50 protein-coding genes, 1 tRNA gene and 6 pseudogenes (1 of these 57 only partly in view) are annotated in these 57,671 nt (G+C 32.6%); 28 read left to right on the top strand and 29 right to left on the bottom strand.

What is annotated here, in order from left to right; genetic code table 11:
- Positions 1 to 11 precede the first annotated feature (11 nt).
- Both DKK70_RS04570 and DKK70_RS04565 read left to right on the top strand, forming a co-directional pair.
- Complete coding sequence (locus DKK70_RS04570) at positions 12 to 1,208, top strand: MFS transporter (protein WP_110432922.1); 1,197 nt, start codon at positions 12 to 14, stop codon at positions 1,206 to 1,208.
- A 13-nt stretch (positions 1,209 to 1,221) separates the two neighbouring features.
- The gene (locus DKK70_RS04565) at positions 1,222 to 2,046 is read left to right on the top strand and encodes a 3-keto-5-aminohexanoate cleavage protein (protein WP_110432921.1); all 825 of its coding nucleotides are present in this window, start codon (positions 1,222 to 1,224) and stop codon (positions 2,044 to 2,046) included.
- A 46-nt stretch (positions 2,047 to 2,092) separates the two neighbouring features.
- Here the strand turns inward: DKK70_RS04565 and DKK70_RS04560 are convergent, their stop codons facing one another.
- The 6 genes from DKK70_RS04560 to DKK70_RS04535 are packed head-to-tail and all read right to left on the bottom strand — an operon-like array spanning position 2,093 to position 5,585.
- Positions 2,093 to 2,719 carry a protein-L-isoaspartate(D-aspartate) O-methyltransferase gene (locus DKK70_RS04560; RefSeq protein ID WP_110432920.1) on the bottom strand — a complete coding sequence of 209 codons (627 nt, stop codon included), beginning with the start codon at positions 2,717 to 2,719 and terminating at the stop codon, positions 2,093 to 2,095.
- Positions 2,719 to 3,741 carry a tRNA pseudouridine(13) synthase TruD gene (gene truD / locus DKK70_RS04555; RefSeq protein WP_110432919.1) on the bottom strand — a complete coding sequence of 341 codons (1,023 nt, stop codon included), beginning with the start codon at positions 3,739 to 3,741 and terminating at the stop codon, positions 2,719 to 2,721. Before truD ends, DKK70_RS04560 begins: the two co-directional genes overlap by 1 nt.
- A 27-nt stretch (positions 3,742 to 3,768) precedes the next feature.
- Positions 3,769 to 4,242 carry a 2-C-methyl-D-erythritol 2,4-cyclodiphosphate synthase gene (gene ispF, locus DKK70_RS04550; protein WP_110432918.1) on the bottom strand — a complete coding sequence of 158 codons (474 nt, stop codon included), beginning with the start codon at positions 4,240 to 4,242 and terminating at the stop codon, positions 3,769 to 3,771.
- 12 nt (positions 4,243 to 4,254) lie between these two features.
- Positions 4,255 to 4,944: a 2-C-methyl-D-erythritol 4-phosphate cytidylyltransferase gene (gene ispD, locus DKK70_RS04545; RefSeq protein WP_258363909.1), complete on the bottom strand. Its 690-nt coding sequence runs from the start codon at positions 4,942 to 4,944 to the stop codon at positions 4,255 to 4,257.
- Positions 4,945 to 4,952: 8 nt separating this feature from the next.
- Positions 4,953 to 5,246, bottom strand: coding sequence for a cell division protein FtsB (ftsB, locus tag DKK70_RS04540; protein WP_110422912.1), 294 nt, complete (start codon positions 5,244 to 5,246; stop codon positions 4,953 to 4,955).
- Between the two features lie 21 nt (positions 5,247 to 5,267).
- On the bottom strand, positions 5,268 to 5,585 hold the full coding sequence (locus DKK70_RS04535) for a TusE/DsrC/DsvC family sulfur relay protein (RefSeq protein ID WP_110422911.1): 318 nt from the start codon (positions 5,583 to 5,585) through the stop codon (positions 5,268 to 5,270).
- A 193-nt stretch (positions 5,586 to 5,778) separates the two neighbouring features.
- Here DKK70_RS04535 and DKK70_RS04530 point away from each other — a divergent pair.
- The 4 genes and pseudogenes from DKK70_RS04530 to DKK70_RS17145 all read left to right on the top strand — a co-directional run bounded on the left by DKK70_RS04530 (position 5,779) and on the right by DKK70_RS17145 (position 7,122).
- Positions 5,779 to 5,866 (top strand) — tRNA-Ser (locus tag DKK70_RS04530).
- A 256-nt stretch (positions 5,867 to 6,122) separates the two neighbouring features.
- Entirely contained in the window at positions 6,123 to 6,377 is a 255-nt protein-coding gene (locus DKK70_RS04525) for a DUF4102 domain-containing protein (protein WP_110432917.1), read from the top strand.
- Positions 6,377 to 6,874, top strand: a pseudogene (locus DKK70_RS17150) (TraI domain-containing protein); the annotation flags it as partial. The gene DKK70_RS04525 and the pseudogene DKK70_RS17150, both read left to right, overlap by 1 nt.
- A gap of 122 nt (positions 6,875 to 6,996) precedes the next feature.
- Complete coding sequence (locus tag DKK70_RS17145) at positions 6,997 to 7,122, top strand: hypothetical protein (protein ID WP_258363907.1); 126 nt, start codon at positions 6,997 to 6,999, stop codon at positions 7,120 to 7,122.
- Here DKK70_RS17145 and DKK70_RS04515 read toward each other — a convergent pair.
- The gene (locus DKK70_RS04515; RefSeq protein WP_181415910.1) at positions 7,099 to 7,638 is read right to left on the bottom strand and encodes a Y-family DNA polymerase; all 540 of its coding nucleotides are present in this window, start codon (positions 7,636 to 7,638) and stop codon (positions 7,099 to 7,101) included. The genes DKK70_RS17145 and DKK70_RS04515 overlap by 24 nt on opposite strands.
- Positions 7,639 to 7,836: 198 nt before the next feature.
- Here DKK70_RS04515 and DKK70_RS16685 point away from each other — a divergent pair, with 198 nt between their 5' ends.
- Complete coding sequence (locus tag DKK70_RS16685) at positions 7,837 to 9,150, top strand: DUF6271 family protein (protein WP_181415909.1); 1,314 nt, start codon at positions 7,837 to 7,839, stop codon at positions 9,148 to 9,150.
- A 26-nt stretch (positions 9,151 to 9,176) separates the two neighbouring features.
- A pseudogene (locus DKK70_RS17455) lies at positions 9,177 to 9,657 on the top strand (NAD(P)-binding domain-containing protein).
- Positions 9,658 to 10,062: 405 nt separating this feature from the next.
- On the opposite strand, the gene DKK70_RS04490 reads toward DKK70_RS17455, so the two are convergent.
- Positions 10,063 to 10,833, bottom strand: coding sequence for an MBL fold metallo-hydrolase (locus tag DKK70_RS04490; RefSeq protein WP_025314877.1), 771 nt, complete (start codon positions 10,831 to 10,833; stop codon positions 10,063 to 10,065).
- A gap of 755 nt (positions 10,834 to 11,588) precedes the next feature.
- On the opposite strand from DKK70_RS04490, the gene DKK70_RS04480 reads away from it, so the two are divergent.
- The 3 genes from DKK70_RS04480 (at position 11,589) to DKK70_RS04470 (ending at position 15,942) form a co-directional block, all read left to right on the top strand.
- Positions 11,589 to 12,764, top strand: coding sequence for an HlyD family secretion protein (locus DKK70_RS04480; protein WP_110432912.1), 1,176 nt, complete (start codon positions 11,589 to 11,591; stop codon positions 12,762 to 12,764).
- Positions 12,765 to 12,772: 8 nt separating this feature from the next.
- A complete protein-coding gene (locus DKK70_RS04475) occupies positions 12,773 to 14,302 on the top strand; it encodes a DHA2 family efflux MFS transporter permease subunit (RefSeq protein WP_110432947.1) in 1,530 nt (509 codons plus the stop codon).
- 821 nt (positions 14,303 to 15,123) lie between these two features.
- On the top strand, positions 15,124 to 15,942 hold the full coding sequence (locus DKK70_RS04470) for an AraC family transcriptional regulator (RefSeq protein WP_034883111.1): 819 nt from the start codon (positions 15,124 to 15,126) through the stop codon (positions 15,940 to 15,942).
- Between the two features lie 28 nt (positions 15,943 to 15,970).
- Here DKK70_RS04470 and DKK70_RS17450 read toward each other — a convergent pair.
- Positions 15,971 to 16,753 (bottom strand): annotated as a pseudogene (locus DKK70_RS17450) (KilA-N domain-containing protein).
- Positions 16,754 to 17,515: 762 nt separating this feature from the next.
- On the opposite strand from DKK70_RS17450, the gene DKK70_RS04460 reads away from it, so the two are divergent.
- A complete protein-coding gene (locus tag DKK70_RS04460; RefSeq protein ID WP_110432911.1) occupies positions 17,516 to 18,769 on the top strand; it encodes a dimethylsulfonioproprionate lyase family protein in 1,254 nt (417 codons plus the stop codon).
- A 56-nt stretch (positions 18,770 to 18,825) separates the two neighbouring features.
- On the opposite strand, the gene DKK70_RS04455 is transcribed toward DKK70_RS04460, so the two are convergent.
- The 4 genes from DKK70_RS04455 to acuR form a co-directional block, all read right to left on the bottom strand.
- Complete coding sequence (locus DKK70_RS04455; RefSeq protein WP_181415908.1) at positions 18,826 to 19,329, bottom strand: FAD:protein FMN transferase; 504 nt, start codon at positions 19,327 to 19,329, stop codon at positions 18,826 to 18,828.
- A gap of 431 nt (positions 19,330 to 19,760) precedes the next feature.
- Positions 19,761 to 22,775 (bottom strand): flavocytochrome c, encoded by a 3,015-nt coding sequence (locus tag DKK70_RS04445; protein ID WP_110432908.1) that lies wholly within the window; start codon positions 22,773 to 22,775, stop codon positions 19,761 to 19,763.
- Positions 22,776 to 22,983: 208 nt separating this feature from the next.
- Entirely contained in the window at positions 22,984 to 23,979 is a 996-nt protein-coding gene (acuI, locus tag DKK70_RS04440; protein WP_110432907.1) for an acrylyl-CoA reductase (NADPH), read from the bottom strand.
- 291 nt (positions 23,980 to 24,270) lie between these two features.
- Positions 24,271 to 24,903, bottom strand: coding sequence for an acrylate utilization transcriptional regulator AcuR (gene acuR, locus DKK70_RS04435; protein WP_110432906.1), 633 nt, complete (start codon positions 24,901 to 24,903; stop codon positions 24,271 to 24,273).
- A gap of 979 nt (positions 24,904 to 25,882) precedes the next feature.
- On the opposite strand from acuR, the gene DKK70_RS04430 reads away from it, so the two are divergent.
- On the top strand, positions 25,883 to 26,272 hold the full coding sequence (locus DKK70_RS04430; RefSeq protein WP_110432905.1) for a hypothetical protein: 390 nt from the start codon (positions 25,883 to 25,885) through the stop codon (positions 26,270 to 26,272).
- A 127-nt stretch (positions 26,273 to 26,399) separates the two neighbouring features.
- On the opposite strand, the gene DKK70_RS04425 is transcribed toward DKK70_RS04430, so the two are convergent.
- The 4 genes from DKK70_RS04425 to malX form a co-directional block, all read right to left on the bottom strand.
- Positions 26,400 to 26,624 (bottom strand): hypothetical protein, encoded by a 225-nt coding sequence (locus DKK70_RS04425; protein WP_110432904.1) that lies wholly within the window; start codon positions 26,622 to 26,624, stop codon positions 26,400 to 26,402.
- Positions 26,621 to 26,839, bottom strand: a complete 219-nt coding sequence (locus tag DKK70_RS04420; RefSeq protein WP_181415907.1) for an IS3 family transposase — start codon at positions 26,837 to 26,839, stop codon at positions 26,621 to 26,623. The genes DKK70_RS04425 and DKK70_RS04420 overlap by 4 nt, the downstream gene beginning before the upstream one ends.
- Before the next feature lie 543 nt (positions 26,840 to 27,382).
- Entirely contained in the window at positions 27,383 to 28,567 is a 1,185-nt protein-coding gene (locus DKK70_RS04415; RefSeq protein ID WP_110432902.1) for a MalY/PatB family protein, read from the bottom strand.
- A 69-nt stretch (positions 28,568 to 28,636) separates the two neighbouring features.
- Complete coding sequence (gene malX / locus DKK70_RS04410; protein ID WP_110432901.1) at positions 28,637 to 30,217, bottom strand: maltose/glucose-specific PTS transporter subunit IIBC; 1,581 nt, start codon at positions 30,215 to 30,217, stop codon at positions 28,637 to 28,639.
- Positions 30,218 to 30,400: 183 nt separating this feature from the next.
- Here malX and malI point away from each other — a divergent pair, with 183 nt between their 5' ends.
- The 4 genes from malI to DKK70_RS04390 all read left to right on the top strand — a co-directional run bounded on the left by malI (position 30,401) and on the right by DKK70_RS04390 (position 33,794).
- Entirely contained in the window at positions 30,401 to 31,399 is a 999-nt protein-coding gene (gene malI / locus DKK70_RS04405) for a Mal regulon transcriptional regulator MalI (protein WP_034883107.1), read from the top strand.
- Between the two features lie 744 nt (positions 31,400 to 32,143).
- A complete protein-coding gene (locus tag DKK70_RS04400; protein ID WP_110432900.1) occupies positions 32,144 to 33,037 on the top strand; it encodes a tyrosine-type recombinase/integrase in 894 nt (297 codons plus the stop codon).
- Positions 33,038 to 33,089: 52 nt separating this feature from the next.
- Positions 33,090 to 33,389, top strand: coding sequence for a gp53-like domain-containing protein (locus tag DKK70_RS04395; protein WP_110432899.1), 300 nt, complete (start codon positions 33,090 to 33,092; stop codon positions 33,387 to 33,389).
- 3 nt (positions 33,390 to 33,392) lie between these two features.
- Complete coding sequence (locus tag DKK70_RS04390) at positions 33,393 to 33,794, top strand: tail fiber assembly protein (RefSeq protein WP_110432898.1); 402 nt, start codon at positions 33,393 to 33,395, stop codon at positions 33,792 to 33,794.
- Here DKK70_RS04390 and DKK70_RS04385 read toward each other — a convergent pair.
- The 4 genes and pseudogenes from DKK70_RS04385 to DKK70_RS04375 all read right to left on the bottom strand — a co-directional run bounded on the left by DKK70_RS04385 (position 33,791) and on the right by DKK70_RS04375 (position 36,158).
- Positions 33,791 to 34,183: a tail fiber assembly protein gene (locus DKK70_RS04385; protein WP_110422875.1), complete on the bottom strand. Its 393-nt coding sequence runs from the start codon at positions 34,181 to 34,183 to the stop codon at positions 33,791 to 33,793. The two genes, DKK70_RS04390 and DKK70_RS04385, sit on opposite strands and share 4 nt — an antisense overlap.
- Positions 34,184 to 34,185: 2 nt before the next feature.
- On the bottom strand, positions 34,186 to 34,506 hold the full coding sequence (locus DKK70_RS17770) for a gp53-like domain-containing protein (protein WP_445972077.1): 321 nt from the start codon (positions 34,504 to 34,506) through the stop codon (positions 34,186 to 34,188).
- Positions 34,507 to 34,767: 261 nt separating this feature from the next.
- Positions 34,768 to 35,229 (bottom strand): annotated as a pseudogene (locus DKK70_RS17445) (phage tail protein); the annotation flags it as partial.
- Between the two features lie 593 nt (positions 35,230 to 35,822).
- Positions 35,823 to 36,158 carry a hypothetical protein gene (locus tag DKK70_RS04375; protein WP_110432896.1) on the bottom strand — a complete coding sequence of 112 codons (336 nt, stop codon included), beginning with the start codon at positions 36,156 to 36,158 and terminating at the stop codon, positions 35,823 to 35,825.
- A 487-nt stretch (positions 36,159 to 36,645) separates the two neighbouring features.
- On the opposite strand from DKK70_RS04375, the gene DKK70_RS04370 reads away from it, so the two are divergent.
- The 10 genes and pseudogenes from DKK70_RS04370 to DKK70_RS17440 form a co-directional block, all read left to right on the top strand.
- Positions 36,646 to 37,842 carry a LuxE/PaaK family acyltransferase gene (locus tag DKK70_RS04370; protein ID WP_110432895.1) on the top strand — a complete coding sequence of 399 codons (1,197 nt, stop codon included), beginning with the start codon at positions 36,646 to 36,648 and terminating at the stop codon, positions 37,840 to 37,842.
- A gap of 12 nt (positions 37,843 to 37,854) precedes the next feature.
- Positions 37,855 to 38,214, top strand: a complete 360-nt coding sequence (locus tag DKK70_RS04365) for an iron-sulfur cluster assembly scaffold protein (protein ID WP_110432894.1) — start codon at positions 37,855 to 37,857, stop codon at positions 38,212 to 38,214.
- Positions 38,214 to 39,398 carry a cysteine desulfurase family protein gene (locus tag DKK70_RS04360; RefSeq protein ID WP_110432893.1) on the top strand — a complete coding sequence of 395 codons (1,185 nt, stop codon included), beginning with the start codon at positions 38,214 to 38,216 and terminating at the stop codon, positions 39,396 to 39,398. The genes DKK70_RS04365 and DKK70_RS04360 overlap by 1 nt, the downstream gene beginning before the upstream one ends.
- 20 nt (positions 39,399 to 39,418) lie before the next feature.
- Positions 39,419 to 39,658: an acyl carrier protein gene (locus DKK70_RS04355; protein ID WP_110432892.1), complete on the top strand. Its 240-nt coding sequence runs from the start codon at positions 39,419 to 39,421 to the stop codon at positions 39,656 to 39,658.
- Positions 39,659 to 39,667: 9 nt separating this feature from the next.
- Positions 39,668 to 40,924 carry a beta-ketoacyl-[acyl-carrier-protein] synthase family protein gene (locus DKK70_RS04350; RefSeq protein ID WP_110432891.1) on the top strand — a complete coding sequence of 419 codons (1,257 nt, stop codon included), beginning with the start codon at positions 39,668 to 39,670 and terminating at the stop codon, positions 40,922 to 40,924.
- Positions 40,924 to 41,724 (top strand): MaoC/PaaZ C-terminal domain-containing protein, encoded by an 801-nt coding sequence (locus tag DKK70_RS04345; RefSeq protein WP_110432890.1) that lies wholly within the window; start codon positions 40,924 to 40,926, stop codon positions 41,722 to 41,724. The genes DKK70_RS04350 and DKK70_RS04345 overlap by 1 nt, the downstream gene beginning before the upstream one ends.
- A 20-nt stretch (positions 41,725 to 41,744) precedes the next feature.
- Positions 41,745 to 42,482, top strand: a complete 738-nt coding sequence (locus DKK70_RS04340) for an SDR family NAD(P)-dependent oxidoreductase (protein ID WP_110432889.1) — start codon at positions 41,745 to 41,747, stop codon at positions 42,480 to 42,482.
- A gap of 838 nt (positions 42,483 to 43,320) precedes the next feature.
- The gene (locus DKK70_RS04335) at positions 43,321 to 44,139 is read left to right on the top strand and encodes an AraC family transcriptional regulator (RefSeq protein ID WP_110432888.1); all 819 of its coding nucleotides are present in this window, start codon (positions 43,321 to 43,323) and stop codon (positions 44,137 to 44,139) included.
- A gap of 374 nt (positions 44,140 to 44,513) precedes the next feature.
- Complete coding sequence (locus DKK70_RS16680; RefSeq protein WP_181415906.1) at positions 44,514 to 44,675, top strand: hypothetical protein; 162 nt, start codon at positions 44,514 to 44,516, stop codon at positions 44,673 to 44,675.
- Between the two features lie 76 nt (positions 44,676 to 44,751).
- A pseudogene (locus DKK70_RS17440) lies at positions 44,752 to 44,850 on the top strand (integrase core domain-containing protein); the annotation flags it as partial.
- Positions 44,851 to 45,142: 292 nt separating this feature from the next.
- On the opposite strand, the gene DKK70_RS04325 reads toward DKK70_RS17440, so the two are convergent.
- The 7 genes from DKK70_RS04325 to aspT form a co-directional block, all read right to left on the bottom strand.
- A complete protein-coding gene (locus DKK70_RS04325) occupies positions 45,143 to 45,355 on the bottom strand; it encodes a hypothetical protein (protein WP_110432887.1) in 213 nt (70 codons plus the stop codon).
- Positions 45,356 to 45,373: 18 nt separating this feature from the next.
- Positions 45,374 to 46,075, bottom strand: coding sequence for a DeoR family transcriptional regulator (locus DKK70_RS04320; RefSeq protein ID WP_110432886.1), 702 nt, complete (start codon positions 46,073 to 46,075; stop codon positions 45,374 to 45,376).
- Between the two features lie 16 nt (positions 46,076 to 46,091).
- Positions 46,092 to 46,847 carry a DUF3944 domain-containing protein gene (locus tag DKK70_RS04315; RefSeq protein ID WP_110432885.1) on the bottom strand — a complete coding sequence of 252 codons (756 nt, stop codon included), beginning with the start codon at positions 46,845 to 46,847 and terminating at the stop codon, positions 46,092 to 46,094.
- 395 nt (positions 46,848 to 47,242) lie between these two features.
- Positions 47,243 to 48,457: an MFS transporter gene (locus tag DKK70_RS04310; RefSeq protein ID WP_110432884.1), complete on the bottom strand. Its 1,215-nt coding sequence runs from the start codon at positions 48,455 to 48,457 to the stop codon at positions 47,243 to 47,245.
- A gap of 185 nt (positions 48,458 to 48,642) precedes the next feature.
- On the bottom strand, positions 48,643 to 50,661 hold the full coding sequence (locus DKK70_RS04305) for a TonB-dependent receptor (RefSeq protein WP_110432883.1): 2,019 nt from the start codon (positions 50,659 to 50,661) through the stop codon (positions 48,643 to 48,645).
- Between the two features lie 223 nt (positions 50,662 to 50,884).
- On the bottom strand, positions 50,885 to 52,486 hold the full coding sequence (locus DKK70_RS04300) for a bifunctional aspartate transaminase/aspartate 4-decarboxylase (protein WP_110432882.1): 1,602 nt from the start codon (positions 52,484 to 52,486) through the stop codon (positions 50,885 to 50,887).
- 29 nt (positions 52,487 to 52,515) lie between these two features.
- On the bottom strand, positions 52,516 to 54,216 hold the full coding sequence (gene aspT / locus DKK70_RS04295) for an aspartate-alanine antiporter (RefSeq protein ID WP_110432881.1): 1,701 nt from the start codon (positions 54,214 to 54,216) through the stop codon (positions 52,516 to 52,518).
- Between the two features lie 544 nt (positions 54,217 to 54,760).
- Between aspT and DKK70_RS04290 the strand changes: the two are divergent.
- A pseudogene (locus DKK70_RS04290) lies at positions 54,761 to 55,012 on the top strand (beta-ketoacyl-ACP synthase); the annotation flags it as partial.
- Positions 55,013 to 57,180: 2,168 nt separating this feature from the next.
- On the opposite strand, the gene purD reads toward DKK70_RS04290, so the two are convergent.
- On the bottom strand, positions 57,181 to 57,671 hold the 3' end of the coding sequence (purD, locus tag DKK70_RS04275; protein WP_110432877.1) for a phosphoribosylamine--glycine ligase. It continues 802 nt past the right edge of the window; only the last 491 of its 1,293 coding nucleotides appear in the window; the start codon falls outside the window, past its right edge; its stop codon occupies positions 57,181 to 57,183.

Here is a 57,671-nt window from a genome sequence, read left to right as displayed (position 1 = left end):
AATAAAACAATATGAAAACCAAGTTACTAAATAAATGGCATGTACTTGTAGGTGGTTTTTTTGGTTACATGTTCGACGCTATGGATATTACATTATTAGCTGTTTCATTACCCGCTATAATGAAGGACATGGATATGTCGATGTCAGAAGGTGGATTACTCGGTACTGCAACCTTATTAGGCGTAGGATTAAGTAGTGTTATTGTCGGTTGGTTTTCTGACAATTACGGTCGACGAAAATCACTCATTTGGAGTTTAATCCTTTTTGGGATACTAACAGCATTAATATCATTAAGTCCAAATTGGATAGTTTTATTGCTATTACGTTTTACTGCTGGTTTAGCCTTAGGTGGAGTTTGGGGTATCATTGCTGCCTATATTGCTGAATCATGGCCCACAAAACAACGAGGAAGAGCTGCTGCATTTGTATTAAGTTCATTCCCAGTTGGAGCTGGTATAGCCGCATTTCTTTCATCAGTCATTATTCCAGAATTCGGTTGGAGAGCACTATTTTTAGCCGGTGGAGGTTCAATATTTGCCGCTATTTATATTTATCTTTTTGTACCTGAATCTGAAGTGTGGAAAAACCAAAAAGACGATAGAATCGCTAAAGGTGATATTAGTAATATTTCGATTAAAGAAATCTTCTCACCGGAACTATTATCACGAACAATTTTGGCAACACTTGTTTCGAGTTTTGCTTTTGTTGCTTACTGGGGCTCAACCACTTGGATCCCAACATTTTTAGTTCAAGTTCGTGGGCTTGATATAAAAACGATGTCATTATTTTTCTTAATACTAAATGTGGGCATGTTTATCGGTTATAACTTATTTGGTTGGTTATCCGATATTATAGGTCGTAAAAAAGCAATTATCTTATCGTTTATTGGTACTACTATCACTTTACCTATATACGTCATGGTAGAAGATCCTATGATGATATTATTAATGGGACCTTTTTATGCCTTCTTTATTTCATTTGTAGGATTATTTGGTTCCTATTTTGGCGAGTTATTTCCAACTCGAGTCAGAACATTAGGCGCAGGCTTCTGTTTTAATGCAGGACGTGGAATATCAGCATTTTCACCATTCGTTCTTGGTTTTATTGCTGCAAAATATGGACTTACCGTTGGTATCGGTATCTGTGCTGTATTTTTCTTATTCTCTGCCATTACCATGTTCTTCTTACCAAATACTAAAATTAATTAAAAGGATTTAAATTATGAATGACAAAGTTATTATAACTGTTGCAACTACAGGGGCATTTCCTACTAAGGAACATAATCAAGCAATACCTATGACACCAAAAGAAATTGCTGATGATGTCTACAAATGTTGGAAAGCTGGTGCGGCAGTTGCTCATCTTCATATGCGAGATGAAAATGGTCAAGGCACAATGAGTGCTGAAAAATTTGAAGAAACAGTTTCACTAATTCGCCAAACTGGTTGCGATATTATCATTAATTGCACAACATCTGGAGATCTTAATGCTACAGATGAGACAAGAATGATCCATTTATCCAAAGTAAAACCTGAAATGGCATCGTACGATTGTGGAACAATGAATTGGATGAACTCGACTGTTTTTTATAACACGCCACCATTTTTAGAAAAGCTTGGCCATTATATGCAAGAGCATAATGTTAAACCTGAAATTGAAGTATTTGATGCAAGCTTTATTTATAATGCATTGTATTATTTAAAAAAAGGGGTATTAAAAGCACCATTACATTTCCAACTTTGCATGGGCGCGCCAGGAGGTATAGCGGCAACAATTGAAAATCTTGTCTTTTTGAAAAACTTATTACCAAGTGACTGTACATGGTCAGCATTTGGTATCGGTGCTAACCATTTACCTATTCTTTTAGCCACCATCGCAATGGGAGGTAATATTCGTATAGGTATGGAAGATAATATCTATTATGCGAAAGGAGAACTAGCAAAATCGAATAGCCAATTTGTCGAAAGAGCAGTTCGCATAATTAAAGAAGCTGGAAAACAACCCGCTACGCCAAACGAAGCGAGAAAAATACTTAGCCTAAATTAAGGATAAATGATAAGTAATAGAAGCCACCAATATATTTGGTGGCTATTTATTCAATATCGCCATCAATCAGAGGGACAAATTTTACTTCACCGATGTTTTTAGTAATAAAATTGTCACCATCGCGTTCGATTAGCTGTAATATTTGCTTATTTTTACCCACAGGTATTACTAATCGCCCTTTATCAGCCAGTTGTGCTAGAAGTTTTTGTGGTACTTCAGCTGGTGCTGCGGTGACAATTATTCCATCAAAAGGTCCGCGTTCTGGCCAACCTTGCCAGCCATTACCATGGCGAGTTGAAATATTATGAATATCGAGTTGCTTTAACCGTCGCTTAGTATTCCATTGTAAGCTTTTTATTCTTTCGACTGAGCAAACATGGTCAACCAACTTAGCTAACACAGCCGTTTGATATCCTGAGCCGGTACCGATTTCAAGCACTTTAGCACTCGGCGTTAACTTTAATAATTCAGTCATCTTTGCAACGATATAAGGTTGAGAGATAGTTTGACCGCTACCTATTGGTAAAGAACGGTTATCATAGGCTTGATGAGAAAGCGCTTCATCAACAAAATTTTCACGCGGTATCGAAGCTATAGCATCTAAAACACGATCATCTTTTATTCCTTGCTGGCGCAATAACTTAATCAAAGTCTGCATTTTTGAACTTTGCATTACTCTTTTCCAATTATCAATTCGCGTAAAACACTTGTAGCATAACAACCAGAAGGCAAATAGAAACTGATCTCAATATCATTTTCACTAATCCATTGCCATTCAAGCTGTTCGGGGCGCAATAATATTGAACGCCTTATTGTTGCCATTCGTTCTTTTTTAAATAACTCTTCAAAACAAGACCAACGTTTTAAACAATTTGTTTCAAATTCTAAAGCAACTGATGTGGTGCCCAATGGTGAATCGCCGACCATAGGTGCAGTAATATTAATTTCGCTATTTTGCAAACGTTGTTGTAACAGTGGTAATTCATCTGAACTAGATACAAACCAACTATTACTTTTAGATAGCTGTAATATATCACCATCAAGGATGGTCTGTTGAATATTTTGTTCGATTCTTTGGCTTACAATTTCATTAAAAATGGCACTGCGCGCGGCGGAAAGATAAAAACTTCTCTTTTTACGGTCTTTAACTGAAATTTCTCCACTTGCCCATTTTATCGCTTGAGTGATGTTATTTTGTTCTCGTCCAAATCGTTGTTCGCCAAAATAATTAGGTACACCATATTGTTTGATTAAGTTTAATTTGGGTTCGATCGTTTGTTTATCACTCAAGTTTCTTAAAATAATTTTAAAGCGATTGCCTTTTAAAGCCCCTATTTTCAATTTTTTATTGTGGCGATTAATTTGCAAAATTCTACAACCAGCTAAATCAAACTGTGAAAAATCGGGCGTTTCTTTACCAGGCATATGTAGACTAAACCATTGTTGAGTGACTGCTTGGCGATCTTTAAGACCGGCATAACTTACATTTTTAGCGGAAATACCAACATATTTAGCTAACTGTTCAGCGACATAAATCGTGTTGCAATCTTTTTTTTCTAAATAAACTAAAATATGTTCACCTTCACCGGTAAGATCAAAACCGAGCTCTTCAATAACTATGAAATCTTCATATTGCTGTTTATATAAACCATGAACTGTAGGTTTACCATAAAAATAATTAAGTTCTGCTAACACTTATATTGCCTATCATTAATTTTGTATTTACTTTTTTGCTAATAGTACTACTGCTTCACAAGCTATCCCTTCTTTACGACCAGTGAAGCCCAGTTGTTCTGTAGTGGTTGCTTTAACACTAATTTGGTCAAAATGCACTTTTAAATCTTCGGCAATATTAACCCGCATCTGATCGACATGAGGTCTCATTTTAGGTTCTTGCGCAATAATGGTCGTATCTAAATTTACTAATTGATAACCTTTAGATTGAATAATTTGGTAAACTTCTTGTAATAGTAAGCGGCTGTTTATACCTTGATATTTGGGATCGCTATCAGGAAATAGTTTACCAATATCGCCTAAAGCCAATGCGCCAATTAAAGCATCGGTAATGGCGTGTAATACCACATCACCATCAGAATGGGCAATAAGTCCATATTGATAAGGAATAGTTACGCCACCTAAGATAATTGGTCCTTCCCCACCAAATTTGTGTACATCAAATCCATGACCTATTCGCATAATCTACCTATATTAAATTTGATTAGTTAAATAATATGTAGCCAAGTTTAAATCTTCTGGGCAAGTAATTTTTATGTTATCTCGACGACACTCAACTAATAATGGATGTCCTCCACAATACTCAATCGCCGAAGCTTCATCAGTAATTGCTACATGGTTAGTTAATGCTCTATTTAAACAAGCTTTAAGTTCACCTGCGTTAAATAATTGTGGTGTCGCAGCGCCCCATAAATAAGTGCGATCGACAGAGTGATTAATGGTATCTGGATTATTAGTATCTGCTTGCTTAATCGTATCACTAAGGGGCATTGCTAATATTCCGCCTTTATCTTCTTGTAAGACTCTGTTAATCAATTTAGTGATGTCTTGGTGAGTAACACAAGGTCTTGCTGCATCATGGACTAACGCCCACTTATTTTCAGCAACTAAATTTAAACCCGCTAAAACAGAATCAGCACGCGTTTCACCACCGTAAGTCACCTTAACTTTTGATGCGACATCAAGTGTGCTAAAAAGCTTATCTTCTTTGTTGATAACCACTACTACCTCACTGATTTTTGAGTGAGTTAATAATTTTTGTAAAGTGTGTTCCAAAATGGTCATTGCACCAATCTTTAAATATTGTTTAGGTAACTGACTTTCCATGCGGCAACCTATTCCTGCGGCAGGAACGATTGCAACGATATCACTATTATTTGTCACGTAATGCCTTATTTTTGTGTTTTGGAATCAATAATTATTCGATAAAAATACTCATTAGGTTTAACCATACCCAAATGGCTGCGAGCTCGTTCTTCTATTGCTTCATAACCTTTTTGCAAATCGTCAACTTCGGCAATCATCTGTTGATTGCGAGCCTTGAGTTTATCATTTTCTTGATGCAGACTTTTAAGCATTTGCAGATTATCTTGGTAATCATAAATATTGTTTTTACCATACCATAATGAGTACTGCAAATACCCCAGCACCAGAAGCAATATAAAGGGGATCTTCCACCTAATCATGAGTTTAATTGTTCTCTTAATTTAAATACATTTAACTGGTTTAGGTAAGCCCGCAAGTTTTGTCGCTTGTTTAGCAGGACCATCAGGAAATAATTTATATAAATACCGACTATTACCTTTTTCTGGGCCAAATTTTTTCTCCATTGCTTTAACCAACGCACGAATTGCAGGCGAAGTTTTATATTCTAAATAAAAATCACGAACAAATAAAATCACTTCCCAATGAGCATCAGTTAATTCAATCGACTCTTTGCTAGCTAATTCTGGCACTAAATTAACAGACCAATCCTGCCAATTTTTTAGATAGCCTTTTTCATCGGTTTCTATTTGATTTAACATTTTGCAAAACTTTGTTTGATATTTGCTACGTATTATACTCGATTAATAAGATTGCAACACTAGTTTTGGCGAGTAAACAATCTAGTTTTGCTGAATTTCATCTAAATTTGGTGAAAATTAAAGCAGTCGATAAAAAATATTAAATTAACTATTTACAATTAAGTCCGACTCCTTTAATATGCACAGCCATTGCGGAAGTGTGGCTGAGCGGTTGAAAGCACCGGTCTTGAAAACCGGCGAGGGGCGACCCTCCCAGAGTTCGAATCTCTGCGCTTCCGCCATTTATTTTTATGGCAGAATCCACTGCAATATAATAGAATCCACTAAAATCTTGGTAGTCATGAGGTTATGTGGATTTTTTTATTTCCACTTTTTTATTAATCTTATACTCACCCAGAGTAATCATTTCAATCCTCGATTAGAACTTGTACCAAAACATCCACCGCAAAAAACTCGAACTGTCTTGTATTTTTTATTAAATTCAGTTATCTCCCTCTGCATAATTCAATGCATTAAAAAAATGTTGGGGAATTATTCATGGCAAGATTTATTGAAAAACTGACAACTTTATCTGTGAAAAAAATAAATACAGCTGATTGTTATGGCGATGGAGGTGGACTTTGCGCTAGAGAATCAGGAGCAATATCATGGATATTTCGTTTTAATTTTAAAAAGAGAGCATTGAATCAGACTTGGTGCTACACATACTGTTTCTTTGTCGGAAGTAAGAGAAGAAGCGCGCAACTGTCGAAAGTTGTTAAGAGAAAAAAACAGTTGAAGAGAATAAAGTAATAACTGAAACGCCACTCGTTGTTCCTGATGGATTTATCGTACCACAAACGGCAGAAAATCTATTATCCAACGTACGCTGCGAGCTACTATTAAAAGCAATCTGGCAGCGCACCACATGACTTTCACCCTTTCAATTTAAACACCTTTACCAGCGCCCAATTGAACGTTATGCCGAATTAGTTAAACAATTTCCTGCTTCAGAGAGTCATCATCATGCGTATTTGGGGGAAATGCTTGAACATGAACTAGAAATCATGGCATATGCATTAAAGTTTCGCCAATCTTATTTACTCCCGATTGGTGTTTCATCCGAAGAGCGCAGCGCCGAAGAAGATAGTTGAACGGCGGGTATTGCTTATGCCGCGCTGCTTCATGAAATCGGTAAAATTGTGGTAGATATTCATGTTGAATACCAAGATGGCTCAATTTGGCATCCTTGGCATGGTTCTTTGAAAGCGCCTTATCGATTTCAATACAGAAAAAACCGCGAATATCGATAGCATAGTGCAAGCACAGCACTCTTATATCAACAAATAATGGATACAAGATTACTTAATTGGCTAGCCAAAAGTCACGAGCTATAGTCACTGTTTAGCTATTTTGTTGCAGGACAAATGGAATGGCAGGTGTCATTAGTGACTTTGTCACTAAAGCCGATCAAGCATCTGTATCACATTTGTTAGGTGGTAATTTTGATGCAGCTAAAAGCGCACCTAAACATTCACTGCAACGAAAACTGCTTTAAAGGTTCAATCAACAAACCACTATCATTTGTTAAATAACAGACACCGCAGTAAGTCGTTTGCTTTTTAGCAATATGGTTAGCGACTTTAGCTAAAGTTCGGATTGCAGCAATACCAATACTGACGGGTATCCCTGTATCACGTTTCACCACCGCCCTGATGTGTTGACAATGCGTCGTTACATCCGAAAAACCGTCTAACGCAATAAACGCTTCATCAATAGAATAAAGCTCTACATCTGAAGTATGCGCTCGCACCGTATTAAAAACACGCTTGCTCATATCACCATACAGTTGGTAATTAGAGCTTAACAAGGTCACTTGCTTACGAATAGCTGGTAAAATCTTAAAGGCAGGCATCCCCATTGGCACTAGTGGTTTTAACTCATTCGATCGCGCTATTACGCAACCATCATTGTTAGAGAGTATGCCAATCGGTTTACCCTCAAGCTTTGGATTTAACACTCGTTCACAAGATGCATAAAAGTTATTACAATCAATCCAATCACGAATGTACACGACCTCGTAATGAATGGATGGTATGGATTACTACCCCCCCCAAATATGTAATTCTTTACCCATTAAAACTATAGGTGGATAAAGCTCATTACCAGATGGGGAGCTAAGGATTTTAAATATTATGTGTTTGAAAAATCATTTTAAATATTATCATTTGTTAAAAAATTAATTATTAGTTCAATTAACTAAGGAGTAACTATGAAATCAGTATTTTTTATACCAACAAATAGAAGTATTAAAGATAGTGTTAGTAGTTATATTAAGGAGATTTTATACGCAAATGATGTCTTGCAAGTTAATATTCCTTTAATTGTAGTTGAAACCAATGAATTTTCATCTATAGAAAATAATGAAATTATTAAATCATTAAAAAATCAATATCCAAAACTGAATATTCTACATCTATCTGTTGATGTACAGAAAAAATACTTTAAGTCACTTTTTAAAGGTATGGATGATGATTTCTATAAGATTTTTACTTATACAGGTACCGATTATGCTACTGCTATGAATAAATTAGGTTTATTTGCGTGTTCAATGGGGGCTAACGCCTATCATAGAAGAGATTCTGATACTTGTTTGTTATTTGATAGAAGGAGTGAAGCTAGGGAAGTCTATCCAATTGAGTATGAGTTAAAGTATTTAGGTAAACCTATAATGGAAATAGCTAACGACTTGGATATCAAAAATCTTAAACAAGATATAAACAATAAAAGACGAATACTTGTGGTTGGAGGGAATTACTTAGGTGAGTGGAATCTTGATGTAAAAGATTTTGCAAAAGTGTCGTATGACTATGTTTATAAAATATATGAACTACTTGGTTTTAAATCTGAGCATATTATTGATATTTGCGATGATATATTCAAATTAGAGCAACCTGTTCCTCAAAATGATGTTATTTCCTTAGTTACTTCTGTTGACGATGGGGGTAATCCTGACTGTGGTAATGTTAGTGTCTATCGACTATTTGAGTTTCTACCAAACTTACCTGGTAAAAATACATTAGCAGCGGATTATTTCGCTTTTGATACCTCGACTGCATTAGGCTACCCATCTGTACATCATACTAGACCCGTGTTTCATGAATATCATGATGAAAGATTTGAGTATGATAAAAAACTAAAATACTGGTATGGGATGTTAAAATTTGCAGATTATTTTTCATTATATGGAAGTATCTATAATGATAAGCTTATTGATAACTTTTGTAATTATGATGATTGCTTCGTATCTCAACAAATGTGTGAGTCTCTTTCTGAAAAAATAGCATCATTTGCTTCTAATGATACTAAAAGAGAAGAGCATATAATCAGAATTATTGATGAAGTATTATTAAAATTCGATGAAAATTATTCAAAGATAGGACAAGAATTAAGGAAAGTCACTGCAAAATGTATTGCCGAATGTAATGAAGAATACTTCTTACACGTTAAACTCTTAAAAAACTGGAGTAAAATCATAGTACAGGCCAAGAACATTAGTTTAATGGATTTTATTGTTGATCATTAAGTAAAATTAATATACGAGGTGCTGTTATGAACAATACAAATAATAGAGAATTTGAAATTGCAATAATAGGAATGGGGTATGTCGGTTTACCTCTTTTCCTTGAATTTTCTAAAACTTATAAAACAATAGGTTTTGATATTGATAGCAAAAAAATCGAGAGATTAAAAAAACATATAATACTTCAAATATGACCTACTGTAGCGATGATTTACTAAATTCTAATTTTTATATAATTGTCGTTCCGACTCCTATTGATAGTAAAAATAAACCTGATTTAAGTTGTTTATTTTCAGCAACGGAAACCATTGCACGAAAATTAAAGAAAGGGATATAGTCGTATATGACTCTACAGTCTACCCTGGAGTGACAAAGGAATTATGTATTCCTCTTTTAGAGAGAGTTTCACAATTGAGAGCGAAAAAAGATTTTCAGGTTGGATATTCTCCTGAACGAATTAATTGTAACGATGATATGCATACAATTAGAAATACAGTTAAAAATTCCTGACATTGTTTACAATAACCCGTATTTGAAAATTATTATTGAATAACCTAATTTTATAAGTCTTTAAGAATGAAAAAATTTTCATATTCAATTTTGCAAATATGGTAAGTCTACCCTTTGTACCATTTCTTGCCCATTTATTCTCTTGAGAGAGTAATACATCATGACGTCATTTTCTATGACCTCACTGGTACACCAATATCCTAGTGTTAAGCGATCTTCGCCAAAAAAGTGGGCAGATGTCTCTTCTATAATAATTGTCTGTGTGATGGTTCTCACTTATATTAAACTAAACTGGTAAAGGATGGTTATATTTGTTTGGACGTAAAGTGATTGGTCGACAAACAAGCCATCACATATTTAAAGTTTTTAACATAATAGCACTATCATTAAGACAAAAAATATAGATTATATAAACTCTAATATATCACCAGTAGACATTTTTTTTGAATTTAATATTTTTTCTGCAATTTTACCTGTACAATGACATGTATAAAAATTAGTCGTATTTGTTTTTTTTAAAATTCTAAGCACGAATGGTAATTTTAATACAGAAAGCCCATTAAAATGTAATCCACCAACTATTGCATAAACTCTTTTATCCCCAGTTATTCTGATAGCTTTATTTATATGTTTCTTCAAACCAGCATGATTGCATCCGGTAATAATGACTAATCCCTTTTCTGAACAATAAACTAAACTAGAATCATCATTAATATAGTCTAACCTTATTTTATTATCAGTTTTAATAATTCCTGTGGGTAATTTGCATCCACCAACATCACCAAGAAATACCATTTTTTTTGTTAACCAAATAGCTTCTGTTGTTAACTTTATATCAAATTTTGTTTTCAATTTTTCCAAAGATAACCTGCCATCCGATCGAGTTTTTAGTGGATTGATGGCATATCTTTTTTCTAATGCATCAGGATGCGCTATCAGCGTTATTTTTTCTAATGCATCCTGATTTATATTTACATGTTTTATTCCACCAGAATGATCATAATGACCGTGTGATAAAACTATATAAGTTATGTTATTTAGAGTTAAATTCTCACTCCATTCAGATCCACAATCCATTAGAATTTTTGTATTATCATCTTCAATATAAAAACTAACACCTTTATTGGGGCTTAATTTGAAGCCTCTAATATCATTAATTAATAATTTTATTTTCATATTGAAATTCTCCTTAAAATTCTACTTAAAAATATTATAGAGAATTTTCTACTTTTTTATGTACTATTTTAGTGGGTAGTTACAATGCTTATCTCGATGCCCTTTTTGATCATCAACCATAATTAAACTTGGTAGCTAATTCATTGCTCTTGGTGTAAACAACCGCATACTATCTGGTCATCTACGCCAGACGTCTCCTATACCTTCATCTCTTTCTAATATAAGAACAGTGATATTTTTTAGTCAGAAATGATGCTAAACACTGTCCAGCTAGTTCAGCACCAATGATTACACAGTCGTAAGTCATGAATTTTATCCTCTAATTGATATATGTTGGATGAGCACATATCATATTCAAAGGTTATTTAATTGAATAAACTAGCTGTATTAGATCTCTCATTCTTTTTTTTAAATGAAAATAATTGTCAAAAAATAAATAACCATTTGAAATATAGAGAGTTAAATAACTCAATAATTTTCTATAAAATGAAGTCAGCTTATTTTTTCAAGACAATATTACTCACCCATTTATACAATGCCGTTGACTTTTCACAATCTAATAACCAAACAAGAGATGAAGTAACATAAATAAGGAAGTGGCTATGTCTGCGAATTTTTTACTCGGTTGTGGGGGTAAATATATTACGGGTCAAACTCTAGTTATTGATGGTGGAATGTCTGCTTAATGAAACAGCATTTTGTGATGCTGTTCATAGAAGCAATGATTAAAATGAAAGATGTAAATGGAGTGTACGATGGAAAACAACACCGATGGCCGACAATTCAATGGTTTAACACGATATAAAAAATTGATTATTTTATCTGTTATTTTCCTAGTTTCAGGGATGGGATACTTCATTTTTTGGTACATGTTTTCTCGGTTTACACAATCTACAGATAATGCGTATGTTATGGGAAATCAAATTCCAATTCATACTCAAATAAGCGGAGGAATCTCCTCCATTTACGTTGATGATAATGACTTTGTGAGAAAAAAAGATGTTATCGCTCAATTAGAATCAATTGATACTGAAAATAATTTTAGTTATGCAAAAAATGAATTAGCCAAGGTAATAAGAGAAATTCAACAGATCCAAATGACAACTGAAAAATTGTCAGCAAGTATTCAATTAAAGCAAGCGACATTAGATAAATTAGAAAAAGATTTAGCTCGGAGAGAAGGCCTTTGGTCTCGTAATGCTATTTCAAAAGAAGAAATAGAGCATGCTAGGCAAGATGTATTAATTGCGTTAAATGACTTAAAAATTTCCAAGCAAGAGTTAGAAATTAATAATGCCCTATTAATGCAGAATTCATTATTAGAACAACCACGTATTCAGCAAGCTATTTCTAAACTAAAGGAAGCTTGGCTTAACTTAAAACGAGTAACAATTGTTTCCCCTGTCACTGGATATGTTTCGAGGCGCCAAGTCCAAGTTGGAACACAGGTTAATAGAGGAGAACGATTATTAGTTATTGTTCCTTTGGATCAAGTTTGGGTAGAAGCTAACTTTAAAGAAGTTCAATTAAAACACATTCGAATAGGACAAAAAGTTAAGTTAACTAGTGATTTTTATGGAGATGATATTAAATTCGACGGGGTGATTACAGGAATTGCTATGGGAACGGGAAGTGCATTTTCGTTATTACCAGCACAAAATGCAACAGGAAATTGGATTAAAGTAGTTCAGCGTTTACCTGTTCGTATTGAATTGAATAAAGAGCAAATTAAGGAATATCCATTACGGGTAGGGTTATCTATGTATGTAACAGTGGATACCAGTGATGTAAGTGGAAAATTACTTACTGATATTTCACCTCAAGAAATTAAATATCAAACAGATGTACTTGCTTACGACTTAGATGAATTCGAGCAACTAGTACGAGAAATTATGCAAAATAACTTAATTTTAGAGAGTAATATTCAGTGAATCATAAAATGTCACCATTATATCTATCAGGTGCAAAATTAATTGGGCTTATTGTTGCATTGGCAACAGTGGCCTTCTTACAAATTTTAGATTTAACAATTGCCAATGTAGCACTCTCTACTATTGCTGGAAACCTAGGAACATCAAGTAGCCAAGCGACATGGGTAATTACATCATTTGCCGTATCCAATGCCATTTCAATTCCTTTATCTGGATGGCTAGCTAAGTACTTTGGGGAAGTTAAGTTATTTTTGTTTTCAATTTTGTTGTTTGTTTTAGCCTCTTGGTTATGTGGTGTCTCCAACAGCCTTGAAATGTTAATTATTTCACGAGTACTACAAGGTGCGGTTTCTGGACCAATTATTCCTCTTTCTCAAAGCTTATTATTAGCTAACTCTCCAGATTCCAAAAAAAATATGTCTTTAGCAATATGGTCGATGACTATTATTATTGCTCCCGTCTGCGGACCTATTTTGGGTGGATGGATAAGTGACAATTTATTTTGGGGCTGGATTTTTTTACTAAATGTGCCAATTGGTCTAATAGCATGGATAAGTATTAGAATATTATTAAAAGGACGAGAAACAGAAATAAGTAAATCTCGAATAGATACTATCGGTCTTGCTTTATTAATATTTGGTGTTGGTAGTTTACAGCTAATTTTAGATAGAGGGAAAGAACTGGATTGGTTTAATTCATCTGAAATTATTATTTTATCTGTGATAGCGTTAGTAACACTTTCTTTTTTTGTTCTTTGGGAAATGACATCGAATCATCCTATTGTTGATCTATCTTTATTTAGATCAAGAAATTTTACAGTAGGGACGATTTGCATAAGTTTGGCATTTTTGCTACATATAGGAACATTAGTTATGCAACCACAGCTATTACAACGAGTTTTTGGTTATACTGCAACGTGGGCAGGATTAGCATTGTCTCCCATCGGTTTAGTTCCTATCGTTCTTGCTCCAATAGTCGGTCGTTTTGTTCCTTATTTAGATATGAGGAAGCTTGTGACTTTTGGTTTCATTGTTTTTGCTTTGTGCTTTTTTTGGAGAGCTTACTCGTTTGAGCCTAATATGGATTTTTCGAGTTCTGCATGGCCCCAATTCTTTCAAGGATTTGCGATAGCTTGCTTTGTTATGCCTTTGAATATAATAATTTTAACTGATATACCTTCTCACAAGTTAGCGGCTGCAGGAAGTTTATTTAATTTTTTTAGAACATTATCTACTTCCATTGGTACTTCTTTAACAAATTCATTATGGGAACATCGTGAAGCAATTCATCACAACCAACTAACTGATCTAATGAATCAAAATATACAAACGCTAGAATACACATATCAGCAGTTTCAGTTGCAAGGTTTTTCTGAAACTCAAGCTTCGGCCAAACTAGCACAAAATATTACTAATCAGGGGCTGGTAATCGCAACCAACGAAATTTTTTGGCTATATGGAATTATTTTTCTACTATTAATCATAGTTGTTTGGTTTGCAAAATCAACCATTACATCAAAGAATGAAATAGAAAAATAGTTGGTTGTATAAACACTTAATTAATAACAAGATTATAATATTTTGAAAAATAAAAATGAACTTCACAAACTTTATTGATCGGATTAGCTACATGTAATGTACATGTTTTTTCTTTGTTTATACCTATGCAAAAAATATCTTCATATGAAAGTGTAATACCAGTTTAGCTAAACGCCTTATATAAACGCTCTTGGGCTGAAAATACTAAAGTAATGTTATGTGTTATGTCCATTATCATGTCACTGGGAGTAGGACATTTTAGGATCGTTTGACTTAAATCAATTGCTTTTTGCATGACATTATTTTTTCTATATCAACTCCTATGCTTTCAACCTCATTTGAGTTTTTTATTGTAACCGCAGTTACAAAATTATTAGAGTGAGATATTGAACCAGCTATGTTTTTAGGCCATAAAACGGCTCCGTTGAAACTTTTTTAGTCTCCAGTAATATTCTCACTCACGCAATAAGTTTTCTAATGCCATAGCAGAAACACACTCTACCAACTAAGAACTCTATTTTTCTTCTTACTGGAAAGTATTGGATATCTTTTTTTTAATTTTAATGGTAAATCATTAAAATTATCTACTGAAAAATGGCAAAAAGATTGTGAAATATTTTGAGATCCTATAACAAAATTTTTGGTGATAGGTTTAAAATAGCCAAAAATAGGTTTGTATTGTTCTTGATTAACTTTATATATGATGTGTGTTATCCTTTAGTTAGTTTTAGTTAATCGAATTACGTATATATAGTCTTTACATATGGTTTATGTTACTGTTTTTGATGGCAAGGATGTTTATTTAGCAAGGATAAAATATCATGTTAGACAATGATTTGTTAGTTAAAGTGCACCGACAAAATTTATCTACATTGCTTTTTATAAACAATATCACGACGGATTGGCATCGTCACCCTTCTCTTCAATTGACAATATCATTGCACAATATGTCTTTTGAGCTAGAAACACCAGATGAAAAAAAAGAGGTGTTTGGTTTTATTATTCATTCAAATGTTCCCCATAAACTGCGCGCACCAGATGTCTGTTGTATTAATTTGCTTATTGACCCAGAAGATCCCTATTATCACTTATTATCGCATTTTACTGAAACTAATCCTGTTTATTTTCTTACTAAAGAAGAAGCATTAAAAATTGCCAGTTATTTTATGAAGTCTGTTACTATTAGCCAACCATTTGAGCTTTATCACGTCTATAAGTTATTATGTGAGTCAGATCCTAATTGTTCATGTGATCAAGATAACCGCATTAATAAAGCAATCTCTATTATTTCATCATTACCTATAAAGCAAATTTCATCGAGGGAAATCGCCGAAAAAATACACCTTTCTGAAAGTCGCTTTCTTCATCTTTTTCGTTCTGAGTTGGGTATTAATTTCAGGGGTTATCTATTGTGGAAAAGATTACAGGATGTAATTGATACACTCGACTCCCATACAACGCTGACAAAATTAGCCAATGATATGGGATTTTCTGATTCGGCTCATTTTAGCAGAACATGTTTATCTAGTTTGGGGCTGAGACCATCACAACTGAAACGAGCTTTAATAATTGATAATAAAGACACTATATGCGGAAAACATTACTGTTTGTACAGCGTATTTCAGGCATTACATACCTAAAATACACAGTATTATCGTTTATATACTACTAACTGAATATAAGATTCTTCGTTTCAGAAATATTGACCAAAGATTGCATTTGATTAATCGCAATACCATTGAGTTGTATCAAGCATTCGCAAGCACTTATACCTTGATGAATTAAGACTGAGTTAATACTTTGCAGATTCGATAAAATGACTAATTGCTCTAATGTAGCAACATTACGTATGTTTCCTTTTTTGATCAGGATTGGCTTGTCGCCATTGTGCTGCTGTCATACCAAACAAAGCCATATTCAGTAAGTCTACTTCACTGGCATACACTTTCTCTGTCTGTGCATTTGTTAATTGTATCGGAATAAAGTGTTCTTTAATGGCATCTGTATTTATTCGGTAACTGACCTTTGCCAAAGTACCTTGGAAATTCCATTCCAGTGACATTGCTTTGGCTTCTTCATCTTTAAATCTTTGAAATTCTTTAATTAGATAAAGCTTGAATTCAGGGCTGAGCCAAGAGCCGAACTCAAAAGCAATATCTTTATGGGTATAAGTGCCACCGTAACGACCTGTCTTGGTTTGTAGGCCACAATAGCTCCGGTGAGATCACTCCATTTCTTAGCAGAGAGGTAGAAACTGTTTCGACCTGCTTCATTTTTAATTCCCTCAAATTCGAGGGAATTAAAACAGCAGTTATTAATTTTTTCCCATACATCTAAAAATAGTACTGTGTCTTTATTTTTCAGCCATTACTCAATTAAAGCACTACCACCCTCAATGTTTTTCACCATATCAGTCAGTGAAATATAATCTTGCTCATGATTGTTTGTAATCGTAACGGCGTTCCTTGCACCACAATACTACGGCTTTTCTTGGTGTTTCCAATTGGCACATCAAAAACGCCTAATGGGTTTGATTGGTTCAACTTTATCAGTATATTTAACAAACTCAACAAAGAAAAGCTAAAATAGTTAGCCAACAAATAATTTGAAACACTCAAAATTTAGGTTTCACTTTGATTAAAAATAATATTATTTTACTCAAAATAAGTTCTATATTTGAACGTCCAACGAAACGTCCAATGGGATTTTATGGAAATTTTTTAACGTATAAATATGATTAATAATCAATATTATAGATTTAGTGACGGGTGGCTTTTATTTTTTCTGCGCTTCTGCCATCTTCTTTAAATATCTTCTAAAAATCAAAAAGTTGGAAAAATTTTTTCAACATGCCATTTGATATACCATTTTTAATACATCACTATTAAAATAGCATAATAAGATTCCATTTATAACCACATAAGATTTTAACCTAATATACGTTAACTTATGGCTAATATGGCTAAATTAGTTGAATTAGCAAAAACTTAGGTAACAAAAAATTATTTTTCATCTTTTATAAGCCATAAACCTTTAATCTTTAACTTTCCTTTTATAATGTTCATAATAAGTTAATTTCTATTATTGAGTTTAATCTATATTGTATGAAAGTATAATAATTTAATAAACTAGTTATTGAAATAAGTAGACAGTTAGTCTAAATTTATTAGACCGAAAGGTCTATTAAATAATATATTAATTTAAGGAAAAATTATGAAAGGTTACTTATTTCTATTATCAATGTCTTTTTTTTCTTTTGAGTCATTTGCAAATTTACCAAACTTTATCATAGATAAAGATATTAAAAATGCTAAATTTGTTTGCTTAAACCCACCTACAAATTACACACAAGAAGAAAAAAAAGAAATAAATAAATTATGGAAAGAAACGGTTATTTATTTACAAACTTTTGCTAACGCACTTATAACACCTCAAACTGAAAATTGCATTAATTCTGACGAAGCAATTATACAAACAGGAACTACTTCTGAAAATATTCCTAAAAAGCAATGTATTATGGATAATATTGATGTTAAAAAAATGGTAAAACATATTTATACAATTATTTATAATCAAGACGAAGCGTTTAAATGTTTTAATCCACAAAAAAATGTTGAAGGTTTATATAGCCCTAGTGAAGAATTAAATAAAAAATCTAGTGTTGCACAATGGTTAAATCGTCCTCTATTAAAAATGTATTATCAAAATGATGAAAATATGGAAATACAAAAAGCAGGAATGAAATATGCGGATAAATTTAATTCATTTGTGACTGATAGTGCTATTAAAATGCCTTCTAATTTTGAACGTGATATTAGTGCAAAAAGTTTACCAAATCTTTGGGCTAGTTCTGGTTGGGTTCCAATGTATTCAAACAATACAGAAAGAAATGTTAATGCTGGGGATTTAACTTTTAGAGCAAGCTATGCTTATGCTGAAATAATGGGACATTGGGGATTATTACAGATTGATAGTATCAATGGTGAACCTGTTGGAGCTGAAATTGGTATGACTGTTCAAGCAGGTAACACGTTTTATCCTTTTCATCATCATAATACAAATGAAATCTATTATACAATTAGAGAACCATCATGTACTAAAGGTATTTCACAATTTGTTGTACCATATGATGATAATCTATTTACTGAAAAATCATCTATTAATAATAAGTTAATAGTTGAACTATCAGGTTCTAAAACTACCAATATAAATAATTATTGGGCAGCAACTACACCAAAACATGATTCTTTATTATACATACCAAGAAATGCAATTCATGCGTTTAATTTAACAAAAACAAATTGTGGAAATAACTATGCTCATGTAACAATTTGGGCTAGAACAGACGCACATGAAAAAAATAGTGATTATGGAACAACTAATATTTGTCAATTACAAGATAAAACTTTAGCAAAAGAAAACATAAATAAAGCACAAGCGGATATAGTGTGTCATATAAATAGATAGATGTTTAAAATAAGATCTTTATTGTCGTAAGGAATGAAGATCTTATTAAAATTATTTTAAAAGATAAATATGTTTATTTTTTTTATTAACCCTTTGCTATAATAATGTTTACCACAATTATCAATAACTACAAACTCGATATTCTTTTGTTTACTTAAATAATCAATTGCTTTTTCTACTGAAGACTGAAACCCTGCTGTACTCCAAACTTCCGCATCAATAGACTTGTTTGCAATAATCGTTACACTTGCAATATTTGTATTAATCAGCATCCCCGTATTTGTATCAAATAAATGATGAAATATTTTATTATCAACTTTAAAACAACGTTCATAAATACCTGATGTAACAACAGAAACATTCTTAACCATCAATACAGAGATTATATTTCCTCTCGTTTTTGATGGATTTTGTATTCCAACCGACCAATATCCTTTATCATGAATTGGAGAGCAACCTATGTTTAAAACATTTCCCCCTAAATTAATCTCCACCCCCTTTTTAGATAAATAAATTGTTTGTTCATCATTTCGTAAATGAACATTATAAGGATTAATCAAATTAAGGCATGCCTGTAATGAGTTAGTTGTAGGGATATTTGCATCTTTAAAACCAATACGTCATAATTTAACTAATGGTCCTATTGCAATATTAAAAGGGTTATGATTATTAAGACTTATTATTAACGCATATTTACCAGTTGATATAGGTCTGTATTAACTTTTATGGGTTTAATACCGGAATTCTTATTAACTATCATAAGCTCGAAATTATCTCTATTCACACTAAATCGTAAATCGAATTTCTCTAACATATGATAGATTTCTTTTATAAGTGTCATATCATCATAATGGAAAATCAATAAATTAATATTTTTTCCCATCATAGAGAAAGAAACCTGATATTTATCTAACATAAATACTTTTATTTAAAATTTAAAAAACCTAACAATAAATATATTATTAGGTTTTTTTGTTTTATGAAAAATTAGTTATATATTGTTAGCTGCACTTTCTCCAGCAATCCGACCAAAGGTAAAAATATCAATCAATGCATTACCACCTAAACGATTTCCTGCGTGAATCCCACCAGCTACTTCTCCTGCGGCATATAAACCTTTGATAGCTTTACCTTGTTTATTAATAACACGTGCATAGGTATCAATTTTTAATCCTCCCATAGTATGATGAACTGATGGTTTTCTTGGTGTTGCATAGAAAGGAGCATGTTCAACTTTTAAACTTAATGCACTCTTATTAAATTCTATGTCTTTTCCTTGTTCCACATAAGAATTATAACGTCTAATAGTTTCACTTAAAGCTGAAGCAGGTATACCTATTTTATCAGCTAATTCCTCTAATGTGTTAGCTTGATATATGATGCCTTCCTTGATTTCTCTTTCGATAATTTCATCCGAAGTATTGGCAGCAGTTTTCCGAATTTTTTCATCAGCAATCATATAAATTAATCCTCCATTATCAATGAAAGCTTGAGATAGTACATCCCTACTCTCACATTCATTAATAAATCTCTGCCCCTTTTGGTTAACAAAAACAAAATTCTCTGGCGGAACAATTAATCCAGTGAGTAGTGCACCAGATTTAGGATCTCCCACTGGCATCAGTTGTACAAATCCCATGCCAACTAATTCTGCTCCAACTTGCTCTCCGATTCTAATACCATCACCAACTAAAGCTGGAGAATTTGTTGTCTTGATATCATCCGCAATTTCAGGCCAATAAGTATTATACTGTTGTATCATTTTCGTATTTGCCCCAAAACCTCCTGAAGCAAGAATTACACCATTATTAACATGTATAACCACTTTAGTTCCATCACTTTGTGTAGCATTAATACCTACAACTTTTCCTTTATTTAAAATCAAACTCTCAGCAGAAGTATCAGTCATAATTGAACCATTTTTTTCCATAATTCTTTTTTGCAATACTTCGATAAACTCTACACCTTTCGGTCGTTTAGGTTTATGCGCTCTTCGCCATAATGCTCCAACAGGAATTTCAACAACGTTTCGATCAAAATCAATTCCTTTTTCTGCTAACCAATTAATAGACTCCATGGCTCGACGAGTAAGGGTTTCAACAAGATCATATTGGCTATAGATTGTATTCCCATTAAGATCTGTACGCTTTCCACCTAAATATGTTTGTATTCTATGTAACTCAATAGAATCAAATAGATAATTTTTCCCAAGTTCTATTTGCTCTAAATATTCTGCTATTTGTTGTTTTAAAATACGAAAATCACTTAAATACTCGGAGGCAATCTCTTTCTCTGGTATTTCCACTATTTTTATTAATGTTTCTTTTTCACCAGCTAAATTAGGAAATTTATTTTGCCATTCAGGTTCAGCTGCGTTGACCCATCCACCAGTACGTATGGTATTACCACCGATAGCAGGAAATTTTTCAACTACGATAACTGTTTTACCTTTGTCTAAAGCTGATAATGCCGCACTTAGTCCTGCACCGCCTCCTCCAATAACCACAATATCAACATTCTTTTCAACTGTTTCAGTTGATTTCTTTACAGGAAACTTCATTCGATGTCTTAAAGCTTCCGAATTACCACCAGCTAAATCAACAGCTTTTGCTACACCATTGATGACTGCTTGACTACTTACTGTAGCTCCTGAAATTACATCAATATTTAATGTTTGTCCTTCAATAATTTGTTTTGGTATTCTCTCGAAGGCTGGATTTGCTATACCTTCCGACTCTTTTGAGTTGTCAACAATAATATCTAAAATTTTGTCTTCTGAAAATGTGACTTTAACAGGTAAATCACCATTATGCCCACGGCCATAAGCTGTATAAGATCCTGGAGTAAAATGAATTTTAATTTTTTGTAATTCTATTATTTGTTTAAGCCTCTCTTCTTCGAGCTGCTTATCAACAATCATATACCCCATAGTTTTCCATAAAGGCTCTGGGATTTTAAGATTATCCCTCTGATTGATTTCAGCAAAAGTAGCACACTGTTCTCTATTTTTTGCTTTGGAAGCCCAAAAAGGTTCAACTAAATAACCTTTACCTATACTCACTATATCATAACCACTCGTAAGAGCTTGTTCTGCATCTGTGACTTGTAAAATTTTCCCTACACCTATTACCGGTACCTTGGCTAATTCTGCTGATCTTAATTGACAATATTTACTTATTAAAGGTTCATTATCTTCTATATCAACTATGGATGTTCTTGCCCAATCATTCATAGAAAAGTGTACATAATCAATACCTTTATGTGCTAATTTATCTAATAAATACAAACTATCAGAAAATCGAATCCCTGGTTCTTCAATTTCTTCTGGTGAAAACCTATAACCAATTATAAATTCCTTTTTGCCTAACTGTTGAACCACTTGATGAGCTTGACTTAAAATAGCCAAAGCAAAAGTAGTTCGTTTTTCAAGGTTCCCCCCCCAACAATCATGTCGTCTATTAGAATGAGGTGAAAAAAATTGTTGAATTAAATATGTATTAGCACCATGAATTTCAATACCATCAAAACCAGCGTTAATTGCTCTTTTCACCGCTAAAGAAAAGTTCTCAATCATTTTCTCAATTGCTTCTTTTGTCATTTCTAATGGAATGACAGCATTATCACGAAGTGCGGCAATAGGGCTAGCTGAAATAGGTATATGTCCACCATTATATTCTGGATTTGCCATACGGCCAGCATGATAAATTTGGAGGATAGCTTTTGAACCTTTAGATTTAATTGCTGTGGCTAATTTAGTTAATCCTTCTATTTTTTGATCATCATTAATACCAAGTGCCCCAGGAAATGCGCGACCAAAATTTTCAACAAATGCACTTTCAACTACTATTGCAGCAGCATCACCAGCACGTAATGCATAATAATCAATCATTTCATTTGTGACACTACCATCATAAAATGCAGATTCAATTGTCATAGGAGCCATAATAATCCTATTTTTGAAAATAGCTCCAGAACGCAAAGGTAATTCACTAAATAATTTATTCATTTTAACTATATCCTTGTTCAATATTTTTTATAACTAACTTAATAAATGAAAACTATCGACAAGTTGAGAAAGGTTATTTAATGATTGATTAAATATGTAGGACACCATTTTCCTATCACTCACTGAATGTCGATATTTACTTCTATAGGTATCATCAATATTAATTAAAATTTTTTCCTTTAAAAAAATTCATTTTTATTTAAGAACATTAAGAATTTACATCGATAACAAAACGACCTTTAATTTGTCCTAACATCATTTTATTAGCAATTTCAATACATTGACTTAAAGGAACCATATTAAAAATGTGATTAATTAATTCTTTATCAATACATTTTGCAAGCATATTCCATGCTGAAATTCTTTTATCATAAGTAGTCATAACACTATCAACACCAGCTAATGTAATACCTCTTAAAATAAAAGGGGCAACAGTTGAAGGAAAGTCTAATCCTAATGAAAGCCCACATGAACTTACAATTCCACCATATTGAGTCTGTGCACAAGCATTTGCAAGAACATTAGAACCCAATACGTCAACTACCGCAGACCAGCATTCTTTCTGTAGTGGCTTTCCAGCTTCTTTAAAAGCTAGGCTATCAATGATTTCAACAGCTCCCAATTCCTGCAAATATTGAATTTCATTAACTTTTGAAGTCATTGCCGTCACTCTGTAACCAAGTTTACTAAGTAAGGCAATTGAAAAAGAACCAACACCTCCTGATGCACCTGTGACCAAGACATTTCCTTGTTCTGGCTTGACTCCATGGTCAATAATTTTTTCAACGCATAATCCTGCTGTATAACCTGCTGTGCCAATAGCCATGGCTTGTTGAGCTGTAAAATCTTGTGGCAATGGAATTAACCATTCTGACTTTAAATAAGCGTACTGAGATAAACAACCCCAATGAGATTCACCACATCCCCAGCCATTTAATATAACTAGATCACCTGGTTTATATCGCCCACTTTCACAACTAATAACGGTACCCACACCATCAATTCCGGGAACCATAGGCCATAAACGGACGACTGGACTTTTATTTGTTAATGCTAATGCATCTTTGTAATTGATACTTGAATATTGAATTTGAATCAATGTGTCACCATCTTGTTCAAACAATTGTTTTTTTGTTATTGATTTGATACTACATTTAAAATTTCTATCATTATCTCTTTCCAATAATATTGCTTTAAATAGCATATTGAAGGCTCCTTTTCTCACTTATTTTTAATAACAGCATTAATAAATTAACTTATAATACTTAACGTTAAATATCTGAATTATCATGCGACTTAATGTTGTTTTATGAACTTTTAACTTGAAATATAGACGGTCGGTCTAATTATAGACCGACCGTCTATAAAATTTCAAGAAGATAACTGCATTTTTTAGTTGTAGTAAATTTGATGAGTAAAATTTGATATTGCATGAATAATAACTATAAAAGTATATCTATTATGTTGTATTGAATAATAAATATACTTAAATCAATCATGCTACTGAAGAAGTTAATCCTGACAAAAATAACTTAATGAAAATATCTAACGGTTCGGATTTTTTTATTAATTTTGCTCTCGTTACAGCCCCTTCCCAGCCAATCCAGAAAAAATTAGCTAATTCGGTACAATTTAGGTTCTCTTTAATTTCACCCTTTTCCTGTGCTTTTCTTAAACACATTTCAACCTTTTTTTGCCAACTTTTTAATATATTCTCTAAGATCATACTATAGCCATCAGGTAAAAGAGATTCTTCTTGAATCAACTCACCAATTAAACACCCTCGGTCAAAATTATATTTGGCCATACCTTTTTTAGCATCTTGATAAAATGAAATTATACAATCTAATGAGGAGTCTGTTGCTTCATTAGTCAAATGTTTATCCAATTTATGCGCAAAAAAACTATCATAGTTATCTATAATTTGTCTTCCAAAATCTTCTTTACTTTTGAAATAATAATAAAAAGATCCCTTGGGTACCCCGACTTGTTTTAAAATGCTATCTATATTAGAGGATATATAACCATAAGTTGTCATCATTTCAACTCCACTACGGATCAATGCTGCTTTAGTATTATTTCCTTTTTTAATAATAGACTGAGTATTTAATTTGCTCATCTCAACCATTTAAATAAACCTTTTCAAAACTAATTTAAATTACTTATTCGTGTATCTTATAAAAAAAAACAATAAGATAAATATTTTAATATCAAATTATTTATTATTAATATTACCTGCTACATACCTAACGTCAATAAAACTTTAGTTATCTAATAAATAGCTAATTTTTAGACAGAAAATACATTCAGAGAGACAAGGATTCAATGAAATTTAAATTCAATATTACTCATTAAATTATGGATATATCTTTCAAATTCTCCATAATTCATTCAACTTTAATGTTAGGAAAATATGACATTTTATAATATCAGAAATAAAAAAATACACAAAATTTGAAAATTAACTTTAAATAAATTTTCTCAGACTATAAAGAAAAGGCTATAAGCCATAGTAACAATTTTTTGCTAGGTGGATTGACAGCATCTCCTTGTTGCTTTACGCAGGCAAAACAATACAAACGAGTTTGCAAAATAACAAAGAATACGCTGACACATAAGTAAGGTGTATAGTCGATGACGAAGTGAAATGAGTTTATCTGTTAGTTCGGATAACCAATACGCTTCATCAAACCGTTCGGATAAACGAGATGGGGAAATAAGATAACTTTGTATGAATAAAAAACAGGAATAAAAAAATCATGCTTGTTGCCAAGGGACGACCGCGGCAAGGTTGCCATCAAAAAATGAATCGCTCTTAACAAACAAGATTTAGCGTACACTTTTTAAAAGCGTTGTACCTATTATTGAGCTTTGATTAAAACACAAAAAAGACTGCATCAACCTGTAAAATTAGGCTTTTTTAGGGAGTAGACAATAACAGATGATTGATATAGAACTATGAATTTAAACCTTTTTACAATAAATAATCTGCCATCATTTATGGGGTTCTTTAACTAATTTCAATAGACTAGTTTTTCATCATTCTGATAGAATATTAGCATATCCAAATAATAAAACTTAAAACAATTAAAAAGGAATAGAAAGGGATGAAACTAATACGATTAATGGGTGATGGATTCGAACCCCACATACTTAAAGAGGGTGAACAGGTAATCTATGCAATTTATGTCCAATGTGGATTTATGGAGCGCAGCTTTGCATTTAATATTTGCTACACCGATTTAGCTATTTTACTTTCAGATGACTACCGAAGCGCCATTCTCGAAGTTGTGGCTCATACATTATTACAAAGTTCGATGGTTATAGGAGGTAAGCCTTTTACTCAACATGATTTCGATAATCTTATTAGGGATACGCTTTACTCCTCATTCAAGGATTTACAGACATTAATTGCTCGGGTAGGTCGTGAACATCATATTGCTATTGAGTATTATGTGAAAAATATTATGGATAGGCGCTTTGCCAAAGCAGTGTAGAAAAAATGTGCTGAACAGTCTAAAAATAGGGAAAGTAGCCCCTTCTGCTATCATGCTTTCAGATAAAAGGATTTTACGTCTAAAATTTTCGATATATAAGCGGGTATCAGTTTGTTTATATCTCTGTTTAACCACCAACCACTTGCGAATAAAAAACTAAATCAGGAATAATTTTTTTTAGTTGATTAAAATAATCTGTGCTCAAAATTAAATCACAACCTTCTAATTTAGCTATATTTGCATTTGTGCCATCAAAAGAATCTTTACCAATCAATTGGTCTCGCCATCGCCTAAACAGTAGAATAACCTCACCTTCATTATTTAATGCTCTTAAACCTTTTTTTATAATCATCTAGCTTTAAGTTTAGCATAAGCAATTACGGTATATTTTGATTTCAATGATAATGCTTTTATGACTTTAGCCACATCACGACGCGATACGATTATACCTTGATTTGACAACGCTTTTCGTATCCTTCGCGTACCATAAGATTGATAATTGCGATTAAAAATAGATTGAATCTCTTGTGCATACTTTAAAACTTTATTCTTAAGGCGCGTTTGCACAAACAATAAAAGTTATGCCTTGCTATAGCTAAACATCGACACAACCAACTTAATCAATGATGATATCAATTTGATTATATCACTGCGATTTTCGTGCCATTATCAGTGTGGCTCGCTTTAGGATATCGTTTTCCATCAATAACCGTTTATTCTCTTTGCGAAAGGCAAGTGACTAATTATCTACAGAACTTCGATTATCTTTAGTTTGGAATGAAACTGTTAGGGAGTATTGTATTATCCATCTAATGCTGAGCGTTAACTCATACTATAAAACTCATTTATTGCGGGTTTTACCTTCTTGATATTGCGTTATCATCTGCTATTTAAAATCATCAGTATAGGTTCGTCTTTCTCGTTGTTTTATTCTCATCGTATTTTCCTTTTTTAGAGTTGATTATCTTATCCCTTAAAAAAGTTGTACGAATTAGTGTAGCCTATCCACTAAATTATTCTATTGAATCTTGCTGATGTTCCCCTAAATTTTATATTTTAGGGGAACAATCTTTGATGCATGATTGTTTATTATATAAAAACAATTTTATATTATTCTAATGCCTTAATTGCATTGATAATTGCATTTACACCTGTTTCGACCTTACTACGCGGACAACCAATATTTAATCGTAAAAATTGATTTCCCTCGGGCCCATAGGTATAACCGGGCATAATAGCAACACCTTGTTCATGGATAAGGTTTTCTTGCAATTTTATATCATCGATGTTGAGTTTTCTTAAATCGATCCAAGCCAGATAAGTTGAATCAGGTATTGCATAATCTAGTTGTGGAAAAGCATGATTCAATTGTTTGGCGACAAAATCTAAATTGTTATAAAGATAGTTTTTTAATTCATGTAGCCAGATATGCCCTTGTTTATAAGCTGCAATGGTAGCAACAAGTGAAAGCACGGCAGGAGAGGAAACACCATCACAGGCCTTGATTTGATTTAGATAATTCTCTCTGGTTTTTTCGCATTGTATTAAACCATAAGCACCAGTTAAAGCCGGAATATTAAAGCTTTTCGACGCTGATGATAAGACCGCCCAACTATTTTTTCCATATTGACACCATGGATTATGAGAGCCTTTCCATACCATATCCATGTGGATTTCATCACTAATAACATTGACGTGGTATTTTTCACATAATGCCGCGATGATCGCTAATTCTTCTTTTGACCAAACTTTACCTGTTGGATTATGAGGATTGCATAACAATAAAATTTTAACCTCTTTTTTCGCCAGTAATGTTTCAAGGTAGTTCATATCACAATACCAGCTATTATCTCTTTTGATTAAAGGGCAGGCTTCTATTTTACGTTTGTTACCAATAATTGTTTTATAAAATGCGTCGTAGGCAGGAGTATGAACGACAATACTGTCATTTTGTTGACTCCATAAGTTGATTAATTTTGCAACCATATAAATTACCGACGGGCCGTATACAATCATCTTGGTATCAATTGTTGCATTAAATTGTGATGAGTACCAATATTTGATTGCATCAAGGTATTCTTCATTTTGCCAACGGCTATAACCCAGTACTCCATGGCTAATACGTCGATGTAATGCCTCTTCAATACATGGAGCAATTTTAAAATCCATATCAGAGATAGTAAAAGGAACTAAGTTAGCGATACCAAAACGGTCTTGCACATAGTCCCATTGTGTGCACCATGTACCTTTACGATCTATCGGGGTATTAAAATCAAATAAGTTTGACAGAGCCATTATCGTATTCCTGTGTGATCTAAATAATAGTAGTGATAAATTGACATTATCACTACCTTATTTCACTATTTATTGAGTCAAATATTGTTGCAATTCATCTTTAACTAACTGAACTTGTGGACCTATCACGACTTGCAAGTTATGTTCATTAAGACGAACAACTCCAATAGCTTTATTGGCTTTCAACTTCTGATCATCAACAATGTTAATATCTTTAACTGATAAACGCAGCCGAGTAATACAGTTGTCTAAAGAAACGATGTTATCTGCACCGCCTAATGCTTCTAATATTTGAGCTGTATTATAGCCTGATTTGCTTGTGGTTGTTTGAGCATTGGTATTATTGTCGTTTTTACTTTCTACCTCTCGACCCGGTGTTTTGATATTAAAGTGTAAAATGAAGAATTTAAACACAAAGAAGTAAACCACAAACCAAACAGCTGCAATAACAGGAACCCAGTACCATTTTGTACTTGTACCATGTAAAATACCGAATACGACAAAATCGATAATGTTACCATCAGTATTACCAATTGTTACATCAAGTAACGACATTACCATAAAGCCGATTCCGGTTAATAAAGCATGTATCACGTATAAAACTGGAGCTATAAACAGAAACAAAAATTCTAATGGTTCAGTGATACCACCTACCGTACAAGCAACAACACCAGAAATGAGAAGTCCTTTAATTTTGCTTCTATTCTCAGGTTCAGCACAAACATACATTGCTAATGCGGCGCCAGGTAGCCCGCCTAGGAATGATGGCATTTTTCCTTGGGATAAAAATCGCGTCGCACTTTCAGAAAACCCAGTTGTTGTTGGGCATGATAATTGAGCTTGGAAAATGGTTAATGCGCCACTTACTGTCTCATTACAGACCTCCATAGTGCCACCTGCATCAGTAAAACGAATCAACGCAACAAGGATATGATGCAAACCAAAAGGTAATAATAAACGTTCGCCTGTACCAAAAATAAATGGACCAAATGCACCAGCACTATTAACAACATAACCCAAACCACTAATAGCTTTTGCAAAAAAAGGCCAAACGATAGGAACAAATAAACCTACTACGCCTAAAGTTAACATGGTAATAATCGGCACAAAACGATTACCACCAAAAAAAGCTAATGCATCCGGTAGACGAATTTTTCTAAAACGTTCATGTAAAAAATATACTATAATTCCTACAAAAATAGCACCTAAAATACCCGTATTAATCGATTGAATACCAAGTACAGATTGAATGTCGTTGGCTCTTAATATATTAGGATCGGTTTGCGGTAAAATACCAACTATAGTAAGGTAGAAGTTAATACTTAAGCTTAATACGGTATAACCAACAAAACCTGAAAATGCAGCAACGCCCTTATCTTCTCTAGCGAGCCCTAAAGGAATGGCAATAGCAAACATTGCAGGAAGAAAACTAAATGAGAATGATCCTATTTTGCTCATCCAAGTAAAAATAGCAATACATACGTGATTATCTAAAAAAGGTAATAGTTCTCGAACATCTTGGCTAGCAAGTGAACTGCCTATGCCTAGCATAATTCCAGAGAAAGAAAGTAGAGCGACTGGTAACATAAATGTTTTACCAAGGCTTTGAAAAAATTCCCAAAAAGTGACTTTGGTTGCTTTATTCGTCATAATTTTACCTAAAAGTTAAATGATTCCACTTAAATTAACATTTTCTTTACATTTAGGTAAAACGTTTTATCAAATATAAATGAGATGTATGTCACAAAATTAGAAAATATATTTAACTGTAGGAAATTTAACTTAAAATGACTAAAATAATTATCAGATCTGAACTTAAGTGAATTTAATACGATGCGGAAACCTACAATTAATGATGTAGCCAAGCATGCGAATGTTTCTGTTACTACTGTTTCACTCGCATTAAGTGGAAAAGGGCGAATATCTGATGTGACTGTTCAAAAAATTAATCAAGTCATAGATCAGCTCGGTTATGTTCGTAATAAAAATGCAGCAAGGTTACGCAGTGGTCAATCGGCAATTATCGGTGTTATTGTTCGTGATATCAGAGATGCTTTTTATGCGAGTATTATTACCGGTATCAATGAAGTTTTCTCAAAGCAAGATTATATTCTTTTTTTGTTACAATCAGATATGACAAAAGAAGGATTATTGAAAAGCGTCAATTCACTCATTGAACAAGATGTATCAGGCATTATTTTGGGGTATAGCGGAATACTGACCTACGATATTAAGACAATAACTGATAAGCACAAAATTCCCTTAGTCATTGTTGCTCAATCAAGTAGCTTAAGTAATATCTCGCAAATTTGCTCTGATAATCGATTAGGCGCAGAATTGGCAACGGAATACTTTATTGGCAAGGGATATCGTCAGATAGCTTATTTAGGAGGAAGAACAAATTCATTAACGCGAGCAGAACGTTTAGCCGGATTTGGTCATATTCTTGCAAAACATGGATTAAAATTTAGATCTGAATGGATAATACCTAATGAACGACCAGAATTATTGGATGATGTTAGCTTTTTGCTAAAACAGCATCCCAACGTTACCGCTTTTTTGTGTCATGATACGTCTGCAACCCTATCTTTAATTTTGAGTGCGTCTAAATTTGGTCGAACAATTGGTAAAGGGGGATTAGTGAGCTATTTGGAACCACAAGTGGAAATAATGAGTTTCGCTACTCAAGCCGAAATACAGATGGCAAAAAATTTAATCAGTTACGTCGACAATAAACCGATTGAAATTGGTCGTCAAGCCGCCTATACGTTACTGCGAAAGCAATTCACTATTGAGCAAATTATTATCTCACCTGAATTAGTTATTGATTAGTAATTATTTTTCTCATAAGTTTTTTTATTGGTACTTTTTATGATCAAGCCCTATGCTATTGAAAAGCACAACAGACTTGAATTCAAAAAATAAAATAAAAAAAACACTTAATGCTATAAATAAATCGTCATAAGTGGTGATTATTTTTTATTCATCGTATTTTTCATTAATGTCTATTTTCTGTTTACTAACCTTTGCCTAAAAGTATAACTATTAATGTAAGATTTGTTCGCGTTATTTACAATATTAAGGGAAAATACTGTAATAAATATTCATAAAAACTCAAGATTAACACCTTATCATTAAGGTTGCTAAGAATATAAATAAAAACGCGGATCTGATTTGGATTAAATCTTTAATTATCATGTGTGATACATTATTCGGTGGTCAACAATCGCAGATTACTATTAATATGTCTGATTTTATTTAAATGGATAACTTACTGACATTGTTAATAAATAAAATGGCATTAAAAGTTTTTCACCTAAAGATGATCAAGCAAGGATTAGCAGAATTTTGCTGGTTTAGATTTTTTATTGAATATTTTAGGGGGATAGTTACATACGAACGCTACATAATCAACAATCGCAACGAGCATAACTATGTATTCTAACCAACTAATATAATATGGATGAAATTGCTGATTTTATGATTTTCAATGAGGCAATAAAACATTGCGCATTAGAAATTAATAACAGGTTTTCTTTATTTTAGTGCAAAATGTCCACTTTTTAAGTGGGTACTATGTTTTTCTTATCTAAATTATTTCAATCAAACAAATTAAAAACCGTTAATCTATGGTTAGACGAATATGTCAAAATCTTAGCTGAGCGTGAATTAAAACCGAAAACCAGGGAAATAAAAGCTTATCTTATTAAAGTTATTCGTCGAGAAATTGGCGAGCAATTAGTAAAAGTAATAACACCTGCCGACATAGCGAAAATTATTAAAATCTATACAGACCAGGACAAGGCTCCTTCTGCGAAGAATATGTATCATCTTTTAACGGATGTGTTTAGGGAAGCCTACGCCCAAGGTTGGAATGATAAAAATCCTGTCGACCCAATAAAATGCCCAAAAGTCGTGGTGAAACGATCGCGTATGACCTTTAATGAGTTTAAAAAAATATTAAACGAGGCAGAAAAAACAGATAACAAGGTTATGCATAAAGCAATGATGCTAGCGTTGGTAACCGGCCAAAGGCGTTCTGATATAGCAGTGATGAAAAAATCTAATGTCAAACGAAACCACTTATTAATTGACCAATACAAAACTGGCGCCAAAATAGCATTACCTGTTAAATTAGAGTGCAAAAAAATTGGCATGTCATTACGGGATATTATCGATTCCTCAAAAAATGATTATTTAATTTCTATTAATAATAAACCGATTAAATTAGAAAGTATAACCAAACAATTTGCGCAATTACGTGATAGAACGTTCAAAAGAAGTTATTGGACTGGTACACCTACCACTTTTCATGAAATTAGATCATTGGCCGAGCGTCTGTATCGGGAGCAAAACATAGATACAATGACCTTGCTCGGTCATAAATCTCAACAAATGACTGATAAATATAATGATAATCGGGGTAGAGAATATAAAAAATTGAAGGTGAGTAAATCCACCTACTTATGAGGTAGGTGAGCAAACAACGTTTAAAAAACGGCCGAAATTCAATGAATCCGAGTTGTTAACACGAAATGACTATCAAAATAAAACTGGTTACAGACGTTCACCAGATGGATTTTTATATCAATGGGGGCAGATAGCAATTCCAAAAGCAACGGATAATGTTACATTTCACATTGTTTATCCAGTTGCATTTAATGAAAATTGTTATTTTTTCTCAGCAATTTATCAAGGAGATGCATGTTTTACCATTGAAATTGAGCGAACAAATTCATATTTTTATGGAGCCTTATTCGAAAGAGCTCTCGGTGACATAATAAATGTTGGAAAAGTTGTTTGGTTTGCATTTGGGAGATAAAAAATGATCTATTATAATTCAAAAAATAACGGTTTTTATGATTCAAATATTAATGACGTTCCAGCAAATTCAGTCGAGATATCCAATGAAGAGCACGCTGAATTGTTAGAAAAACAGTCGAAGGGATTTGTAATTAAATCTGATATAAATGGTCGTCCTGTTGCTATTGAACGCGTTTTTACTAACGATGAAATTATATTACAAAATGAATCACTGCAACAACAACTGATAAATATTGCCAATGAACAAATAATCATTTTAGAGCGAGCCATAAAATATAATCGTGCGAGGGATGCAGACAAACTTCTACTTGAAAAACTTGAACTATTTACAATCGATGTATCGCAAGTTGATTTGTCTGATCCTGACTTAACATTTCCTGAACTACCTAAAAAAGCCCTTTAGGGCTTTTCAGGAATAACAACATCGGGGTTACTTAAATCGAGTTCATATAAATCAATTGAGTAATTTTCTAATAACTCTAATCTTTTTTTGTCTGCGTCAGTCGCTCGACGTAGACGAACTGATCTATTTAATATATCAATTTCTGCATTTACAACATTTAATAATTGTTGCTGTTTTGATGTATTGATCATTATTATTTCATCTGCGGTCAAAACAGATTCGACGGCAAATGGATAACCGTTTGCATCAGATTTAATTACAAATCCTTGAGATTGTTTTTCTAACAACTCAAAATGATATTTACTACTAATTTTAATAGAATCTGATGAAACTTCATTGATATTTGAATCATAAAAACAATTATTTTTTGAATTATAATAAATAGACATAATTAATAACCTATTGATAACCAATTTATTGCGACTACTCGCTCTGAAATTACTACACCAGAAACTGAATATGGAGACAAATGTATCTGAGTCTTTAGATTAGCTATTTTAGCTGTGTCAACTGATACAAATGATCCTCCAACATCGTTCGATGTAGCAAAAGAACACAAATAATTATTGGGGAATGAAATCGGATATGTAAAATAACGCGGACCGTATGCCACACTACTACCCCATTGGACAATTAAAAACTTAATTGTTCCTTCAATAGATAACGGTATTTGAGCATATCCATTCTGAGATAAAAATCCATTTCCTAACATGTTTTGCTTTTTAAATGTTGGTAAAACATAAAAATTAACCTCTTTTAGGAAATTTAGGAAGTTACCTACCTCATAAGTAGGTACCCCAGACTGCATTTTTTTTATCGCCGGCAGAGCGTTAATATCATTAGCGGTTAAATTAACATTTGATTTCAACTCATAACCATTAATTTGAGTTATTTTTGGAACCAACTTGTTTAACTCTTTTTGAAGTTCTTGCTGAGTATGCGCCTTGTGATTTTGCATCGTGGTTGATAATAAATCATCGACATATTTACGAGTAGCGAGTACCACAGATGGATCTATTTTTAACGCTACACAATCAACATTATCAACGATGATGATCATTCGAATAACCTGGGTTCGACCACTGCCTTCAGAAAGTTGTGGTTTATAAGTTGCCGGACAATTACCTACAGCAATTAAAGTATTATTCTCATCGTATAAACCGATTTCATGAATAAACCATCCCCCTTGATTTTCCGGAATAACTAATTCCGCAATAATTTGATTAGGATTTTTTTCATCAGTAGTTAATGAATTAAGTGGTGCTTGATACACTTCATGAATAAGGCTAGTTTGAGAGGCATTTGGTGTAGTCGCACTACCATTGCCATCCCCAACGGCCATCTTAGTTAATTTGAGCGGTACACCTAAAGCAGTAGCATTAGCTAGTAAAGCTGCGCCTTGTTGGGTAATTAACGTATAAAATTTTTGACTCATATTTTCATCCTATAAATAAAAAATCGAATCGCTAATGGGGCGATCGAATGAGCTGATTGTGTTTGTTTCAAATATCCAATTTATGAATAAATTAGCAAAGTGCATTGGAACTGCATTTCATAAAATGGCTTGCTAAAGATAATGACACAGTTTAAAAAAGTGAGTTAATGAATGGATTTGTAAGCCAAATTATTACAAACAGCCAAGAAACTAAATTGCTAGGACGACAAAATATGAAAAAACTTTAGATAAATTAACTTGTTTTTTATTTATAAATTATCGCTATTTTGGCTAGTTTTTGAAAATAATTGCTGAGTCTATACTGCTTTATGGATATTGGAGGATGAGAAACATAGTCCTGTTCTGGGAAAAATAGAGAAAGATGTTGACTATAGCAATGCTGTTTCGACTACATAAGTTATCTTTAAAGGTAATTGCCTCAATGAGCTTAGATTCACCACCGAGCCAGTCACCATTACTACTAAAAAAGCCTAGCTAATTATCCAACTTGCGAAATGGAACGCATAATTAGAAAATGATTACAGCAAATCTGTGAATTAAATCGCAGACTGGAAAAAAACTACTCAAATAGATCAGTTTGCATTAATCTCTTTCATAATTTTATCTAAATATTCTCTGTTTTCCTTATTTGCCCTGCCTTTGCCTTGTAATGACTTCTTATATTCATCGACAGTTATTATTGAATTTATTATTATTGAGTAATCTATAGTTGAAACATCAAATTCAATAACATATTTACCATTAACCAAATAAGTAAATATTTCAGCGTACTGATCGAAATTTTGATAGATAAAATAGGCAGAAGTTAATTCACCAAATTCTGATAAGAAAAACGGAAAAATTATTTCCTTTTCCAATTTATCTACTTTATGCAAATTTGTCTTAATTAAATCATCCTTGTTAATCATAAAAGCATATCTCCTAATATCGCTATAATTAATTTACCTGTTTTATCTGTAACTATTATAATAGTTTAAATTAGTTTTTGCTCACACTTATCAATTCAATACTTTTAATAAGAGTAACAACTCGCTCTTCAATCTTCTGGTAAATACTGATGTTGCTAACACACTGTCTTGCTTACCTAGCAACAATAATTACACAATCATAAATAATATGTTTTGTCCTAATTGATAAATATTAGGTAATCCTTTATTAATTTGATGATTGTTAACTTGAATAAATTAGCTAAATTCAAGAATTCATTGCTGTTTAAAAATGAAAATTATTATCAAAGCATAAATAATTAGTTGAATTATTAATAGTTAAATAAAGTAATAATTTTTTTATAAAATAAAATCAGCTTTTTTGTTCAAGACAATATTACTCACCTATCTATACAATACCGTTAGCTTTTCAGAATTTAAGAACCAAACAAAAAGTGGAGTAAAATATATGGAAAGTAACATAATTAAATTATATAAAGATATACAGCAACAAGGTTTTGACCCATTAAGGCTTTTGATTGCCGATGTTGATAGATTATATAGATTACCAACATCAGAGCAAAAAGCTCTGAAATTATGTTTAATTAAGGATGCGGTTGCCCATCATTTCGAAAATAATCCCTATTATCGAGAAATTTGTGAAAAACAGGGTTTTGTTCCATCAGATATTAAAGTTTTCGAAGATTTAACAAAAATTCCACTGATTCCAGTTTCAGTATTCAAATCTGGAGATAATTATAAGTTATTGAGTAAACCTCTTCAGGAAATTGAACATGAAATGCGTTCGACTGGTACAAGTGGTATACCAAGTGTTTATCGACGTTGTCATGACACTATGACGAATACGGCTTTTGCCGTGGTATCTAATTATCGTTCAATGTTTCAAATATCAACTGGCGCTGGACTTTTCTTGTGCCCATCTCCAGAAGATTTACCAGAAATGGCTATGGTGAAAATCTTCAATTTTTTAGCTGGTTTATTAGATACAACTTATTTCGCATTAGGTGAGAATTATAAGTTTAATGCTGAAGAGGCAATAGAAAAATTAAATAGTTGGCAAAATAAGTTTTCTCGACACATCATTGGACCGCCATTTTTGATCAATCGCTTTATCACTTATCTAAAAAATCACAATATTAAATTAAAACTCGATAGCCAGAGTTTAGTCATTATGATGGGCGGTTGGAAACGATTCACCGGGGAAATGATATCTAGAGAGCAACTCAATGAAGAGATTGAAACTTGGCTAGGTATTCCTCGTGCAAATGTACGGGATATGTATGGCATGGTTGAAGCTAATTTTATGGCTATTGAAGATGAATATAACCACAAACATGTACCTCCGTATATTCACTTTTCAGTTAGAGATCCTAATGATTTGTCAAAAGAGTTACCTGATGGCGAGACCGGCCTACTCGCTATTTTCGATCCTCTTTCGCGTTCAGTGCCAGTTATGATTCAGACTGAGGATTTAGTGTTTATTCGTAAAGATGAAACTAAATCTTGGCGAAATTCGCAACGTATTGAATTTGTAAATCGTACTCCTGCTGCAAAAGAGTTTGGTTGCTGTGCTGTCACCCTAGAAAAAAACATGTCTAATAATGAAGCTTGTGAGGGGAATAGCAAGTCATGCTGTCAAAATTAATATGAGGTAAACATGTTTAATCAAATCATTGTGGATAATTTTTGCAATCCAAAATATCAAGGAAATATCACAGCCCCAGGGATTGTACTAGCTCTGTCAAACCCGGTATGCGGTGATAAGGTTGACATATTTATTAACTACAATAAAGAAACAGATAAGTTTGAGCAGGCTCGATTTCAAGCATGGGGATGTACAACATCCCTCGCTATGGCCAACATTTTTTGCAAATATATTGAAAATACCCCTGTGTCTCAAATTAACACAATTTCAAACGATGACATTCGACAACTATTAGGAAAACTTGAACCGTCACAACAACATTGTATTGATATGTTAATCAGTTTGTTTAGTCAACTAAAGGAAAAGATTTAATGGACTTATATTTTGATCACAATGCAACAACGCCCTTAAGTGATGCAGTGAAAAAAGCCATGATCGATGCGATGAGCTATTATGCAAATCCTTCCAGTCCTTATCAACTCAGTAAAATACCACGAGAAATTGTCGAAAATGCGCATCAACAATGTGCAGATTTACTTGGTACCCAACCGAATAATATTGTAATAACATCAGGAGGAACGGAGAGTAATAATCTTGCTATAAAAAGTATTTTATCACTTTATGCAGAATGTGATTTGAAATCCATTCATGTGATTAGTACCAGTATAGAGCACCCTTCAATTCTTGAAATTTTGTATTTTTTTGAAAAAAAAGGCTTACAGTTGACATTATTATCCCCCTCTAATGAGGGAATAATTGATGTTGCTGATATTGAAGCCAAAGTACAACCTAATACAAAGTTAATTTCAATGATGGCTATTAATAATGAGACCGGCGCTATTCAAGATTATGCAAGAGTAGCTCGTCTTGCTCATGAAAAAGGTATTTTTTTTCATATTGATGCTGTTCAAGCTGTTGGCAAAATTAAAATAGAACTGAATAAATTACCGGGTGTATCAACATTGTCCTTTTCTGGACACAAATTCAATGGACCTAAAGGTATCGGAGGATTATTTGTTGCAGAAAATATATCCTTAACCCCTTTACTACATGGAGGAGGTCAAGAGAAAGGATTACGCAGTGGAACGGAAAATACTATCGGATTAGCTGGTTTAGCAATAGCAGCCCAAGAGGCAAATAGCCAACTCATTTCAAGGTATCAGCATTATTTGCAATTGCGAAATCGGCTTTTAGAAAAATTAAGTTTGCTAGCTGTTCAATATGATATTAATGGCAGTAAAAATCCTGAATATCAGGCCGCTTGGACAATAAATCTAAGTTTTAAAAATATCCGCGCAGAATCTTTGGCAAGCAGATTGAATTTGCTCCATGGTATCTCTTTATCCTTAGGTTCTGCTTGTAGCAATAATAAAAAGTCACATCGTTCTTACGTCCTTTTGTCAATGGGATTATCTAATGAACAAATTGATGGCGCTGTACGCATTAGTTTGGGTAATAAAACAACCATTAATGAAATAGATATATTAGCAAACGCCATTCATTTGGAAATTTCTCATCTGCTTTCTTTATCAGGAAGAGCAATTGAAACATATTAAACTAACAGAGGAATACTATTATGGATTTATTTGATTTTATTGTGGAACAAGTTACGGAATTAACAGATATTGATGCGGCATCAATTACCAGAGATACACCATTATCTGAGTTAGATTTAGTTAGCCTTGATTATGTTTCAATTGAAGTGGCTTTAAAAAAGAAATATGGGTTAGCTGTAAATATGGCAGAATTGGCACAAAAACAAATTAGTTCAGTTGGTGATTTTGTTGACTATTTATCTCAATCTTTAAAAGCTTAAGGAACAAAAATGGGAGACAAAACTACTAGACAACGAGTTGTCGTTACAGGCTATGGCGCGATTACCTCATTAGGCAAAAATGTGGCCGAAATTTGGAAAGCAATAATGGATTATAAAGTTGGCTACTGCAAGTATAACTATCCTGATAAATCTATTACTGCAAAGTTTTTTGGCAAGATTCCATTCGAATTAAACTTATCACCATTTTCCAAACGAATTTTGAAAAATACGCCTCGTTTTGGTCGTTTAGGGTTAATTGCTGCTGATGAAGCGTTAAAAATGGCTTTTGGAGACGATTTAAGTGAGATGGATAAGCACTACCCTCCTTTTTCGCGAGGCGTTATCTTTGGGACAGGCTGGGGAGGTGCCGATGCCTTAGCTGAAAATAGCCTGTCTTATAATTCAGAAGGTTTTGCCTCACCATTGACCAATATTTTATCTATGCACAATGTTGGCTCAGCAATAATGTCCATGAATTGGAATCTGAGAGGTTATCAAAATACACCAGTTTCTGCATGTGCCACCGGAGGAATAGCAATTGGCGATGCGGTTGAAATAATTAGAAGCGGCCGAGCAGAAATGATGATAGCTGGTGGTGGTGAGAGCTTAAATAGTGATCTAAATATATGGAGTATTGATATTCTCAATGCGTTAAGCAAAGAGCAAGAAAATATAGAAACAGCCTGTTGTCCATTTGATAAGAATCGTAGTGGTTTTGTTTTATCCGAAGGCGCAGCGGTTCTTTGCTTGGAAAAATATGAAACAGCAGTAAAAAGAGGGGCAACCATCTATGCTGAGGTCACTGGTTATGGGAATTGTTCAGATGCCTACGATGTAACAACTCCCGCTCCTGATTGTCAAGGTAGATATCATGCGGTTAAAAATGCTTTAAAGCAGGCTGATATTGAGTTAGTTGATTATGTAAATGCCCATGGAACTTCAACACAACTAAATGACCTTAATGAAACTGAGATGTTAAAGAAGATATTTGGTGATCCAGTATATTCATTGCCTATCTCGAGCACGAAATCCTATACTGGTCATCTTATTGCTGCTGCAGGTGCTTTAGAGTCAATTTTAAGTATAAAATCGATCGAAACCAATATCATTCCAGCAACCATTCATTTAAACAATCCTGATCCAAATTGTGATTTAGATTATGTACCCAATAAGCATCGACGGGTTGCCAATATTCAATCGGTTTTAAACGTGAATTATGGATTCGGTGGCTCAAATAGTGCATTGATTTTTGAAAGGCTTCAATAATGATATTGAATTTTAACAAAAAATCCCTTGAGGAATGGGCTAACTTTTCTGGTGATTTCAATCCTATTCATTTTGATGAAAACAAAGCCAGACAAATTGGGCTAAATAATTTGGCAGTACATGGTATGTTGGCCATGCTGCCTTTAAAACAGTACACTACTGACTCATTTATAAAAGGACAATCAGATGGGTTTATTTGGCGCTCCTCATTACGTTATCCTTTAGATATTGATAAAGATTATCAACTTTTATTAAAGAATTCAGAGAATAAAATATCGTTTACTTTACACGATATGGAGTTAGCAAAAAAATATTTTATTGGTTCAATGCATAAAAGTACTTTTAATGAAGAAATCCGACAGTTTAATTTTTCTGATACACAAATATTTAGTATTGATCCAGAATTGATAAAAGAAAAACAACAAGAATTTAAAGCAACTTTCGCAAATGTTTCTCTATTATGGATATTTTTCGACGCACTTCTTTTTTCTCTTTTCATCTCCAAACATGCAACTGAATTATGTGTCCAAAAATTTAAAGAATTCATGGGGAATCAAGAACAATTTATTGGTGATAATGTTCTATTTTTACATACAAATCATCAGGTTTACGTCAGTCCTCAAATAAGCCAACTAAATATAGAAAAAGTACTCGATAACATAAATTATGGCGTAATGATTAATGATACGACAAATTATAAAGACTCACTTTTAATTAATATTGTTATTCCTATTTGGGTGAAAGAGGAAGTATCGATAATAATAACCATGAATATTATGGGTATAAAAACTAAAAATTAAATGCAAAAGAGAAATTAAATATGGAAAATAAATGGGTTTTTGTTTCAGGTGGTTCACGAGGTATTGGAGCTGAAATAGTGTCAGAGCTAGCTAAAAATGGCTTTGATATTGTCTTCACTTATAAAAATAGTAAAAAGCAAGCACTTGAAATATGTGAATCTTTGACTTCACAAGGTAAACAATGTAAAGCTTATCAATGTGATGTCTCAATTGCAAACGAAGTTAACCACGTTGTCAGTGAATGTGTTTCATTATTCGGTGCACCGTACGCCATAATTAATAATGCAGGCATAGTAAAAGACAACTTATTTATTCACATTGAAGAAGAGACATGGTTAGAAGTAATGAATAATAACGTTTTGTCTAGCTATTTAGTCAATCAAGCTTTTTTACCTCATATGATTAGTCGAGGAGATGGTTGTATTCTCTTTATTAGTTCAGTGACTGCCTTTAAAGGTAATATAGGTCAAGTCAATTATGCTGCTACAAAAGCTGCAATGATTGGAATGACTCATTCGTTAGCTGTTGAATTAGGTCGTTTTAATATTCGTGTCAATTCAATTGCTCCAGGTCTTATTGAAACCGACATGAGTAAAAATTTATCGAGTAGTGCGTATAAAAATATGTTGAAAAAAATTCCATTAGGCCGAATAGGTTCAACCAAGGATGTGGCTATGTCGGTGAACTTTTTACTCGGTTCTGGTGGTGATTATATTACCGGTCAAACTTTAGTGATTGATGGTGGAATGTCTGCTTAATAAAATTCATTTTCATTATTATCGCCACAAAAAATAACCAGAAGTTGGTTCAAAGTTACTCTTCGCTGGTTTGCATTGAATTGAATGAAGAGCAAATTAATAATAAGTATTCATTACATTGATATTTATGTATGTCCACGTGGATACCAATGATGTGAGCAGGAAATTACTTACTGATATTTCCTAGCAATAGATTAAATATCAGGAGATATGCTTGCTTACCCATTGGTTGGATTCAACAGCTGTTAAAATAAATTATGCCAAATAACCTAATTTTAGTGATGAATACTTAATGAGTAATAAAATGTCACTATTATATCTATCAGATTGAAAAAACTGGTCTGGTTATTACTTTAGCAACAGCGGTTTATTATGAATTTTAGGTTTAACAATTGCTAACATGATACTTTCCATTATTAAACCCAAGCTAAACAAATTAATTAACTGAACAACATAAGTAATCACATCTTTTACCGTATCTAATGGTATTGCAATTTCTTTATCTGATGACTAGCTAAGAAATAAGATTTCTTTGTGTAATTTGGTTGTTTGTAAACCTTGTAGTTATGTCGTGTCTTTAGTCGTCTTGAAATGTTAATTATTTTATCAGTTCTTTAAAGCACAGGGGTAGAACCTATGTCCCTTTTTCTAAAAGCTTATTATTAACTAATTCTCCAAATTGATCAAAATTCGTTGCTTGGTTCTTGATTAACTTTAAACCAGGTATGTGTTATGCTTTAGTTGGTTCGAGTTAATCAAGTTATTTGTTTCTATTTATCCAGTTTATAGCTTTAATTTTAATCAAAAGGAAGTTTTTATTTAACAAGGATAAAATATTATGTTAGAAAATGATTTGTTCGTTAAAGTGCACCGACAAGATTTATCAACATTGTTTTTTCTATACAATATTATGACAGATTGGCATCGTCATCCCTCTCTCCAACTGACCATATCATTACACAATATGTGTTTGGAATTAGAAACACCAGGTGATAAAAAATATTTATTTGGATTTATTATTCGCCCAAACGTTCCCCATAAATTAAGTGCACCTGATATATGTTGTATTAATTTGTTTATTGATGCAGAAGATCCTTATTATCACTTATTATCGCATTTTACTGCAACCAACTCCGTCTATTTTTTAACCAATAAAGAAGCATTAAAAATTGCCAATTATTTAATGAAATCTATCACAATTAAGCAACCATACGATCTTTATTATGTCTATAAGCTACTATGTGAATCAGACCCTAATTATTCTTTTGAACATGATAATCGTATTAATAAAGCTGTCTCCATTATTTCATCTTTACCCATAAAGCAAATTTCATCCAAAGAAATCGCCGATAGATTACACCTTTCTGAAAGTCGTTTTCTTCATCTTTTTCGTTCGGAGTTGGGCGTTAATTTTCGAAGTTATCTGTTGTGGAAAAGATTACGAGATGTAATTGATATCTTTGATTCATCCACAACATTGACAAAATTAGCCAGTGATAAAGGATTTTCTGATTTGGCTCATTTTAGTAGAACCTGTGTATCGGGTTTAGGGCTAAGACCATCACAATTGAAACGAGCTTTAATCATTGGTAATAAAGACACTATATGCGGAAAACCCTATTGTTTATACAATATATTTCAGTCACTATATACCTAAAATACTCGGTATTATCGTTTAATGGTAGCAAACCAATCAATATTGATTTTGATTGAACTTTAGTTGTTTAAACTTTACAAGTGGAACTTTAAACGTTCTTTAAAATAGTTATCTGTATTGTCATGACGTCACAGTAAAGATAAGAATATACAAGAATATGAAAGTATTAATTCTGGCTGGTTTTTGTAACAATCCCGCTAAAATAGTACATAAAAAGTATAAAATTCTCGATAATATTTTTAAGGAGAATTTCAATATAAAAAATTATCAGAGGAGCAAATTGTCTCTATTTTAAAAGACTCTGAAGCAGGTATGCATGTTAAAAAGCTTGGTCGTCAATATGGTATTTTATAAATGGCGAGATATATACGGCGATGAGTGGTAGTTTCGAAAATCATCGTCAATTTAGAACCTTTAATGTTATTGATGATGTGAATCATCAGACTTTAAGTATTGATATAGCAGTGAGTTTATCGGTTGATAGAGTTCTCCCGATAATTAGACAGACTAGCTCAATATCACGGTTATTCATTTAAAATACGCATTAATAATAGCGCAGAATTTACCTCAATCAGATTCACCAGTTAAGCAAAATCAGATGGAGTAACCCTAGATTACATTAAACCTGTTAGTCCTTATCAAAACGACTATATAGAACGATTCAACCAGATATATCGAACTGAGGTGTTAGATTTGTATTTAAAAATTTGAAACAAGGAGGAAAAATAACGGAAGTGAGGTTAGAGATGTATTACGCAGAAAGACCGCATGAAGCATTAAACAATATGCTACCAATTGAATATAGAACATGAAAAAAACAGCTTAATTTCTACTTGGTTTGGATACTAACAAGGGATATTTACATGTTTAATACTACAAATAATACGAATTATTGTTACATAATTCGTATTATTTAATTTATATTATTAAGTTAGATATTTTATACAAAAAATTGATCACCATTTTCAATCATATACTAGGTTTTAACTCTATTTTTATCATATTAATATTTATAAATTTTTTTAATTGTATTAATGACTGCCCCACCTATAACAACCGAAACAGCAAAACCAGTCGCGCTACGAATTGCAATATTTTGGCTTTGAGTTAGATTTTTAATATGACACTTTTTTTCTAGGATCTTTTGGGCTTCATATATAGATGCAATGGTCAAGGCCGCCCCTAGGCTAATACTCATGATTCTAAAAATGAACATTTTTATCTCCTTTCTAAATTAATTTTTTTCTTCTTGAAATACTCGCATTACATAACAAAAATGTGGAAGCGATTGTATAAAACTTTCCTCTTCGATCTTTTGTAATTTATATACATCAACATCAAACAATACGCCAATAACTAAAACTTCTTTGATTACATCGTAGTTTATAACATGAAATTTTTTCTCATATATTCCAACTAAATACCAATGACTTTTAAATTTAATTAATTTATATGGTGCAAAATGATCAAAAACTTCATTGTTTGTTTTTATAGTAATTAAGGTTTTATTAATGGTTGCTTGAATTATTGTAAGAAAAGGTCCATACACATTTGGTTGTTCCTTTAGTGAATCAACATACACAATACATGGCGAATGATTTTTATTAGAAAGCAAAGCACTAATAAACTTATAGTCAAAAACTTGTTTAGGAAATAATTTATCAATATCAATAACTTTACTAAATTCTAAAATACCGCGATATCGATTATTTCTTAACAAACTCATTGAGTTTTCGGACAATTTATACTGTCCTTTTTTGACCATTTCAATTTCTATTCTTAACAGATTGGCTAAACGCTCATTAAAATCTCTACTTATCGTTTTTTTCGAGACATTAAATTCATTAGCCAACTCATTAATTGAAAGTGTTTCCCCTAAAAACAAACGTTCAAGTATCATACAGATTCTGATACTAAATCGATCATACTCAGACATATTATGCTTCCTACATTTATTTCTGGTGTTGATTAATTGTTTCTTTATTTAGATGTTTTTGACGCATATAAGCAATAATCACACATGCCGGCACCGTGACTCTAAACGCAGGAGAGGCAAAATCACTTGCTAACCAAGTTGCCGTTATACCCCAACCTATTGGTCCTGCCAAAAAGCTCATAAATGTAGACATTGAAGTATAAACAATAAAAGGAGCTTTCATCCCAATTTGATTTAAAACCATCGCAAGGGTGCGACTAGCAAATATATATGCGGCAAATCCTGAAAGGTTAATCGCAGATTGAATCGACATTAATATTAGCTCTGGAGTTGGGTTCATCAAATCCATCTCCATTTCCTTTGAGAGTTGATTTAACTGCTCTGTAGTCATTTCATTTAATGCTTGCTCTAACATTTTTAAAAGTAGATTCATTTCAATATTTTCAATTGGTGCATTTTTATTGAAATTTACTTTTTTCTTTTCACAAACATCAATTAAAATTTCCCGATAAGGAACGCCTTTACCACCGCGAAATAACTTAGTGACCAGTGTATTAGCTCCATAGGTTTGTAACTCAGCAGCAATGCACTCCCAGTATTTATTGTGATTTGGATAGTGTTTTTTATACATTTCACATGAGGTCAATTCTTCACTATATCTTGATTGGTTATCTTTAGGATCTATAGTTAGAATAGAAACCAGTAAATCTAAATCATCGTTATTACAATGTTTTAAAAATGCAAGATCTGCATCAGAACGGTAAACAGCCATTTTATCTCCTTATTTTAATAAATATTTCAGAGATAATTTAACTGGTCAGTTAGACAGGTTATGTCCGATCTTATAAATAAATAAAAAAAATTTTATTTTAGCGAAAACAATATCGATAAAATCATATCTAATTGATTAATTGTTAATTAATAAAAATTAAGACGCTATTTATAATGATCTCAGGTAAGGATCTTTGCAATAATGAAAACATAATAAGACATGGTTTAGATATATTTTAAATCAGTACATTTAAAAACTATTTTTAGTTGCGGTAGAAGTACTAGCATCATTACAAATGATTAAAACAAAAAAATAATGTTATTTTAAAAATAACATTATTTTTACCAACTGATATCTAACTATTATTTTGTTAACTCATGAAATTCTACGTCATCCTATTTTTCCATTGTTCGGCTTGCGTAGAATGCATTTAAAAATGCGAGTACTATTGAGCCGATTACGACAGGGAAGTAACCAAATTGTTGTGCCAGATAATAACTTAGTGATATTACGATAAATCCACATATAAAACTTGGTGCCGATTGAGCGTTACAAGCAGTAGAACGTGCCTGTGAGCTATCTGAATTATCCATTATGATGGCGGTAATGGCGATAGACATTAAAGGTAAACTAAGAAAATAAAGAAAACAGGCTAAATAGACATTGAAAATATTAACATAACCTAACGAGATCGGAATGAATGCAAGTAAACAAAAAGCATGAAAGAGTAATGAATAAGTTAAACTTTGTTTCCTTGTTAATCGCTTGAGGATTTTGGCTACTAATATAACTGCCAATAAGCTAACAATGGATCCAAATACTTTCAATAAAATAGCAATATCTGATAATGCCCAACCATCATCGACAAGTATTGGTGATAATAGGTTATAAGCCGGTAGGAAACTAAACGGCATAAGTATCAAAATAATTAACCAATTAATTTTACCTTTCCAGATAGTAATCAGATTTTTCCAATATTGAGGATCATTATTTTCAGCAATAGGCTGATTTTGGCAGTAACGGTACTCTGCAAAAAAGCAAAGTTGAATTAATGTAAATCCAATTAAAATAGCAATTAATAATAAACAACCCATCCAACCAATATAGGCATAGAGTAGTAAAATTACTCCACCACCTAAAATATTACCCATCATAGAACCACTGGTCTTGATACTGGAAATAAGATAACGCTGCTCGGCTAAAAAAATATTACAAGCTAATCCTGATATGGCTAATTCTTGAGTTGCAGTCATTGTGGAAAAAATAAAGATGATGGGTAAAATAATATAAAACTGTTGGATTGGATCTAAACAAGCTATAGATATTAAGCATACTAACATTAGCGTTAAAGAGATAAATAACCAATTGCGATAATGAGATATTCGCCGTTTTAAATATTTATCAATAACCGGTGCCCATAAAATTTTTAACCCGATTGGTAACATCATTAAAGGAATAAGACTTAATTGGTTTAACTCCATGCCATCTTTTCTTAAAATTAAAGCTAAGGCGATAGTCAAAAAGCCAATACCAACATATTCTGTAATATAAAGACTTACAAATAATAACCATACATTTTTAGGTAATTTAATTGTTGCTTTGTCAATCATTTACTAATTTTCCTTTTACAGCATCTACTTTATGGCCATAACATCTTAATTAATATCATTTTTTAGTAGTGCAAATATATTTTAATAACCCATTACCACTCATAATTCGGTTAATTTAAAACAATCAGTTATGTAAAACTAAAATAAATTTAAATCCTTTATACATATAATATTTAACTGATTTATCAATAGTTTATTTGTGCAGAAATACCTACTTGCCGTGGTTGCTGATAAGTACTGTAACGTGAAGATGAAGACATCAGGCTAATTTTGTCATGAGAATTGAAAACATTATCAGCATAAAGCATGATTCGACCTTGTTTGAAGTTATAAGCTATGTAAGCATTTGCTTGGTAATAACTATCGATTTTAGATGCTCTATTATTTGATGCATCAGTAAAGTAACTATCCACAAACGATGCATTTAATCCGGTTTCCAACCCATATGGTAGGTTATAGTACCCGCCTAAATTAAATGTATAACCAGGAGCACGCGTTAGCTTATTGCCGTTATAACTTTTACTGTCGCTATATTTTTCTATTTTGGTTTTAAGTAAGCCCAAACCGGAGTTTAAATTTAAATTTTGTGTTGCTTGCCACTCAACATTAAATTCAGCACCATAAGTTATCGCTTTATCGGCATTAGCAATAGTTATTCCTAGTGGATGAGAATACTCAATTTGCATATCTTTATAGTCGTTATAGAAAATATTGGTATTGATTTTTAAGCGTTTATCGTCTGAAAGCCAGCGGTGATAAAGTTCATAGTTCCAAAGATATTCAGTACCATAATTGTATGTTGAAAAAGGATAGGTAAATGTAATTCCAGCCCCTCCTGGATTATAACCACGAGCAATTTTAGCACCAATACGCTGATCATCACTGATTAGATAAGCAACATCAAATTTCGGTAAGAAAACATTTGTTTTGTTATCATAATCTAAAGTAAATAAGCTACCACCTTTACGGGTATGTTTTTCTTGCTCATAACGAGCTGATAGATTAACTTCGATAACATCAATTGGTTTAAAGGTAAACTCCCCTAAAACCGCTTTAGTCTTGGTAACATCATGATAACGGTTGCGAACGCCTAATAAAATACTGTCATCTTGTGGTGACTGAAAATAAAATAGACCAAATAAACCTTGGTATGTACCATCGTTGTATTTTAAAATCGGCTGAACTTGCCATTTATGCCCCTCAACACGAGATGGTGCGCCAGAAGGCAGAGAAAAACGGTCATGAATATAATTTGAATAAATAACTTTATTTTCAAATTCCCATGTATCATTAAATTGATAACCTACATCCCAAATTGTGCTGGAAGTACGAATTTTGAATACAGAACGATAGGTATCAAAATCTGTTGTTGGCTTAAACTCTCCTTGAGGATTTCGTGAATCTACATGTTTAAAGGTTAAACGGCTATAAAGATCCGGCACAGCTGAAGGTAACCAAAGTAATTTAGCCTTAGTTGTAGTGGATTTAAACTTTCTTGAATCACCGGCAGGATGATAATTGGCTAAATGTTCATAGGATTTACGACCTTGATCATCCACCGTAAAACGTAAGAGTAATTGTTCATCAACTAATGGACCAGATAGCATTGCGGCTAATTGACGTCTGTTTTGATTACCGTAATCCGTTTTTGCTGCTGCTTCAAATTTATTGATAGGATCATTACTTTGCATAACAATAGCACCAGCGATAGAATTACGTCCTTGAGCATAACTTTGTGGCCCGCGATAAACTTCGACTTGCTTAATATCCCATAGCGATTTAGTTTCAAAGGCCAATTCATTATAGTTAGAATTATCACCATCAACTTGCACATTAACTCTAGGACGAGCTCCTGCTAAAAAAGATATTGCGCCATGAGCTGATGACCCCTCAACGCCTCGAATTGAGGGTAATTGATTACCTAATCCAGTTTCTAGAATATTGGAAGTTTGTTTAAGTACAGTTGTTAAAGAGTAAAGATCGGGACGTCTTTCGATATCTTTATTAGTTATAACACTTAAACTTGAACTGGTTTGTAACTCGCTACGTTGTACCCCTTCACCAGTAACAGTGATGGTGTCCAATTTATCTTTTTCAATATCTTCCTTGATATCTTTAATATTACTTTCAGCTAGCACAATAGAACTATAACAGCTCATAAGGCACAAACTAAATAGACTAAATTTTACAGTTAAATTTTTCATCCGAACACGCTTTAATTGATAATGATTTTCATTTGCGATCATATAGATTAAAAAATAAGCTGTCAATTTACTGTTTAAAAAAAATCAATATTATTAAATTAACTTGTTTTTATTCAAAATGAATAACTAAAATTTTTTATCAAGAAGAATGATTTATAAAATAAAAAACCCTAGTTAAACTAGGGTTTGATATGTAGATAGATGAATAAATTTAAGTGATTAACTATTTTTTCTTCGCTTTTCCTTGATACTCAGCATAATACTCTTGAGCAAGTTTACGCATTGATAAGCCAATCGCTGCATATTGATATTCATTTAAATTGGCTAATGAAGCTCGAGCCGAAGGATGTTGTACAGCAAATCCTTTACCAGGTAATAAAACCACCCCTGCTTCATCAGCAATTCTAAATAACATCTCAGATGGATTTTTATTTTTTAAGATCCATTTAGCAAACTTGTCATCATAAAGCTCACGACAAATATGTTCTAGGTCAATTAAGGTATAGTAATCGACACTGTTTTCATCAGTATGATGCGCAAGTCCTAAATGTTGATATAACGAAGCCGCTCGACGACGGATCAATGATTTTAATGCTGCTTTATAACTTTGATCGGTATCCATCATCTCACACAAGGCAAATAACACCATTTGTACTTGTTGTGGAGTTGAAAGCCCAGCAGTATGATTTAACGCCACTGCACGACTGTCGGCCACTAAACGGTCAATAAATTTTAGATTTTCAGGATCAGTTACAATAGAACTATAGCGTTTATCTAAAATCTGTCTCGTTTTGCTAGGTAATGCCTTAATTTTTTTATCGAATATATTATCACGAGCTGTGGCAATCACCCCTAAACGCCAACCGGTTGCCCCAAAGTATTTAGAAAATGAATAAACTAAAATCGTATTTTTTGGAGAAATAGCGAACAAGGATTGGAAATTATCAGCAAATGTGCCATAAACATCATCAGTTAAAATAATTAAATCAGGACGTTTTTTCACAATATCAGCAATGATCTGCAAGCTTTTATCATCAATTTTTACTGATGGTGGATTTGATGGGTTAACTAAGTAGAAAGCTTTAATAGTCGGATCTTCTAATTTGCGTAATTCCGCTTCAGGATATTGCCAGTTCGCATCAGGATCAGAGTTAACTAAAACCTCTACTAATTGATAATCATTAAGCTCAGGAATTTCTAAATAGGGTGTAAAAATAGGTGCGCCAATGGCAATTTTGTCACCTTTTTGGATTAAGTTATTTTCTTTCATAGAATTGAAAATATAGGCCATTGCCGCTGTACCGCCTTCAACGGCAAAAAGATCCAGATCATCACGTCTTAGATATTGTGCTCCCATTTGAGTGAGGACATATGCTTTAACTACCTCTTCACTAAAACGTAGCATTCTGTCTGGTACAGGGTAATTACAGCCTAAAATACCTTCAACCATCTCTTGTAAGAATGCGTTTTCATCTAAACCTAGCTGATCGCGAATATAAGAAAATGCTTTACCTAAAAAAGACACACCAGGTGTTTGATAATTTTGACGAACAAAATGTTCAAAACGCCCAGTTAAACCAACTTTAATTGGCATGCCTCCGACACCTTCATTCATATATGAAAAAGACATTTCAGATTCTTGTAGCGCAAACACACCTAGTTGAAAAAACGCTTGTCGTGGCCAAGTTGCCAAAAAGTTAGGATTACCACGCCCCGCATTTAACATCACACGATCAGTATGGCTTTGTGCTAGTTTAATTAAATTATCTTTCAATTCAAAAGGACTTAAATTCGCGTATTTCGCATATTCATTATTACTTTTCATAATCATGTATCCTTAATTTGAGATGTCAATTAAACAAAAGCAACAACTAATGGTCCTAACAAGGTTAGGAAAACATTAGCTAAAGCATAGGTAATTGCAAAAGAGTTGGTAGGCGTTGAGTTACCGGCTTTATTTAGTACTTCACCAAAAGCTGGATTTGCACTACGAGAACCGGCTAAAGCTCCAGCAAATACCGCCGAATTTTTATAACCCAAGACATATTTACCAAAATAAATGCCTAGTAACATCGGCAATAAAGTCACCACAACACCGATTAAGAATAATGAAAGACCTTGATCTTTAATAGTATTAATGGCTTGTAAACCTGAGCTTAGCCCAACAACTGCCACAAAGCCAGCTAGACCAAAGTCTTTAAGTAATTGCACTGCTCCGGTAGGAATATTTCCTACTGTTTGGTGTAAAGAGCGATACCAACCAAACAATAAGCCTGATAATAATGCACCACCACCTGCACCTAAAGTGATTGGAATATCACTGACTCGGATCACAATAAGACCAATAATAAGTCCAACTACCAGACCTAACCCATGGAATATCCAGTCAGTTTTTTCACTTTTGGTAATCGGCGCACCAATTCTGTCAACCACACGCCTTAAATCACCATCGGTACCATAAATGGTAATAACATCACCTAACTTAAATACCATATCATTATTTAATGGCAATGGTTGTCCATCACGATGAACAGCAATTAAATAAATACCATGTTTTAACTTCATCACTTCGTCAGATGAAAGCACTTGTGTTAAATTTTGACCAACATATCGAGTATTACGCATTTCAACATCTTGGGTATTCATCACCACATCCATACCCTGTGCTGAATTCACTTCTTCACCTAATAAATCAGTGGCAGAAATCATGGCATCACGATGGCCAACAACTAAAATAATATCTTTGGCTTTTAATAAAGTCTCAGGTGTAGCTTCAATAATACGATTGCCACGTTTGATTCGCTCAATACTAATACCATTAATCACCTTTTCTAAACTTTCAACAGTTTGATTAACCTTATTAGTAATACGATATAAGCGACCAGTTACATCAGATAAAGCAAAGTTTTGACCACTACCTAATAAAAGCGAGCCATGTAATTGTTCTGCTTCGGCCTTAATTGCATCGTCGTTAATTTCTCGCCCCATAATTTTTGGCAAAATGTTAACACAAACGATAATCGCGCCCAGTGAACCAAAGATATATGTCACCGCATAACCAATAGTCACATTACCTTGTAATCGGCTTAACTCTTCTGGGCTTAAACCTAGCTGAGTTAATGCATCTGATGCCGTACCCATAATAGCTGATTGGGTTAATCCGCCTGCGGCTAAACCAGCAGCAAGACCTTTATCTAAATGGAATAATTTGGCTAACACCACTACCGTTACAAAACCGGCAACAGCAATAAATAATGCTAAAAAGATTTCACGCAGGGTTTTTACCCCTAATGAACGGAAAAACTGCGGTCCGCTTTCGAAACCAACAGCATAAATAAATAAAGCGAAAAGTACCGCTTTAACACCAGCATCTACAGTCACACCAAATACACTTAATGCCACTGCTACCAATAATGAACCAGCCACACCACCTAACTGAAATTTGCCGATTCGAATACCACCAATCAAATACCCTAAGCTTAAAGAGAGAAATAAAAGTATTTCTGGTGAATGCTTAAGTCCATCTAAAATCCAATTTGAAAGCCATTGAAACATAATTATTGTCCTCAAGTGCTAAGATTTATGAAATAGAAAAGATAGATAAGAAAAGATTGGAACTGGAACTATATTCATAACAAGATATGAATACATCTATATATTAAACTTCAATGCAAAGAATAGATAGTAAATTTTAACAATTAATATTATTGCTAGTAAACAGCATAATTTTGTCAAAAGTAGCGAATTGAAAAAATAATATCAATAATGAATTAAGTATAAAAAAAACCAAACTGATTTTGGGCTTAGTGTTGCTTTATTGGCAAATAAAATTATTTTTAGATTCTTATTTAGCTCTGAAAATACTTTCTCTAATTTTAACGTCAAGATTATTTACCCAACGATTGTAATTACGGTGAACTTTTCCATTGCTGCTTTGTAAGTTTGGACTAACAGAAACATAATTAATTGAATAACTTGTCGTAGAATAAGGGATATCAACTATAACTTCAAATTTACGGTTGAATAATTATCACGAATAGTTTTGTTATTTAATAGTACACTTTAGTTAACCTATTAATTAGTAGCCAAATATTGGGCTCCCATATCATCATTGAAAAGTTATTTTGGCCATACCCTTGGCGCATGTGGGGCAATTGAAGCATGGTTGACGTTAGAAATGATGCACACAGGCTGGTTTAACCCAACTATCAACTTAAATCATATCGATCCTCAGTGCGGTGATCTTGATTATATTGTCGGCGCTGGGCGAAATTTAGATATTGAATATTTTCAAACCAATAACTTTGCTTTTGGTGGAATCAACACCTCAATTGTTATTAAAAGATTATAGTTTGATATTTTTTGAATAAGCTTAGCGTTAAAATTTATCTAGCTTTTTATACCATTATTCAAGAATGTTAAGATTGTTGATGGAATTTTTATTGCTCCATTTGCATATTAAATAGTTCAAATAATTTTACAAATGATGGTACTTTAACAACTTGCATAGTTGCTAAAGTACACATTCATTTTGTTTAAGATTTTGTTTAAAATCTCATTACCATCCTCATTTTTTTTAATTTATTTTTTAAACAATAATGTAGTATTACTCAGAGTTTAGTTTAATTTACTATAACGATTTTTAACCATGATAGATATCTTTTATGAGTTTATAGCATAGTGGTGGTATCTATCCTTAGTTTATAAACAAACTTTCATCTTTTTTATAAAGAAATTTAATAAAATAGCGACTGATTAACAAAGATAAAAGTAAATTAATTGCCAATAAAAATATCAGATTATTTAAAGACTGAGATTGAATTTTACTTATAAGACTTAATGAAGGTGAAATATCATTCATAAAAATCACATAATAAATAGTCGTACTTACAAGACCACTAAGAAAAGTAGTTATCACTCCAGTCAATATCAATTTTGCGAAGCTCACTTTAGAATTCACTTGTTCAAAACTATTTTTGATAACTACGGTGAAAAGTATATAGAGAATTACTGACAATAAAAGTCCTATCAATATAGGTGCCATCACTAAAGATATACTTGGCTGCAAAAAATGATAAATTATTGCTAACGATATATAGGACAAGAAAATACTATAAAGTTGGATATGAATTTTTTCTAATTGGTCTGAATTAAAATTAATTGCTGATCGATAAATAATATTATTTCTACCGATAAAATAAAACATTATGATTAGCACCAATAAATCTACTATCAGAATTAGCCGATATGTAAAAATGAAATAGAAATATGGAAATGAATCATCGTTGATGAAGTCAAAATTAATTAGAAAATAATTATGAAACTGCATAAATATTTCAAAGCCAAATTCAAAAAGTGGTGTTTGCAAAAAATAGGTAATTAGAAAAAAAATCACAGAGAGCAAACTGATTATTTTCCAATTTTTAGATACATTATATATACAATACTTTTGGCAGAAAAATACACTGATAATAAAAACTAAAAAATAATAATTCATAGAACCCAAAGTTAAACTATAAATTAGTTGAGCTATGTAAATATCACCTTCGCTAAGGTAGCTATCCGATTTGATTACAAGATTAATTATGGATTTGAATATTAAACAACCAAAATAGATAAAAGTAAAAAGGCTTGGTAGTTTAAAATAAGATTGATTTTGAGTATCCATTATATCCCTATAAATGTTAATTATTAAAATAATATAAAAAGAGCATAACTATCTTAAAAGATAATTATAAAGATTATATTTTTGTTTAAAACGCTATTGCCCTTATAATCAATATAACCTAAAAAATAGTAACCAAAATAAAAACAAAAAAATAGATCTGTATAAAAAATTATTGTTCCATCAAAGTTAAGAACTCTTAAATTATAAATTTTCTTTTTCTTTTTCTTTTTTTACCTTTTATTTTGTTAATTAGTAAACATATAAAAGCTATTGCAGGATTGAAAAAAAAGAGAATAAAAAACAGTAAAAGGATTAATGGTTCATATTCTGGAAAAGATTCTATAAATTTTTCTCGATATAATGAGTATAAGAATAAAATACTCATTAGAAAAAAATAAATTATTCTTGTTACCCATAATAATCTTTTTAACGATTTTATTCTTCTATAATGAGTTGGTGTAAAATCTGAGTGAAGTATTGCGCCACCCAACAAAAAAAGCTCAATTAAAAATAATAAAATATAAAAAAAGGTTACCATTTTTTATTTCTTCAGAGAGTTAATTAATCGATTAACACTGCATTATCGAGATTAGTAATAATATTATAATTAAAGCTAGATACCACAAATGGCTTCTTTCCACTTTATCGTAGGATCGGCAAGTACAACAATCACTCAATAAGCATTACTCATAAATATAGTCTAGATTATAAGCAAAAATAGATAACAGTAAAACTAACACCAAGATTTATATTGCGAATTTTAGAAAAATTAATCCACCATAAGTCATGATAATGAATAGATATGGCGTCATTTGACGCCATCATGAAATATTTAGTATCAGAATTAAAGGTTATAAATCATTTTTTTCGCGTTCAATGGCTCGATAACCAATATCATGCCGATAGTAACAACCATGCCAATGAATATTTTTGATTTGTTCATATGCGCGCTTTTTGGCGTCTGATACACTGTTACCTAGTGCGGTGACACATAAAACTCGTCCACCATTGGTACAAACTTGACCATTTTCCAAGCAAGTACCGGCGTGGAAAATTTTGTAATCTTTATCTATTACGGTTGGCAGACCTAAAATAACATCTTTGGTGTTGTAATCGCCCGGATAACCACCAGCAGCGAGCACGACACCTAAAGCTGGTCTTGAATCCCATTTTGATTTTATGGTATCTAGTTTACCTTTTGTGGCAGCTAAACAGAGTTCGATCAAGTCCGATTGCATTCGCATCATGATCGGTTGAGTCTCTGGATCGCCAAATCGACAATTAAATTCAATGACTTTGGGATTACCTTGTTTATCTATCATTAAACCGGCATAAAGGAAAC

Origin of the sequence: Gilliamella apicola, from assembly GCF_003202655.1 — a bacterium.
In the GTDB taxonomy this organism is placed as follows: Bacteria; Pseudomonadota; Gammaproteobacteria; order Enterobacterales; family Orbaceae; genus Gilliamella; species Gilliamella apicola_R.
Note: the sequence above shows the minus strand (reverse complement) of the source record. Positions and strands in the feature narration are given on the sequence as shown.

Excerpts from the sequence above, each read along its gene's own strand:
- DKK70_RS04445 (WP_110432908.1), bottom strand. The coding sequence starts at position 22,775 with ATGAATAAATTATTTAGTGAATTACCTTTGCGTTCTGGAGCTATTTTC.
- DKK70_RS16685 (WP_181415909.1), top strand. The coding sequence starts at position 7,837 with ATGAAATCAGTATTTTTTATACCAACAAATAGAAGTATTAAAGATAGT.
- DKK70_RS04335 (WP_110432888.1), top strand. The coding sequence starts at position 43,321 with ATGTTAGAAAATGATTTGTTCGTTAAAGTGCACCGACAAGATTTATCA.
- DKK70_RS04350 (WP_110432891.1), top strand. The coding sequence starts at position 39,668 with ATGGGAGACAAAACTACTAGACAACGAGTTGTCGTTACAGGCTATGGC.
- DKK70_RS16680 (WP_181415906.1), top strand. The coding sequence starts at position 44,514 with ATGAGTGGTAGTTTCGAAAATCATCGTCAATTTAGAACCTTTAATGTT.
- DKK70_RS04460 (WP_110432911.1), top strand. The coding sequence starts at position 17,516 with ATGAAAGGTTACTTATTTCTATTATCAATGTCTTTTTTTTCTTTTGAG.
- DKK70_RS17770 (WP_445972077.1), bottom strand. The coding sequence starts at position 34,506 with ATGTTAGGAAATGGATTTTTATCTCAGAATGGATATGCTCAAATACCG.
- DKK70_RS04345 (WP_110432890.1), top strand. The coding sequence starts at position 40,924 with ATGATATTGAATTTTAACAAAAAATCCCTTGAGGAATGGGCTAACTTT.
- DKK70_RS04340 (WP_110432889.1), top strand. The coding sequence starts at position 41,745 with ATGGAAAATAAATGGGTTTTTGTTTCAGGTGGTTCACGAGGTATTGGA.
- DKK70_RS04565 (WP_110432921.1), top strand. The coding sequence starts at position 1,222 with ATGAATGACAAAGTTATTATAACTGTTGCAACTACAGGGGCATTTCCT.
- malX (WP_110432901.1), bottom strand. The coding sequence starts at position 30,217 with ATGACGAATAAAGCAACCAAAGTCACTTTTTGGGAATTTTTTCAAAGC.
- malI (WP_034883107.1), top strand. The coding sequence starts at position 30,401 with ATGCGGAAACCTACAATTAATGATGTAGCCAAGCATGCGAATGTTTCT.
- DKK70_RS04560 (WP_110432920.1), bottom strand. The coding sequence starts at position 2,719 with ATGCAAAGTTCAAAAATGCAGACTTTGATTAAGTTATTGCGCCAGCAA.
- ftsB (WP_110422912.1), bottom strand. The coding sequence starts at position 5,246 with ATGATTAGGTGGAAGATCCCCTTTATATTGCTTCTGGTGCTGGGGTAT.
- aspT (WP_110432881.1), bottom strand. The coding sequence starts at position 54,216 with ATGTTTCAATGGCTTTCAAATTGGATTTTAGATGGACTTAAGCATTCA.
- DKK70_RS04385 (WP_110422875.1), bottom strand. The coding sequence starts at position 34,183 with ATGTCTATTTATTATAATTCAAAAAATAATTGTTTTTATGATTCAAAT.
- DKK70_RS04480 (WP_110432912.1), top strand. The coding sequence starts at position 11,589 with ATGGAAAACAACACCGATGGCCGACAATTCAATGGTTTAACACGATAT.
- acuI (WP_110432907.1), bottom strand. The coding sequence starts at position 23,979 with ATGCTATTTAAAGCAATATTATTGGAAAGAGATAATGATAGAAATTTT.
- DKK70_RS04305 (WP_110432883.1), bottom strand. The coding sequence starts at position 50,661 with ATGAAAAATTTAACTGTAAAATTTAGTCTATTTAGTTTGTGCCTTATG.
- DKK70_RS04325 (WP_110432887.1), bottom strand. The coding sequence starts at position 45,355 with ATGTTCATTTTTAGAATCATGAGTATTAGCCTAGGGGCGGCCTTGACC.
- ispF (WP_110432918.1), bottom strand. The coding sequence starts at position 4,242 with ATGCGAATAGGTCATGGATTTGATGTACACAAATTTGGTGGGGAAGGA.
- DKK70_RS04390 (WP_110432898.1), top strand. The coding sequence starts at position 33,393 with ATGATCTATTATAATTCAAAAAATAACGGTTTTTATGATTCAAATATT.
- DKK70_RS17145 (WP_258363907.1), top strand. The coding sequence starts at position 6,997 with ATGGCAGGTGTCATTAGTGACTTTGTCACTAAAGCCGATCAAGCATCT.
- DKK70_RS04315 (WP_110432885.1), bottom strand. The coding sequence starts at position 46,847 with ATGGCTGTTTACCGTTCTGATGCAGATCTTGCATTTTTAAAACATTGT.
- DKK70_RS04375 (WP_110432896.1), bottom strand. The coding sequence starts at position 36,158 with ATGATTAACAAGGATGATTTAATTAAGACAAATTTGCATAAAGTAGAT.
- DKK70_RS04310 (WP_110432884.1), bottom strand. The coding sequence starts at position 48,457 with ATGATTGACAAAGCAACAATTAAATTACCTAAAAATGTATGGTTATTA.
- DKK70_RS04475 (WP_110432947.1), top strand. The coding sequence starts at position 12,773 with ATGTCACCATTATATCTATCAGGTGCAAAATTAATTGGGCTTATTGTT.
- DKK70_RS04355 (WP_110432892.1), top strand. The coding sequence starts at position 39,419 with ATGGATTTATTTGATTTTATTGTGGAACAAGTTACGGAATTAACAGAT.
- DKK70_RS04525 (WP_110432917.1), top strand. The coding sequence starts at position 6,123 with ATGGCAAGATTTATTGAAAAACTGACAACTTTATCTGTGAAAAAAATA.
- DKK70_RS04535 (WP_110422911.1), bottom strand. The coding sequence starts at position 5,585 with ATGTTAAATCAAATAGAAACCGATGAAAAAGGCTATCTAAAAAATTGG.
- DKK70_RS04320 (WP_110432886.1), bottom strand. The coding sequence starts at position 46,075 with ATGTCTGAGTATGATCGATTTAGTATCAGAATCTGTATGATACTTGAA.
- DKK70_RS04425 (WP_110432904.1), bottom strand. The coding sequence starts at position 26,624 with ATGATTATAAAAAAAGGTTTAAGAGCATTAAATAATGAAGGTGAGGTT.
- DKK70_RS04365 (WP_110432894.1), top strand. The coding sequence starts at position 37,855 with ATGTTTAATCAAATCATTGTGGATAATTTTTGCAATCCAAAATATCAA.
- DKK70_RS04360 (WP_110432893.1), top strand. The coding sequence starts at position 38,214 with ATGGACTTATATTTTGATCACAATGCAACAACGCCCTTAAGTGATGCA.
- DKK70_RS04370 (WP_110432895.1), top strand. The coding sequence starts at position 36,646 with ATGGAAAGTAACATAATTAAATTATATAAAGATATACAGCAACAAGGT.
- DKK70_RS04570 (WP_110432922.1), top strand. The coding sequence starts at position 12 with ATGAAAACCAAGTTACTAAATAAATGGCATGTACTTGTAGGTGGTTTT.
- DKK70_RS04470 (WP_034883111.1), top strand. The coding sequence starts at position 15,124 with ATGTTAGACAATGATTTGTTAGTTAAAGTGCACCGACAAAATTTATCT.
- DKK70_RS04400 (WP_110432900.1), top strand. The coding sequence starts at position 32,144 with ATGTTTTTCTTATCTAAATTATTTCAATCAAACAAATTAAAAACCGTT.
- DKK70_RS04430 (WP_110432905.1), top strand. The coding sequence starts at position 25,883 with ATGAAACTAATACGATTAATGGGTGATGGATTCGAACCCCACATACTT.
- DKK70_RS04490 (WP_025314877.1), bottom strand. The coding sequence starts at position 10,833 with ATGAAAATAAAATTATTAATTAATGATATTAGAGGCTTCAAATTAAGC.
- DKK70_RS04415 (WP_110432902.1), bottom strand. The coding sequence starts at position 28,567 with ATGGCTCTGTCAAACTTATTTGATTTTAATACCCCGATAGATCGTAAA.
- DKK70_RS04300 (WP_110432882.1), bottom strand. The coding sequence starts at position 52,486 with ATGAAAAGTAATAATGAATATGCGAAATACGCGAATTTAAGTCCTTTT.
- acuR (WP_110432906.1), bottom strand. The coding sequence starts at position 24,903 with ATGGTTGAGATGAGCAAATTAAATACTCAGTCTATTATTAAAAAAGGA.